This window comes from Paraburkholderia fungorum (assembly GCF_046027605.1).
Classification (GTDB): Bacteria; Pseudomonadota; Gammaproteobacteria; order Burkholderiales; family Burkholderiaceae; genus Paraburkholderia; species Paraburkholderia fungorum_F.
The window spans coordinates 575,063-632,733 of the sequence record NZ_JAQQEF010000002.1; the positions used below are offsets into that span (position 1 = coordinate 575,063).

At 63.8% G+C, this 57,671-nt stretch carries 46 protein-coding genes (2 of these 46 running past the window's edge); 32 read left to right on the forward strand and 14 right to left on the reverse strand.

Features of this window, described 5'->3' with window-relative positions; genetic code table 11:
- From PQR53_RS05925 to PQR53_RS05965, 9 genes are all read left to right on the forward strand, one after another.
- Positions 1-423, forward strand: partial view of a UbiD family decarboxylase gene (locus PQR53_RS05925; protein WP_408451639.1) — the 3' end only. Its footprint begins 1,062 nt before the window's first position; the window shows 423 of its 1,485 coding nt (coding positions 1,063-1,485); its start codon lies beyond the left edge, outside the window; it ends in the stop codon at positions 421-423.
- Positions 416-1,036 (forward strand): UbiX family flavin prenyltransferase, encoded by a 621-nt coding sequence (locus PQR53_RS05930; RefSeq protein WP_408350156.1) that lies wholly within the window; start codon positions 416-418, stop codon positions 1,034-1,036. Before PQR53_RS05925 ends, PQR53_RS05930 begins: the two co-directional genes overlap by 8 nt.
- On the forward strand, positions 1,033-4,080 hold the full coding sequence (locus PQR53_RS05935; RefSeq protein WP_408451640.1) for a xanthine dehydrogenase family protein molybdopterin-binding subunit: 3,048 nt from the start codon (positions 1,033-1,035) through the stop codon (positions 4,078-4,080). Before PQR53_RS05930 ends, PQR53_RS05935 begins: the two co-directional genes overlap by 4 nt.
- The gene (locus PQR53_RS05940) at positions 4,077-4,898 is read left to right on the forward strand and encodes an FAD binding domain-containing protein (protein WP_408451641.1); all 822 of its coding nucleotides are present in this window, start codon (positions 4,077-4,079) and stop codon (positions 4,896-4,898) included. Before PQR53_RS05935 ends, PQR53_RS05940 begins: the two co-directional genes overlap by 4 nt.
- Complete coding sequence (locus PQR53_RS05945; protein ID WP_408451642.1) at positions 4,871-5,443, forward strand: (2Fe-2S)-binding protein; 573 nt, start codon at positions 4,871-4,873, stop codon at positions 5,441-5,443. Before PQR53_RS05940 ends, PQR53_RS05945 begins: the two co-directional genes overlap by 28 nt.
- Positions 5,436-7,046: an AMP-binding protein gene (locus PQR53_RS05950; RefSeq protein ID WP_408451643.1), complete on the forward strand. Its 1,611-nt coding sequence runs from the start codon at positions 5,436-5,438 to the stop codon at positions 7,044-7,046. Before PQR53_RS05945 ends, PQR53_RS05950 begins: the two co-directional genes overlap by 8 nt.
- Before the next feature lie 4 nt (positions 7,047-7,050).
- Positions 7,051-7,857 (forward strand): enoyl-CoA hydratase/isomerase family protein, encoded by an 807-nt coding sequence (locus PQR53_RS05955; protein ID WP_408451644.1) that lies wholly within the window; start codon positions 7,051-7,053, stop codon positions 7,855-7,857.
- Between the two features lie 66 nt (positions 7,858-7,923).
- The gene (locus tag PQR53_RS05960; RefSeq protein WP_408451645.1) at positions 7,924-9,657 is read left to right on the forward strand and encodes a GMC family oxidoreductase; all 1,734 of its coding nucleotides are present in this window, start codon (positions 7,924-7,926) and stop codon (positions 9,655-9,657) included.
- 94 nt (positions 9,658-9,751) lie between these two features.
- Positions 9,752-11,128, forward strand: a complete 1,377-nt coding sequence (locus PQR53_RS05965) for an MFS transporter (RefSeq protein WP_408451646.1) — start codon at positions 9,752-9,754, stop codon at positions 11,126-11,128.
- 206 nt (positions 11,129-11,334) lie between these two features.
- Here PQR53_RS05965 and PQR53_RS05970 read toward each other — a convergent pair whose 3' ends face one another.
- From PQR53_RS05970 to PQR53_RS05990, 5 genes are all read right to left on the reverse strand, one after another.
- Positions 11,335-12,108 (reverse strand): 3-hydroxybutyrate dehydrogenase, encoded by a 774-nt coding sequence (locus tag PQR53_RS05970; RefSeq protein WP_408451647.1) that lies wholly within the window; start codon positions 12,106-12,108, stop codon positions 11,335-11,337.
- A 48-nt stretch (positions 12,109-12,156) separates the two neighbouring features.
- Positions 12,157-13,074 (reverse strand): L-threonate dehydrogenase, encoded by a 918-nt coding sequence (gene ltnD / locus PQR53_RS05975; protein ID WP_408451648.1) that lies wholly within the window; start codon positions 13,072-13,074, stop codon positions 12,157-12,159.
- Between the two features lie 79 nt (positions 13,075-13,153).
- On the reverse strand, positions 13,154-14,500 hold the full coding sequence (locus tag PQR53_RS05980; RefSeq protein ID WP_408451649.1) for a four-carbon acid sugar kinase family protein: 1,347 nt from the start codon (positions 14,498-14,500) through the stop codon (positions 13,154-13,156).
- 17 nt (positions 14,501-14,517) lie between these two features.
- The gene (locus tag PQR53_RS05985) at positions 14,518-15,294 is read right to left on the reverse strand and encodes a phytanoyl-CoA dioxygenase family protein (RefSeq protein WP_408451650.1); all 777 of its coding nucleotides are present in this window, start codon (positions 15,292-15,294) and stop codon (positions 14,518-14,520) included.
- Between the two features lie 69 nt (positions 15,295-15,363).
- Positions 15,364-16,623 carry a ribulose-bisphosphate carboxylase large subunit family protein gene (locus PQR53_RS05990; protein ID WP_408451651.1) on the reverse strand — a complete coding sequence of 420 codons (1,260 nt, stop codon included), beginning with the start codon at positions 16,621-16,623 and terminating at the stop codon, positions 15,364-15,366.
- Between the two features lie 245 nt (positions 16,624-16,868).
- Here PQR53_RS05990 and PQR53_RS05995 point away from each other — a divergent pair, with 245 nt between their 5' ends.
- The gene (locus tag PQR53_RS05995) at positions 16,869-17,774 is read left to right on the forward strand and encodes a LysR substrate-binding domain-containing protein (RefSeq protein ID WP_408451652.1); all 906 of its coding nucleotides are present in this window, start codon (positions 16,869-16,871) and stop codon (positions 17,772-17,774) included.
- Here PQR53_RS05995 and PQR53_RS06000 read toward each other — a convergent pair.
- Positions 17,771-19,639 (reverse strand): TRAP transporter large permease, encoded by a 1,869-nt coding sequence (locus tag PQR53_RS06000; protein ID WP_408451653.1) that lies wholly within the window; start codon positions 19,637-19,639, stop codon positions 17,771-17,773. The genes PQR53_RS05995 and PQR53_RS06000 overlap by 4 nt on opposite strands.
- A 68-nt stretch (positions 19,640-19,707) precedes the next feature.
- Entirely contained in the window at positions 19,708-20,760 is a 1,053-nt protein-coding gene (locus PQR53_RS06005) for a TRAP transporter substrate-binding protein (RefSeq protein ID WP_408451654.1), read from the reverse strand.
- A 314-nt stretch (positions 20,761-21,074) separates the two neighbouring features.
- Between PQR53_RS06005 and PQR53_RS06010 the strand changes: the two genes are divergently transcribed.
- The gene (locus PQR53_RS06010) at positions 21,075-21,881 is read left to right on the forward strand and encodes an enoyl-CoA hydratase/isomerase family protein (protein WP_408451655.1); all 807 of its coding nucleotides are present in this window, start codon (positions 21,075-21,077) and stop codon (positions 21,879-21,881) included.
- Between the two features lie 153 nt (positions 21,882-22,034).
- Here PQR53_RS06010 and PQR53_RS06015 read toward each other — a convergent pair whose 3' ends face one another.
- Positions 22,035-23,069 carry a TRAP transporter substrate-binding protein gene (locus PQR53_RS06015; RefSeq protein WP_408451656.1) on the reverse strand — a complete coding sequence of 345 codons (1,035 nt, stop codon included), beginning with the start codon at positions 23,067-23,069 and terminating at the stop codon, positions 22,035-22,037.
- A 431-nt stretch (positions 23,070-23,500) separates the two neighbouring features.
- Between PQR53_RS06015 and PQR53_RS06020 the strand changes: the two genes are divergently transcribed.
- Entirely contained in the window at positions 23,501-24,679 is a 1,179-nt protein-coding gene (locus PQR53_RS06020) for a porin (protein ID WP_408451696.1), read from the forward strand.
- 171 nt (positions 24,680-24,850) lie between these two features.
- On the opposite strand, the gene PQR53_RS06025 is transcribed toward PQR53_RS06020, so the two are convergent.
- From PQR53_RS06025 to PQR53_RS06040, 4 genes are all read right to left on the reverse strand, one after another.
- Positions 24,851-25,780 (reverse strand): D-2-hydroxyacid dehydrogenase, encoded by a 930-nt coding sequence (locus PQR53_RS06025; RefSeq protein ID WP_408451657.1) that lies wholly within the window; start codon positions 25,778-25,780, stop codon positions 24,851-24,853.
- A 67-nt stretch (positions 25,781-25,847) separates the two neighbouring features.
- Positions 25,848-26,558: a GntR family transcriptional regulator gene (locus PQR53_RS06030; RefSeq protein WP_408451658.1), complete on the reverse strand. Its 711-nt coding sequence runs from the start codon at positions 26,556-26,558 to the stop codon at positions 25,848-25,850.
- A 49-nt stretch (positions 26,559-26,607) separates the two neighbouring features.
- On the reverse strand, positions 26,608-28,521 hold the full coding sequence (locus PQR53_RS06035) for a TRAP transporter large permease (RefSeq protein ID WP_408451659.1): 1,914 nt from the start codon (positions 28,519-28,521) through the stop codon (positions 26,608-26,610).
- Between the two features lie 34 nt (positions 28,522-28,555).
- Positions 28,556-29,584 (reverse strand): TRAP transporter substrate-binding protein, encoded by a 1,029-nt coding sequence (locus tag PQR53_RS06040; protein WP_408451660.1) that lies wholly within the window; start codon positions 29,582-29,584, stop codon positions 28,556-28,558.
- Between the two features lie 265 nt (positions 29,585-29,849).
- On the opposite strand from PQR53_RS06040, the gene PQR53_RS06045 reads away from it, so the two are divergent.
- The 9 genes from PQR53_RS06045 (at position 29,850) to iolB (ending at position 42,036) form a co-directional block, all read left to right on the forward strand.
- Positions 29,850-31,340: an NAD-dependent succinate-semialdehyde dehydrogenase gene (locus PQR53_RS06045; protein ID WP_408451661.1), complete on the forward strand. Its 1,491-nt coding sequence runs from the start codon at positions 29,850-29,852 to the stop codon at positions 31,338-31,340.
- Between the two features lie 47 nt (positions 31,341-31,387).
- A complete protein-coding gene (locus tag PQR53_RS06050; RefSeq protein WP_408451662.1) occupies positions 31,388-32,197 on the forward strand; it encodes an HpcH/HpaI aldolase family protein in 810 nt (269 codons plus the stop codon).
- Between the two features lie 22 nt (positions 32,198-32,219).
- Positions 32,220-33,401 carry an acyl-CoA dehydrogenase family protein gene (locus tag PQR53_RS06055; RefSeq protein ID WP_408451663.1) on the forward strand — a complete coding sequence of 394 codons (1,182 nt, stop codon included), beginning with the start codon at positions 32,220-32,222 and terminating at the stop codon, positions 33,399-33,401.
- 12 nt (positions 33,402-33,413) lie between these two features.
- Positions 33,414-35,192 carry an FAD-binding protein gene (locus PQR53_RS06060; protein WP_408451664.1) on the forward strand — a complete coding sequence of 593 codons (1,779 nt, stop codon included), beginning with the start codon at positions 33,414-33,416 and terminating at the stop codon, positions 35,190-35,192.
- A complete protein-coding gene (locus tag PQR53_RS06065; protein ID WP_408451665.1) occupies positions 35,185-36,408 on the forward strand; it encodes a CaiB/BaiF CoA transferase family protein in 1,224 nt (407 codons plus the stop codon). The genes PQR53_RS06060 and PQR53_RS06065 overlap by 8 nt, the downstream gene beginning before the upstream one ends.
- Positions 36,405-38,033 carry a GMC family oxidoreductase gene (locus PQR53_RS06070; RefSeq protein WP_408451666.1) on the forward strand — a complete coding sequence of 543 codons (1,629 nt, stop codon included), beginning with the start codon at positions 36,405-36,407 and terminating at the stop codon, positions 38,031-38,033. The genes PQR53_RS06065 and PQR53_RS06070 overlap by 4 nt, the downstream gene beginning before the upstream one ends.
- 579 nt (positions 38,034-38,612) lie before the next feature.
- Entirely contained in the window at positions 38,613-39,671 is a 1,059-nt protein-coding gene (gene uxuA, locus PQR53_RS06075; RefSeq protein WP_408451667.1) for a mannonate dehydratase, read from the forward strand.
- Entirely contained in the window at positions 39,658-41,193 is a 1,536-nt protein-coding gene (locus PQR53_RS06080) for a mannitol dehydrogenase family protein (RefSeq protein ID WP_408451668.1), read from the forward strand. The genes uxuA and PQR53_RS06080 overlap by 14 nt, the downstream gene beginning before the upstream one ends.
- Positions 41,194-41,205: 12 nt before the next feature.
- Positions 41,206-42,036, forward strand: a complete 831-nt coding sequence (gene iolB / locus PQR53_RS06085; protein ID WP_408451669.1) for a 5-deoxy-glucuronate isomerase — start codon at positions 41,206-41,208, stop codon at positions 42,034-42,036.
- Positions 42,037-42,052: 16 nt separating this feature from the next.
- On the opposite strand, the gene PQR53_RS06090 is transcribed toward iolB, so the two are convergent.
- Entirely contained in the window at positions 42,053-43,048 is a 996-nt protein-coding gene (locus tag PQR53_RS06090; RefSeq protein ID WP_408451670.1) for a LysR substrate-binding domain-containing protein, read from the reverse strand.
- A 188-nt stretch (positions 43,049-43,236) separates the two neighbouring features.
- On the opposite strand from PQR53_RS06090, the gene PQR53_RS06095 reads away from it, so the two are divergent.
- The 11 genes from PQR53_RS06095 (at position 43,237) to PQR53_RS06145 (ending at position 57,431) form a co-directional block, all read left to right on the forward strand.
- Positions 43,237-44,403, forward strand: a complete 1,167-nt coding sequence (locus PQR53_RS06095; protein WP_408451671.1) for a M24 family metallopeptidase — start codon at positions 43,237-43,239, stop codon at positions 44,401-44,403.
- A gap of 89 nt (positions 44,404-44,492) precedes the next feature.
- Positions 44,493-45,878 (forward strand): MFS transporter, encoded by a 1,386-nt coding sequence (locus PQR53_RS06100; RefSeq protein ID WP_408451672.1) that lies wholly within the window; start codon positions 44,493-44,495, stop codon positions 45,876-45,878.
- Positions 45,879-46,201: 323 nt separating this feature from the next.
- Positions 46,202-46,903 carry a FadR/GntR family transcriptional regulator gene (locus PQR53_RS06105; protein WP_408451673.1) on the forward strand — a complete coding sequence of 234 codons (702 nt, stop codon included), beginning with the start codon at positions 46,202-46,204 and terminating at the stop codon, positions 46,901-46,903.
- A 154-nt stretch (positions 46,904-47,057) separates the two neighbouring features.
- The gene (gene lhgD, locus PQR53_RS06110) at positions 47,058-48,254 is read left to right on the forward strand and encodes an L-2-hydroxyglutarate dehydrogenase (protein WP_408451674.1); all 1,197 of its coding nucleotides are present in this window, start codon (positions 47,058-47,060) and stop codon (positions 48,252-48,254) included.
- A 146-nt stretch (positions 48,255-48,400) separates the two neighbouring features.
- Complete coding sequence (locus PQR53_RS06115; RefSeq protein ID WP_408451675.1) at positions 48,401-49,612, forward strand: porin; 1,212 nt, start codon at positions 48,401-48,403, stop codon at positions 49,610-49,612.
- A gap of 42 nt (positions 49,613-49,654) precedes the next feature.
- Entirely contained in the window at positions 49,655-50,413 is a 759-nt protein-coding gene (locus tag PQR53_RS06120) for a ribonuclease activity regulator RraA (protein WP_408451676.1), read from the forward strand.
- 143 nt (positions 50,414-50,556) lie between these two features.
- Entirely contained in the window at positions 50,557-51,894 is a 1,338-nt protein-coding gene (locus PQR53_RS06125) for an MFS transporter (protein ID WP_408451677.1), read from the forward strand.
- A gap of 74 nt (positions 51,895-51,968) precedes the next feature.
- Entirely contained in the window at positions 51,969-53,072 is a 1,104-nt protein-coding gene (locus PQR53_RS06130; protein WP_408451678.1) for an Ldh family oxidoreductase, read from the forward strand.
- Between the two features lie 112 nt (positions 53,073-53,184).
- A complete protein-coding gene (locus PQR53_RS06135; protein ID WP_408451679.1) occupies positions 53,185-54,786 on the forward strand; it encodes an aldehyde dehydrogenase (NADP(+)) in 1,602 nt (533 codons plus the stop codon).
- A gap of 13 nt (positions 54,787-54,799) precedes the next feature.
- Positions 54,800-56,332, forward strand: coding sequence for a methyl-accepting chemotaxis protein (locus tag PQR53_RS06140; RefSeq protein WP_408451680.1), 1,533 nt, complete (start codon positions 54,800-54,802; stop codon positions 56,330-56,332).
- A gap of 232 nt (positions 56,333-56,564) precedes the next feature.
- Entirely contained in the window at positions 56,565-57,431 is an 867-nt protein-coding gene (locus tag PQR53_RS06145; RefSeq protein ID WP_408451681.1) for an NmrA family NAD(P)-binding protein, read from the forward strand.
- A 90-nt stretch (positions 57,432-57,521) separates the two neighbouring features.
- Here the strand turns inward: PQR53_RS06145 and PQR53_RS06150 are convergent, their stop codons facing one another.
- Positions 57,522-57,671 carry the final stretch of a glutaminase gene (locus tag PQR53_RS06150; RefSeq protein WP_408451682.1) on the reverse strand. It continues 765 nt past the right edge of the window, so the window shows 150 of its 915 coding nt (coding positions 766-915); its start codon lies off the right edge, out of view; the stop codon is at positions 57,522-57,524.

Here is a 57,671-nt window from a genome sequence, read left to right on the forward strand (position 1 = left end):
TGGGTCCAGTTCGAGAAGAAACGCGAAGGCGAAGCGAAAAACGTGATCCTGTGCGCGTTCGGCGCCCACTACGACATCAAACAGGTCGTGGTGGTCGATACCGACGTGAACGTGCATGACCCTGCCGAAATCGAATGGGCCGTTGCTACGCGCTTTCAGGCCGATCGTGACCTGGTGGTGATCGAAGGCGCGCAGGGCTCGCTACTCGATCCGTCGACCACGGTGGGCCAGCCGGATGACGCCCCGGCGCACCTCCAGGGCATCAGCGCGAAGATGGGGCTCGACGCCACACGGCCGGTGGTTTATGCGTCGCATGTGTTCACGCGCGTGCGCATTCCGGGGCAGGACTCGGTGGATCTGGACGCGCTCGTCGCCGGCGACAACGCCGCGTTAGATACCTATCTGGGTGACGTTCATGTCTGACCACAAGCGTGAGCGGATTGTGGTGGGCATTTCGGGCGCGAGCGGCGCGTTGATCGGCGTGCGCCTGCTTGCCGCGCTGCGCCGCCTCGGCACGCATGAGACGCATCTGGTCGTATCGGCTTCTGGCGCGGTGACGGCGGCTCAGGAATTGGGCATGGCGCGCGGCGATCTGGAGAGCCTTGCCGACGTGATCTACAACGTGCGCGATATCGGCGCGGCAGTGGCGAGCGGTTCCTTCATCACCGCAGGTATGGTCATTGCGCCGTGCTCGATGAAAACGCTCGCGGGCGTGGCCAATGGTTTCGCCGACAACCTGCTCACGCGCGCCGCCGACGTCATGCTCAAGGAGCGCCGCCGGCTAGTGCTGGTCGCGCGCGAAACGCCGCTCAATCTCGCGCACTTGCGCAACATGACGCTCGCCACCGAGATGGGCGCGATTGTGATGCCGCCGGTTCCCGCGTTCTACGCGCATCCGAAGACCATCGAGGACGTGGTCGATCACACCGTCGGCCGGATCCTGGATCTGTTCGGCGTCGAGCACCGCGAGATCGCCCAGCGCTGGAGCGGACTCGCCGATGAATTCGCGGGCCGCCGCGAGGGAGCTGACGAATGAACCAGCGCGACATGATCAACTCAGGCAATGCCGCGGCTCTGGAGGTTGAACCAACCCGCGACGAAAGCGTAGAGCGTGCACAGCGCCATCTTGGCCGCCCGATGGAGCGTCTCGAAGACCCCGCAATCCTTACCGGCCGTGGTCGTTATGGCGACGATATCGGCACCAGACCCGGCACGCTGCATGCGGCGATTCTGCGCTCACCGCATGCACATGCAGAACTCGTTGCCATCAACACCGACGCCGGGTCGAAACTTCCCGGCGTGCGCGCGATCCTGACGCGCGACGACCTGCGCGCGTGGTCGCGGCCCTTCGTGGTGGGCGTGAAATCGCCGATGGAGCAGTGGGCGCTCGCGATGGACCGCGTACGCTATGTGGGCGAACCTGTCGCAGTGGTGCTGGCGGAATCGCGCGCCATCGCTGAAGATGGGCTCGATCTTCTCAAGGTCGAATACGCCACGCTCGATCCGGTCACGACGATCGAACAGGCGGCGAGCGAGGAGTCAACGGTGCTGCATGAAAAGGTCGGCGCCAATGTGATCAGCGACCGCCGCTTCCGCTATGGCAACCCCGAAGCCGCGTTCGAGAACGCGCCACATCGCGTGAAACTGGTCGCGCATTATCCGCGCAATACCTGTGCGCCGATCGAATGCGGCGTGGTGATCGCCGAATATCTGGCGGGCGACGAAGGCTACGACGTTACGTCGAATTTCATGGGCCCGTTCTCGCTGCACGCGGTGATGGCGATGGCGCTGAACGTGTCGGCCAATCGTCTGCGTCACAAGGCGCCGCGCGATTCGGGCGGCAGCTTCGGCGTGAAGCAGGCGGTGTTTCCGTATGTCGTGCTGATGTGCCTCGCGTCACGCAAGGCCGGCGCGCCGGTGAAGTGGGTCGAGGACCGGCTCGAACATCTGAGCGCGGCGACCTCCGCGACGGCACGCCTGTCGACGCTCGAGGCGGCGGTCGAAAGCGACGGCCGTATTACCGCGCTCTCATACGATCAACTTGAAGATTGCGGCGGCTATCTGCGCGCGCCGGAACCGGCGACCTTCTACCGGATGCATGGCTGCCTGACAGGCGCGTACGCCATCGACAATCTACTGGTGCGCAATCGCGTCGTGCTGACCAATAAGACGCCGACGGGTCTCGTGCGCGGCTTCGGCGGCCCGCAGGTTTACTTCGCGCTCGAACGGCTGATGCAACGCATCGCGCTTGAATTGAAGCTGGATGTGCTCGACGTGTACCGCCGCAACTTCGTCGCCGCGGATGCATTTCCCTATCGCGCCGCCGCGGGCGCCGTGCTCGACTCGGGCAACTATCAGGAAGCGCAGCGACGCGCACTCGCCGAAGGCGGCCACGACGAACTGCTTGCGCGCCGCGAGGCGGCGCGCAAGGAAGGGCGGCTGTACGGCATCGGCTTCGCGGCGATCGTCGAACCGTCGGTGTCGAACATGGGCTATATCACGACGGTGATGCCCGCCGACGCGCGCAGGAAGGCCGGCCCGAAGAGCGGCGCGATCGCGAGCGCCACCGTCAGCGTCGATCTGCTAGGCGGCGTGGTGGTGACGATCGCGTCGACGCCCGCGGGCCAGGGGCATATGACGGTGTGCGCACAGGTGGTCGCGGATGTGCTCGGCGTCTCGCCTCAAGACGTCGTCGTCAATGTCGAGTTCGATACGCATAAGGACGCGTGGTCGGTGGCGGCGGGCAATTACTCCAGCCGCTTTGCCGGCGCGGTGGCGGGCACGGTGCATCTGGCGGCCGTGCGTGTACGCGACAAGGTCGCGCGCATCGTGTCGAAGCAGTTGGACTGCGCGCCCGAAGATGTGTGTTTCGAAGGCGGCCGCATTTATGCCAGAGGTGCAGAGGATCGCGCTCAGCCGTTCGGCCGCGTCGCCGCCAATGCGCCGCATTGGGCGCCCGCGCTCTTGCCCGAAGGCGAGGAGCCCGGCCTGCGTGAGACCGTGTTCTGGAATCCGCCGAACATGGCGGCGCCGGACGAGAACGATCGCATCAACACGTCGGCGGCTTACGGGTTTGCCTTCGACATGTGCGGGGTGGAAGTGGACCGCGCCACGGGCCGCGTGCGGATCGACCGGTACGTCACCGCGCACGACGCCGGCACGCTGCTGAACCCCGCGCTCGCCGACGGCCAGATTCGCGGCGCGTTCGCGCAAGGTCTCGGCGCGGCGTTGATGGAGGAATTCCGCTACGGCGCGGATGGCAGCTTCCAGTCGGGCACGCTCGCCGATTATCTGATGCCGACCACCTGCGAAGTGCCCGATCCGGTGATCGTGCATCTGGAAACGCCGAGTCCGTTCACGCCGTTGGGCGCGAAAGGACTCGGCGAGGGCAACAACATGAGCACGCCGCCGTGCATCGCGAATGCGGTGGCGGACGCGCTCGGCGTCGACGATATCCGTTTGCCGCTGACGCCTTCGAAGGTCATGGCGTTCATCGGTATCGACGACCCCGCGCCGTCGCGTCCCGAGTTGCGTGACATGCCAGCGGCGAAACCGGCGATGCCCGGCGGCGGCAAGGCGCTGACCGCGCAAGGCAGCGTCGATTTGCCGGCGTCGCCGGAAGCCATTTTCGCCGTGCTGCTCGATCCGGACGCGCTCGCCAGAGTGATACCGGGTTGCCACGCGCTCGAAGCCGAAGGCACGAACCGGTATCGCGCCGACGTGACGGTCGGCGTGGGCATGATCAAGGCGCGCTTCGAAGCGAAGATCGGGCTGTCGGAAATCGACGCGCCGCATCGGCTGCGTCTGGCAGGCGCGGGCATGTCGTCGCTCGGCAGCGCGCGCGGCAGCGGCATCGTCGAGTTGACGCCGATCGAAAGCGGTACGCGTCTTTCCTATGACTACGAAGCCCAGGTGTCGGGCAAGGTCGCAGCCGTCGGCGGACGGATGCTCGAAGGGGCGGCCAAGGTCGTCTTGCGGCAACTGTTCGAATCGCTTGGACGCCAGGCCGCAGGCAAACCGGTGAAAACCGGCGGCGGGTGGCTATCGCGGTTGCTCGCACGTTTCAGGAGGCAGGCATGAAACCCGCGCCGTTCGATTATCTGCGCGCGATGACCACGCAGGACGCGCTCGACGCACTCGCTCAAAACGGTGAAGACGCCCGCGTGCTGGCCGGGGGGCAGTCGCTGATGGCGGTGCTGAACATGCGGCTCGCGCAGCCGCGCATGCTGGTCGATATCTCGCGCACGGACGAACTGAACGCGGTGCGCATCGATAACGAAGCAGGCCGGCTGATCGTGGGCGCGGCCGCCACGCAGGGCAGCGTCGAATGGCGCGCGTCACTGCGCGACGAAGTGCCTCTGCTGGCGATGGCGTTCCCGCACATTTCGCACTTTCAGATTCGCAATCGCGGCACGGTGTGCGGCTCGATCGCCCATGCCGATCCGAGCGCGGAATTGCCCCTGGTGCTGGCAGCGCTCGGCGGCGAGGTGATGCTGCGCTCGAAAAAGCACAAGCGTGTGTTGAAGGCCGAGGCCTTTTTCCAAGGCATGTTGATGACCGCGCGCGAACCGGACGAACTGGTCGAAGCCGTGCGCTTTCCGCTGAAGAAGCCCGGCGAACGCTACGGCTTCACCGAATTCTCCGCACGTCATGGCGATTTCGCAATGGTGGCGTGCGCGGCGGTGGTGACGAACGATTCGATCCGACTCGCCGTGGGTGGCGTCGCGGATCGGCCCATGGTCGAACAATGGCCCCGTTTGCACGACGAAGATCTGCGCGGAGCATTGAACGATTTCAGCTGGAAGCTGAGCGCGCAGGACGACGCGCAAATTAGCGCGCCCTATCGCCGGCATCTGGTCCGGCAACTCGGATGGCGCGTGATCGAGGAGGCGAAGTGAGCAACACATCCAAAGACAACATCATGCGGCAAGGCGACCGACAGTGCATCACGCTGACGCTCAATGGCTGCGAACGCAGCGGCTATTGCGTGCCACGCGAACTGCTGTCGGATTTCATCCGTCACGAACTGGGCGCAACCGGTACGCATGTCGGTTGCGAACATGGCGTCTGCGGCGCGTGCACGGTACACATCGACGGCGTGGCAGGGCGTTCTTGCCTGATGCTGGCGGTGCAGGCGCAAGGGCGTCGCATCGACACGGTCGAGGGCCTCGCGCCCGATATGGTGCTCGGAGATCTCCAGCAGGCGTTTCAACGCCATCACGCGTTGCAGTGCGGCTTCTGTACGGCCGGCATTCTGATGTCGTGCGTGGACTATCTGAAGCGCGTGCCAGATCCCACCGAAGCGGAGGTGCGGGACATGCTCTCGGGCCATCTGTGCCGCTGTACGGGCTATACGCCGATCGTCGCAGCGGTGTTGGATGTGGCGGCGAGACGTAAGGCGGCCACGCAGGCCGGTGAGACCATGGAGACCGCTCATGCTTGATCTCGGCCGAACCTATCTGCAAAGCGTGGAGCGCAGCCCGAACGCGCTCGCTCTGGTCGATGGCGGCTTGACGCTGACTTATGCGCAGTGGCATCGCATCATTGTGAACGTCGCCGAAGGCCTGCGCGAACTGGGTCTCGCGCACGGGGACCGGCTGCTAGTCGTATTGCAAAACCGCTGGGAAATGGCAACCTTGCACTGGGCTTGCCAGTTCGCCGGCATTGTGATCGTGCCGTTGAACTGGCGCGCCAAGCCTGACGAACTCGATTACTGCGTGACCGATGCCGGCGTGAAGGCGATCGTCTATGAACCGGTCAGTGCCGAAGCGGTCGCGCAAAGCGCGGCTGCGCAAAATCTGCCGCGGATCGGGCTCGACGACGCGCAAGGCCGCACCGCCAGCTTCGCAACCCTCCTTGTCGAGCGCTCGCATGATGCCAGCATTCAGAACACTCGTGCGAATGCGGACGACTACTCACTGATTCTCTACACGTCGGGCACGACAGGTAAGGCCAAAGGCGTGCCGCGCCGTCACCGTCATGAGCGGGCTGCCGCGCTCGCCCATGTCGCGCAGAACCTGTACCGGCATGGCGAGCGCACGCTCGGTGTGATGCCGCTGTATCACACGATGGGCGTGCGCTCGCTGCTCTCGATGGCGATGGTTGACGGCGTGTTCGTTTGCGCGCGCCGCTGGAACGCGCGCTTTGCGCTCGATTCAATCGCGCAATATCAGATCAGCTGCCTCTATCTGGTGCCGACGCTTTATCACGATCTGCTGGTCGATCCGGCTTTCGCCGATATCGACACGACATCGGTCAAAAAGCTCGGCTTTGCCGGCGCGCCAATGAACGACGGTTTACTCAAGCGGCTCTCGGCTGCTTTCAAACCCGAACTGTTCGTCAATCACTACGGCTCGTCCGAGGTCTACACCTTCAGCATCGATCAGGACGCAACGCAGAAACCAGGCAGTGCAGGGCGTGCTGGCATCAATACGCGCCTGCGTGTCGTGAAGCTCGATGCGCAAACGCCAGAGGATCTGGCACAGGCGGGCGAAGAAGGCCAGATCATCGCCGACCTGCTCGGCGACGAGGCTTTCGAAGGCTACTGGAACCGCCCCGACGCCAACGCCAGGTCATTGCGCGACGGCTGGTATTTCACCGGCGACACCGGCTTCTTCGACGTCGAAGGCGACCTGTATGTGTCCGGGCGCGTCGACGACATGATCATCAGCGGCGGCGAGAATATTTCGCCAGTCGATATTGAATCGGTGCTGTCTTTGCATCCCGCCGTCGACGAAGTGGCGGTGGCCGGCGTGAAAGACGAGCGGTGGGGCCAACGGGTCGTCGCCTTCGTCAAACGCCGCGAATACGTCGATGCCGAAACGCTCGATGCCTATTGCCGCACGTCCGATCTCGTCAACTTCAAGCGGCCGCGCGAATACGTCTTCGTCGACGACATTCCGAAATCGCCGGTTGGCAAGATCTTGCGCCGCAAGCTGTCCGCAGGCGAGTACGAACGCGACGGACGTGGTCAGCACGACGACGGCAACCGCAGCCGCGCCCGCGGCGAATTCATTGCCACACACACGGAAACTACCAAGGAGTAATCCCATGACCGACTTGACCCACCGCGGCCAGGACCTGCTGCAGGAACTCGACGGCTTTTCGATCGAGATCGACGCCGAACGCGAGCGGGCCGACATTATCCTGCATCGGCCGCCGTTGAACGTGATTTCGATGCACGCCCGCGACCAGTTGCGCGCGACCTTCGAAGCGCTCGACGAGGACGAGCGCGTGCGTGTGATCGTCGTGCGCGCCAAGGGTGAACACTTCTCGAGCGGAGGCGACATCAAGGGTTTTCTCGAGGCATCGCCGGAACACGTGTCCAAACTCGCCTGGAATATCGCGGCGCCCGCGCGCTGCTCGAAGCCGGTGATCGCCGCCAATCGCGGTTTCTGCTTCGGCGTGGGTTTCGAACTGTCGCTCGCGTGCGATTTCCGCATCGCCACCGACACAACCTTCTACGCGCTGCCGGAACAGAAGCTCGGCCAGATCCCGGGGTCGGGCGGCTCGGCGCGTTTGCAGCAGATGGTCGGCGTGGGCCGTACGAAGGACATCGTAATGCGCTCGCGCCGCATTCCGGGCAAGCAGGCCTACGACTGGGGCATCGTGGTGGAGTGCGTGGCCGATGCGCAACTCGAAGCCACGACCGATGCGTTGGTGGAAGAACTGCGCGCCTTCTCGCCGCTCGCGCAACGCACCGCCAAAAAGCTGCTGAACGATAGTGAAGATGCGCCACTCTCGATCGCGATCGAACTCGAAGGGCATTGCTATAGCCGTCTGCGCACGTCCGACGATTTCCGCGAGGGGGTCGAAGCGTTTCATGGCAAACGCAAGCCGGTGTTTCGCGGCAGTTGAACCGAACGCAGCACAACATAGTCGCAACACACCGTAGCGAATAAAAGACCGCAGGAGACAAGGCATATGGAGCGTTTCGATTACGTGATTGTGGGCGGTGGATCCGCCGGATGCGTGCTTGCGCACCGGTTGTCGGCGGTACCGTCGTTGCGCGTCGCGTTGATCGAGGCGGGCAAGGATACGCCGCCGGGCGCCGTGCCCACGGCGATTCTCGACAGCTATCCCATGCCAGTCTTCTGTGGCGACACGTACATCTGGCCGGAGCTCAAAGCGAGCGCGACCCGAACGGCCGCACCGCGTGTGTATGAGCAAGGGCGGGTAATGGGTGGCGGATCGAGTATCAACGTGCAATCGGCCAATCGCGGCCTGCCGCGCGACTACGACGGTTGGGCCGCCAATGGCGCAACCGGCTGGGCGTGGCAGGACGTGCTGCCGTATTTCCGCAAGCTCGAACGCGACGTGAATTTCCCGGAAGGCGAATTGCACGGGGGCGATGGGCCGGTACCGATTCGCCGTGTCCTCCAGGCCGACTGGCCGCCGTTCTGCCATGCGTTTGCTGACGGGATGCGTAAGAACGGCTTCGCCAGCTTGCAGGACCAGAACGGTGAATTCGGTGACGGCTACTTTCCCGGCGCGTTCTCGAATCTCGACGACAAGCGCATCTCGACCGCCGTCGCCTATCTGGATGCGCAGACGCGCAGGCGCCGCAATCTGCACATCTATCCGGACTTGCGTGTCGAGCGCATTGTGATGGAAGGCATGGTCGCGCGCGGTGTGGTGGCCGTGGCGCGTAACGGTGCCCGCGTGCGTTTCGAGGCGGATGAAGTTGTCCTGTGTGCAGGCGCGTTGCAATCGCCGGCGTTGCTGATGCGAGCGGGTGTCGGCGCGAAGGATGATCTGAGCGCCCTCGGCATAGCTTGCATGGTCGATCTGCCGGGCGTGGGGCGTAATCTCCAGGATCATCCGTCGCTGACCTTCTGCCATTTTCTCGAGCGACGTTATCGCATGCCTTTGTCGCGGCGCCGCGCGAGCATGACGGCCGCGCGTTTCACCTCGGGCGTTGCAGGGTGCGATGCGTCCGATCTTTATCTGTCGAGTGCGACGCGTGCCGCATGGCATGCGCTCGGCAACCGGCTAGGGTTGTTCTTTCTCTGGTGCAACCGCCCGTATTCACTCGGCCGTGTGGGACTCGTTTCACCAGACCCCGCAGTGCCGCCACGCGTCGATCTGAATCTGCTCGACGATCCACGCGATGTCGCGCGCCTCGCTTTCGGCGTACGAATGCTGGCGAAAATCGTCGCGGACTCGGGGCTGGGTCACGATCCACGCGACTTTTTTCCCGCGGCGTTTTCGCCGCGGGTCAAGGCGCTTAGCCGCGTTGGAACCCGCAACGCCGCGCTGACCTCGATGCTCGGCATGTTGCTCGACACACCCGCGCCGATCCGGCGGGCGTTGATCGAACGGTTTTTCACGCGAGGCCAGCAAATGTCCGCGCTGCTTGCCGATGAGCACGCGCTCGAGGCGTTTATTCGCGCCAATGTGTTCGGCGTATGGCACGCGAGCGGCACCTGCAAGATGGGCGATGTGAACGACGTCATGGCTGTGACGGACAACGCGGGCCGCGTGCGTGGCGCGCAGGGCTTGCGGGTCGTCGATGCGTCACTGATGCCACGGCTGCCTTCCGCGAATACGAATATCCCGACCATCATGATGGCCGAAAAGATCGCCGATGCGATGCTCGCGCGAGGTTACCCGAACTCAGCGTCAAGCACGACGGCGCTCCCGGTGGCCGGTCGATAAAGCTTTTTTAGCACCACTAGGAGCACGCAATCCAGAACGTGCCTTAAAACAGGGACGATCAAAAGACGGTCCGCTGAAAATCAAGGAGATGACGATGTCCGTAGCAGCGCAGAATGGCGCCGCCTTGCCCGCGGTAGACCGGCGGCAAGTGATGGGTGCAGTAGTGGCCTCGTGCCTCGGTTGGGCACTGGATTTGTTCGATCTGTTCGTATTGCTGTTCGTCGCACCGGTAGTTGGACGATTGTTCTTTCCGTCCGAACACGCCATGCTCTCGCTCGCTGCGGTCTATGCATCGTTTGCCGTGACCCTGCTGATGCGCCCGCTTGGCTCGGCATGGTTCGGCTCCTACGCGGACCGGCACGGACGCAAGGGCGCAATGATCACTGCGGTGGTCGGCGTGGGCCTCTCGACGGCAGCCTTCGGCTTGCTGCCGACGGTCGCGCAAGTCGGCCTGGTCGCGCCAATCCTGTTCCTGATGCTGCGTTTGATACAAGGCGTATTCGTCGGCGGCGTGGTGGCGTCGACGCACACCATCGGCACCGAATCGGTTGCGCCGAAATATCGCGGCGCCGTGTCGGGGCTGATCGGTGGTGGCGGGGCGGGACTCGGCGCATTGCTCGCATCGCTCGCATATCTGGCGATGTCGGCGATCTTCCCGGGCGACCTGTTCGACGTGTGGGGCTGGCGCTGCATGTTCTTCACCAGCATCGTCAGCTCGATTCTCGGCTTGTTCGTCTTCAGTAGTCTGGAAGAGTCGCCGCTGTGGAAGAAGCTGGCCGCCGAGAAGGCCGCCATGGCCGCCATGCAGAACACGGGCGCGCCTGTCGAGGTCGTCCGCTCGCCGATCCGCACGCTGTTTTCACGCGACTATCGCTCGATTCTGTTCGTCAATCTGCTGCTGACGATCGGTGGCGGCAGCGGTTATTACCTCACGTCCGGCTACCTGCCGACCTTTCTCAAGGTGGTGAGCCACGCACCGAACGGCGCCGCGGCCGCGATTCTCATGATCTCCAGCGTCGCGGTGGTCATCGCGTCCATCGCGGCGGGACATCTGAGCACCTTCATCGGACGCAAGAGCGCGTTCGTCTGGATAGGCCTGATTCGCCTGTTCGCGCTGCCTGCGCTGTTCCTGCTGCTGCCCACAGCGCAAAGCATCACGATAATCGGCGTTTACGCGGTGATTCTGAGCGCGCTCGGCAGCGCCGGTTACGCGCCGCTTCTGATCTTCCTGAACGAACGCTTTCCGACCGCGATTCGCGCTACCGGCACAGGGCTGTCGTGGAACATCGGCTTCGCGATCGGCGGGATGATGCCGACCGCCGTTTCGCTGGTGGCGAAAGACGCCAGCCAGTTGCCGATGACCCTCGCGATCTTCGCCGGTGCGATCAGCGTGATTTTCCTCGCGGGGGCGTTCATCGTGCCGGAGACACGCGGCAAGCTCGATAACGACGCCGCCCTGGTATCGCGGTGAAATGCCCTTGGTTTCACGCTGCTTTTCACGGGTGGGGTGATCGCGTATTGTGACCACAAGTGTCCTCGCATACTTTGCGAGGACGCGGGTGGCGCTTTCATCTGAAGCGCGTGGTGGAAGTGCGGATTGGTAACGTATCGCAAGTGATATAGATCACCGACCGCACGGACAACGGCACGGACAACGCGGACCGTCGAACGCATCCGTCACTGTGCCGTCCACCCCCCATCGACCTGCCACGCCACACCGCGCACATTGTCGCCGCCGGGCGAGCACATGAACACCGCAAGCGCGCCCAACTGCTCCGGCGTCGTGAACTGCAGCGACGGCTGCTTCGCCGCCAGAAACGCATGGGTGGCGTCATCGTGCGACATGCCTCGTTGGGCACTGAACGCCGCGATCTGCCGCTCGACCATCGACGTCAGCACCATCCCCGGACAGATCGCATTGCAAGTCACGCCGCTCGTTACGTTCTCCAGTGCGACGGCCTTGGTCAGTCCGATGATTGCGTGTTTGGCGGCCACATAGGCCGATTTGTTCGGCGATGCGACGAGTGAATGCGTCGAACCTATATTGATGATGCGCCCCCAGTTCGCCGCCTTCATCGCCGGCAGCGCGAGACGGGTCGTGTGAAATGCGCTCGACAGGTTCACTGCGATCATCGCGTCCCAGCGGTCCTCCGGGAAATCCTCGGTGGCGGCGATGTACTGCATGCCTGCATTGTTGATGACGATGTCGATCCGGCCGAAGCGTTCCGCGGCGGCGCGCATCATGTTCGCGATCTGCATCGGGCCGGCCATATCGGCGCGGAAGTAGGCGACCTGCGTGCCGTGCGCCGCAACCTGCGCGGTGGCTTCGTGCGCGTCGTCCGCGCGGCTGTTTAGCGCAATGTTGGCGCCGGCCCGAGCCAGCGCGATCGCGATGCCGAGGCCGATGCCGCCAGTGGAACCGGTGATAAGCGCTGTTTTTCCTTCAAGCATGAGTGTGTCCCTAAGTGTCATTGAGCCGTTGAATGAAGCCAGGATGCGTCAGCGATCGCCGTCTGTCTGTTTGCATCGTGGCAGTTCAATACCCGGGAAAATCTTGATGACCGCACTGTCGTCCTGGCGCGCAAAACCGGCCGCACTCGCCTGCATGAACATCTGGTGCGCGGAGCTCGACAGCGGCAGCGGAAACTTGCTCGAGCGCGCCAGATCGAGCACAAGTCCAAGATCCTTGACGAAGATATCCACCGCGGACAGCGGCGTATAGTCGCCGGCCAGTACATGCGCGATACGGTTCTCGAACATCCAGCTGTTGCCGGCGCTGTGCGTGATGACCTCGTACAGCGCATGCGGATCGAGGCCTTCGCGCAGGCCGAGCGCCATCGCTTCGGCGGCGACCGCGCCGTGCACGCCGGCCAGCAATTGGTTGATGAGCTTCACCTTGCTGCCAGCGCCAGCTTCGTGGCCAAGGCGGTACACCTTGGCGGCGATCGCTTCGAGCACCACTTCGCACCGCTCGTATGCAGCCGGGACGCCGGACGTCATCATCGTCAGCTCGCCGCTCGCCGCGCGGACGGGGCCGCCGGAGATCGGCGCGTCCAGATACAGCACGCCGAGCTCGGCGATGCGCGCGGCGAATTCGATCGAGCGGTCGGGCGGTACCGTGCTGCACATTACGAACACGCTGCCGGGTTTCATCACCGCGGCGCAGCCAGCCGGGCCGAACAGCACCTGCTCGGTCTGCGCGGCATCGACCACCACGCTGATCACCACGTCGCACCGTGCGGCCAGCTCGGCCGGACTCGCGCAGCCGGTCGCGCCGTCGGCGGTAAAGCTTTCGACAGCGGCCGCGCGCGCGTCGCATACGTGAGTCGCGAAGCCTGCGCGCAGCAGCGAGCGCGCGACGCCCGAGCCCATCGCGCCAAGTCCGATGACGCCCGTGGCGGGGTGCAATGTTTTCATTCGAACGCCTCTCGATGCCGATGGTATGAAGGAATAAAAAGCGGTGGGGCGCCAGGCAGATGCGCGCGACGGTGTCCGCTCACACCCAGCCGTCGCCTTCGAGCGCGCGGCCTAAGTAGTCGTCGGTGCCGTTCTGCCCGGCCTTGAGCAGTACCTGCATGCCGTCGAACGGGCTGCCCTGCGCGCGGACCCGCATGAAGGCTTCGTTGGTCGCGGTGTTGACCGCGTCGATCGTCAATGCGTCGACGCCGAGTCGGCGCATCGTCTGGCTCGACGTATCGCCGCCTGCGAGTACGACGCGCGGCAGGCGCCGGCTCGCTACGACACGCCGCAATACAGCGCCATACACGCCGCCGATCACCGCCGACGATTCGGTGGCCATGCTGTCGAACACGCTGCGGCCCGCGGCGATCGACGCATCGTCGGGACCGGCGGCCGCATAGACGATGATGCTGCGCCGCGCGGCGAGCGCGTCGAGAATCTCGGCGACGAGTTGTTCGACGACCTGCGTTTCGTGCTGTGTGCCGAACTTTTCGACTGGCAGTCGCAGCGTGCGCCACCCATGCGCCTGCGCATACGCAATCTGCGACGCCGTGCGCGGCGAGCAACTTCCCGATAGCACGACGAGGCTTTCCACCGGTTTTTGCGGTGCGTGGCTCACCGTGCCGGTCTCGCCGAGTTCGGCGAGATGACTGCCGAGGCCCGCGGCGAGACCGTGCGCCGACAGCGTGAACAGCGGCCGTTGCCGCGACGCCCGCCACACCGCTCGCGCGACGGTTACAAGGTCGCGCCGCTCGATCGCGTCGAATACAGTCGCCGCCGCATCGGAGCTCGCCAGCAGGTCGTCGAGCGCGCCGTCGCTCGCCGCACGCAGCGACGGCAGATCGCACAGCGCGATCGGCAGCGCCGTCTGCGCGGCCAGATGCCTGCGCAGATCCGCCTCGTGCATCGGCGTGGCCGGATGGTTCGCCATGCTCGGATGGCGATCGAGTCGGAACACGCTGCCCTGATAGACGGAAAAGTGATTGCCGAACACCGTGTAGCGGCCGAAGTCCGGATGGGCTGGGACGATCGGTATCGTGCGCGTGCCGAACAGTGTGCGCGCCAGTTCGAGCACGGTGCCGAAGTTGCCGCGCACAGGCGACGAATCGAACGTCGCGCAGATCTTGTACTGGATCAGGCGCGCCCCCATCGTGTGGAACAGTTCGAATGCGGGTCGCACTTCGCGCTCCATCGCCGCCGGCGCGAGCGAGCGGCTCACGCCGGCGATGCCGATCACGTCCGCATTATCACGGTAAGCGGTGAGTTGCGCGGCGCTCGGCGTATCGACGAACAGCACGCCGCGCAGTCCGCGGCAATGAAATTCAAGCAGGTTCGCGGCGGCGCCCGTGAAGTCGTCGCCGTAGAAACAGATGGGCTCTCGCATCGGCCGTGGCTCGCGGTTCAGGCCGTGTGATGCGCGGTCGCGTGCTGGACCGCCCGTTCCACCGCGACAATCGGCTCGAAGGACCGGTGCGCGATATACGGCGGACGCGTCGGCCGGAGCAGATGATTCGATAGCGCCGAGTAGGTGACGTACAGGATGCGGCGCGGCAGCGGCGTGATGTTGCCCGCCGAACCATGTACGACGTCGCCGTGGAACAGCAGCACGCTGCCCGCGCGGCCCTCGGCGATCGCGATGTCGTCGCCGGAGCGGATCAGGCGCACTACGTCCTTGCGTTCGAGCCAGCGGCGGCCGTTGACGTCTTCCGCGTAAATCATGCCTTCCTTGTGGCTACCCAGCACAAACATCAGCGCCCCGTTGGACGCGTGGACGTCGTCGAGAAAGATCGCGGCGTTCATCGCGCGGGCTTCCGGCATGCCGTCGTCTTCATGCCAGGTCACGAAGTCCTGGTGCCACGGGAACGTGTCGCCCTCGAACGCGACCTTGGGATTGACCTTGAACTGGTGGATATACAACTGCTCACCGATGATCTGTTCGACTGGTTCGACGAGCCGGCTGTCCAACGTCAGTGCGCGAAAAACCTCGTTGTATTCATGGCAGCCGAACGCGGTGCGCGGCTCGCCGTTTTTCTCGCGCCAGATTTCCGGCCGATGGTGCTGGAAGATCGCGTTTGATTCGTCGCGCAGCGCGATTATTTCGTCGAGCGAGAACACGTCCGGCACGAGCAGAAAACCGTTGTCGTCGAACTGTCGATGTTGTTCCGCAGTAAGTTTCATGACCTGTCTCCTGATCCATCTTTGCTGATTGTGGTGTCGATGCCGGTATCTGTTAGCGGCGCCTGCAGCCTAATTGCCGAATTTATCGACCGCCGCCCGCAATTCAGGCCGCGAGCTCGCGTACTCGATGAGGTCGGCGCCGGCAAGCGCCGCTTCCCACCCCTGCTGCATGCTGCGCACCCCCGCCGTGACGCCATGCGGATGCGCCATGATGCCGCCGCCCGCCATATGCAGCAAATCGACGGTGCCGGTCGCCGCATAGGTGGTGATGGCCGAGCCGGCCCACTGCGCGGACGACACCGCCGGCATCACCGTATAGCCGCCGAACATCGGCGTGAGGCAGTCCTTGATCGACTGCGTCACCTCTTCGTTTGCCTGATAAAACTTGCTGTCGATTCCGCCGACATGCAGATGGTCGACGCCGGCGAGACGCGCGAGCTTCTGGTACGCGGTAAAGCCCACGCCGAGCAGCGGGCAGCGCGACAGCGCGCCGATCGTCGCGCGATGGCCGTGAATCGGCAGTGCGCTATGACGGCGCAGCCACGCCACGCCCGCGAAGCCGATGCTGTTGACCGCCACCATCACGCAATTGCCGCCGTGTTCGAGCACGAGGTCGTGGCCGCGCCGCAGTTCATCGATGTCGCCGGTGATGTTGAACGCGTACATGACCTTCTTGCCGGTCTCGTCCGCCGCGCGTTCGATCTCGTCCATCACCGCGGCGACCCGTTCGGCGAGCGGCGCATACGGTGGGTTGCCGCATAGTTCATCATCCTTGATGAAGTCGAGACCCGCCAGCGCCAGTTCGCGCACCCGAACGCGCAACTCCTGCGTCGAGAGACCGATGCTCGGTTTGACGATCGTGCCGATCAACGGGCGGTCGTACACATCGACCAGTTTGCGCGTGCCTTCGATGCCGAAGGCCGGCCCCGGATAACGTGCGCCGAACGCATCGGGCAGATCGAGGTCGAGCAGCCTCAGGCCGGACAGTTGCTGCAATTCATACAGATTGCCCGCGACGGTGGTGAACAGGTTCGGCAGCGACGGCCCGAAGTTGTGTAGTGGAAAAGAGATCGCGATCTCGCCGCGTTGGTAACGTACCGGGCCTGACGAGCGCGCCGGCGTGCAGCCGGGGAGTGCCGGCGCATCGACCGTTTCGAGCGGCGTGATGCTGACGACTTGCGCGCCAAAGCGCTTCTTGAGTTCGACGGTTTCGCCCGGCACTGTAACGAAGGTGCCGCTCGACTGTTCGCCGGCGATCAGCTCGGCCACTTGTCCGAGAGGGTATGGCGATTCGACGAGATAACGGGCTACGACGCGATCTTGGCTCATGATGCGATTCCCGTTGCTACGCCAGGCGGGCGCAGGCGCGCCTCGATGTCAGGCATGGTGTTCTCCTTGGTCCGGTTGCGAAAAGCTTTGCATGACTTGCGATCAGTCTAGGATCCGCGTAGCAGGCAGACAATCGAATTTTTTTCGGCAAGCCGTGAGAAAAACGCAATACAGATGGTTAGAATAACTGACGAGATTCATTTCGATTTCGACAGTTCGTTTTCCATCGCCTACTCCCATTCCCAATGTCAGTGCTTCGTCCATCGCTAAACGCCCTTAGAGCCTTTGAAGCTTCCGTCAGGCTCGGCAGCATGACGCTTGCCGCCAACGAACTGGGGGTGACGCCCGGCGCCGTTAGCCGCCACATTCAATCGCTCGAAACGATTTTCTCGATCACGCTGCTCAAGCGCCTCGGACAGTCGGTCGAACCGACGTCCGAAGGCAGGCGGCTTGCGGTCAGCCTGTCCGAAGGATTTCAACTGATCAACGCGAGCGTGCAGCAGTTGCAGCCCGGCCCGCTGACCGTGTCGTGTTCCGCAACGATCATGATGTACTGGCTGATTCCGCGGCTTGCGCGGTTCAAGCAGGCGTATCCGGATGTCGAAGTGCTGCTGAACGTCAACTACGGGCCGCTCGATCTCGCGCGCGAGGAGGTCAGCGTCGCGATCCGCAACGACATGCTCGCTCCGCCGCAGGACGTGATCGTCAAGCATCTGATGAAGGAAGAGACGGGACTTGTCTGCGCGCCTGGGTTCTTCGAAAAGCACGGTCAGCGTGGCCTCGACGATCTCCTGAAAATGCGCATTCTGGCCACCAAGACGCGGCCGCGGGCATGGCGCGACTGGCTTGCGCGCGTGGGGCGGCAGGATCTCGACGTGATGCCGCACGACGTCTACGAACATTTCTATCTGATGATCCAGGCGGCGTCGTGCGGGCTTGGCATCGCGATCGCTCCGCGCATGATGGTCGAGGAGGAGATCGGCTCGGGGCGGCTCGTCGCGCCGTATGGCTTTGAAGAAGGGGAGTACAACATCGTGTTGTGGATCGCGCCCAGCCTGCGCTCGTCGAAAGACCTGCAGGCGCTCGTCGCGTGGCTGCGCAAGGAAGGCGCCGGCGACACCGCGCCGATGAACGGCACGGGCTCGCATTAGAGGAATCCGACTGAGAACCACGGCACGGCCGTGACGACGGCGATGCCTACGAGGAGCGCCGCCAGATACGGCCAGATCTTGCGCATCGCGCTCGACGGATCCACGCCGCCGATCACACAGGCCGAGTAGTAACCGACACCGAACGGTGGTGCGAACAGCCCGATCCCCATCGAAAGGACCACAACGATCGCGTAGTGAACTTCGCTGATGCCCATTGTGCGCGCGATCGGAAATAGCAGCGGTCCGAACAGCACCACCGCCGGAATGCCTTCGAGCACGCTGCCGAGCACGATGAACGCGACCACCGACACCGCAAGAAAGGTCGGCGCGCCGCCGGGCAGCGCCGCCATCGCAGCGGCGAGTTCGATCGAGAATCCCGATTGCGTCAGCGCCCACGCCATCGCCGTCGCCGTGCCGATGATCAGCAGAATCGAGCCCGACAGTGCGGCTGTCTGGATCATCATTGGCCGCATCCGGCGCCATTCGAACTTGCGATAGATGAGCAAGCCGACGATCAGTGAATACATCACGCCGACCGTAGACACTTCAGTCGCGGTCGCCACGCCTTCCACCACCGCGCCGCGAATCACCACGGGCAGCGCAAGCGCCGGTAGCGCAATCACGAAGGTCTTCAGAAGACGCCGCACGTCAATGCGGCCCACCGTGTCGGGCGCGTGCTTGCGGTGCCGATACCACACCACCGCGCACAGCGCGAGGCCTAGCGCGATCGCCGGCATCAGGCCGCCGGTGAAAAGCGCGGTAATCGATACTCCGGTAACCGAACCAATCGTGATCAGCACAATGCCAGGTGGAATCGTCTCGGTTTGCGCGCCGGTCGCGGCCAGCAACGCAACCAGTTCGCCCGGATCCGAGCCGCGCCGCTTCATCTCGGGAAACAGAACCGGCGCGACCGCTGCCATATCGGCGACTTTTGAACCCGAAATTCCTGACAGCAGATACATTGCGCCGACGAGCGCATACGACAGCCCGCCGCGAACCGGACCCAGCGCCTGCGCGAGAAAATTGACGAGCGCGGCGGCGATGCCGGTCATCTCCATCAGATAACCGAGGAACACGAAGAGCGGCACGGCCAGCAAGATCGGATGCGACATGCCTTCATCCATCCGGCCCACCACCACGGTCAGCGGCACGCTGGTCGTCAGCGCCAGATAGGCGAACGTCGCGATACCGAACGTGAACGCGATCGGTACGCCGGAAAAGATACCGATCGCGACGATGACGACGAAGAAGATCACCAGATTCACGTTGCCGAGATTCTCGAACACCGGCTGAAGCGCATATAGTGCGCCGGCGAGCAACGCGACGCCCATGATCGCCAGCAGCACCGTGCGCCGCTTCGCCACCTGCGCGAGCTGAATCACGCTCGATATCACCAGCAGCACGGCGCCGACCGGCAGCGCGGCGGCTCGCCATACCGTCGAAATCTGCAGCGCGGGAGACGTAACGTCGATTGCATCTTTCGCGTAACTCCATGTCGGTTGCACGATCAGCAGCAGGAACACGAGTGCGGCGGCGATCGCGAATACATCGAGCATCGCGCGCAGCGTGGGCGACGCACGGTCGACCAGCACCGTCATCCGCATGTGGTTGCCGCGCCAGAAGGCGATAACCGCGCCCAGCATCGCGAGCCACAGAAACAGGAGCGAGCCGAGTTCATCCGACCAGTCGAGCGGATGCTGGAATATATAGCGCGCGACGACGCCGCCGAACAGAATCACCGTCTCCACGGCGACCAGCAGCGCCGCAGCGCTTTCGATGGTCCAGACCAGTGCCGCGCGGGCTTTCGCCAGCCCCGTTTCGACGTCTTGCGAGGGTTCGGCGGTCATCGTCAGATTGTGTCTCATGGTCAAGTCTCGTGATTGCTTCCCGTCATGTTCCCGGACGCCGCGCAAGGGCGGCGCCGGGGCCGTGCTCAGGCGAGCTTGCCCACGGTCTGTTCGAGCAGGCTCCATGCTTTTGGATCGAACTGCTGCCGCCAGTCCTTGTAGAACGACGTCTTGCTGAGCGCGGCGCGGAACGCCTGCTGATCCACGTCGATGAATTGCAGGCCCTTCGCCCCCAGACTGCTGCGCAAGCTCACGCTGCTAGCCGCGATATCGCTGCGCTGATCGCCGATCGAGCGGTTGAACTCATCGGTGACGATCGTGCGCACCGCGGGCGGAAGCTTCATCCACGCGCGCTGATTGCCGAGCAGCCAGAAGCCGTCCCAGATGTGATTGGTGAAGCTGCAGTATTTCTGAACCTCGTACAGCTTGCCGGAGTTGATGATCGCGAGCGGGTTCTCTTCGCCGTCCACGATGTGTGTTTGCAGCGAGGTGTACAGATCCGAGTAGTTGATCGGTGTGGGGCCGGCGTGGAATGCATTGAACAGCATCGTGTAGGCCGGTGTCGGCGGCACGCGCAGCTTGAAGCCGGTGAGATCGGCGGGCAGTCTGATCGGCCGCGACGACGACGTGACCTGGCGGAAGCCGTTGTCCCACATGCGTGCGACCGCGACAATCGTGCCGGTCTTGTTGATGTCGTCGCGGATGTAGTCGCCGAGCGCACCGTCCACGGCGGCCCATACGTGCGAGTAGTCGCTGAATGCGAAGCCGGTGCTGAGGATGCCGGACGATCGCACATAGTTGCCCAGGTTGCCATGCCCGAGGACCATGAATTCGACTGCACCGGTGCGCGTCTGCGTCAGCGTGTCGGCGTCGGAGCCGAGCACGTTGGAGGGGAACAGTTTGATCTCGACCTGGCCGTGCGTCGCTTCGCGGATGCGGCCAAACGCCTCGCTCGCGCGCACGTTCAACGGATGGTCGCCTTGCAGCGCAGTCGCGAACTTGTAGTTGAATTCTGCGGCTCTCACCCCTTTGGGCAGAATGCCGAAGAGCGGCAACGCCAGTGCACTCCTGATCAGCGTCCGGCGTGTAGTTTTGCTTTGCGACAGGCGTGCGTGCGCCTTCACTTTCGTGGCTTGCATGTCTCCTCCGGTTATGGGCAGTGCCCTTATGTTCTGGTGGTGAAGATCTCCTCGTCGCGGTATTCGTCCGCGTTTGTCTATTTTTGATTCTAGGGGCGACGTGATTGCATCCCTAACGAGTTTTTATTCGCTTCTGCTTGAGGAAAACTCAAACCTGAGAAGCCGTCGCCGGCTTCAGCCAACGCCGCTCCCGCCTCGGCGCTGCTGCTAAAAGTGTTGACACATTGTATTATAGTGTCTGTAAAGTATTTAATAGTGAATACACTTAGCCCGACCTAAGTCAGATGTGGGTCGGGTCGACATTTGGAGGAGAGATGGACCCGATACAACCCCGCGTGGCCGCGGCAGCCGCAATCGACGTCGAAGAGATCGCACCGGCCGTCGCGCGAGTCGCGATTGCAAACCCGCCGCTGAATGTGCTGACTCAGGCGGTGCGCCGGGAGCTCGGCATTTTTTTTGCCGGAGCGCAGGAGCGGCGCGACTTGCGCTGTGTGATTTTTGGCAGCGGAGAACGCGCGTTCTCCGCGGGCGCCGACCTGCGTGAATTTCCGCTGCGCTTCGACGCAACGGTCGCGCGCGCGCACGGCGAGAACGCGCATCGGATGATGCGCGCGCTGGTCGAACTCGACATTCCGGCGATCGCGTCGATTCGCGGCTTTTGCATGGGCGGCGGCTTCGAACTCGCACTCGGTTGCACGTTCCGGCTTGCCGCACGCAACGCGGTGTTCGCATTACCGGAGATCGACCGCGGCGTGTGGCCGGGTACCGGCGGCATCGCGCTGCTGACGCGTCTGATCGGGCCGGTAGCAGCGAAGAAAATGCTGTACGGCGGCCAGCGGATCGACGCCGGGCAGGCGCTGGTGCTCGGCATCGTCGATGAAATCGTCGATAACGATGCGCTCGATCAACGCGCGCTCGAACTTGCGTCGCTGTATGCGTCGAAGCCGGGGCAGTCGGTGCGAACCATCACGAGTCTCGCCGATCATGAATTCCGTAGTGCCTTCCGGCGTCACCTCGAAGTCGAACTCGAAGCGTTCGTGCTGGCCTATCAGTCGCACGATGCGGCCGAAGGCAATCAGGCGTTCTTCGAAAAGCGTGCACCGCTCTGGCGTCATCGTTAGCGAACAAACGGCGCCGCGAGCTGTGCTCGAGGCGCCGTGTTGAACCGCTGCAGCCAATGCCAGACCGATCGCGGCTTCGACGATTCCGGCGGATACCGCGATTGCCGTATTGCTGCCTTAGGCGGCGCGTCGTCGAGCTGGCGCGACCCGCCGTCAGGCGAGCGGATGCGTGTACTTCTCGAGCAGCGACCACGCCTCGTCGCCGTACTGCTTCCGGTATTGCTGGTAGAACCCGGCCTTTTGCAGCACGGCGCGGAACGGCGCGATATCCGGCTTGTTGAAAACCATGCCCTGCGACTTCAGCCTGGTTTGCAGCGTCGCGTCCAGCGCGGCGACGTCGGCGCGCTGGTTCATCGCCGCGGCGTTCACATGTTTTGCGACGATCGCCTGCATATCCGGCGGCAGCTTGTGCCACGAGCGCTCGTTCGCCAGGAACCAGAAGCCGCTCCAGATGTGGTTGGTCAAAGAGCAGTACTTCTGCACTTCATAGAAGCGCGAGGTTTCGATCAGCGTCAGCGCGTTCTCTTCAGCATCGACCACCTTCGTCTGCATGGCCGAATAGGCTTCGTTGAAGTTGACGCTGGTCGGCGCCGCGCCGAGCGCCTTGAACAGCGCCGTCCACAGCGGGCTCACCGGAACGCGGATTTTCAGGCCCTTCAGGTCGGCCGGCGTATTGATCGGCCTGAGTGAACTCGTCACCTGCCGGAAGCCGTTATCCCACGTCTTGTCCATCGCCACGAGGCCGACCCTGGAGATCGCGTTGCGAATGTATTTGCCGAGGTCGCCGTCCATCGCGGCCCATACCTCGTTGTAATCGTTGAACGCAAAACCGACGCCGTTGATCCCCGCGACCGGCACGAGCGACGACATGATGTCGCCGCCTTCGGTCAGGAAATCGATCGCGCCGGAACGCACCTGCGACAACATATCGGTGTCGCTTCCCATCTGGCTGTTCGGGAAGATCTGCAAATCGATGCGGCCGTTACTTTCCTTGCTGATCGCAGCCGCGGCTTCTTTCGCACGCACGTTCATCGGATGCGAAAGCGGCATGTTGTTCGCGTACTTCAGCTTGTATTGCGCGCTCTGTGCAAACGACGAGCGCGGTGTGAGCAATGCGCCGGCGCCTGCCACGGCGATTGACACGGCACCGGACCTCTGCAGGAAGGCACGGCGTGAAAGGTGGTTCATCTTGTCTCCGTTCTGGAAGTGAGCGCATTGTTCCGCGGGCCGATGAAGCCGCACGATGCAAGGCGAAGGGTTTCGTTTTATTGTCTACACATACTTTAAAAGTGTTGACACATTTGTGTCAAGGTGTTGTTATTAAAAAAGACAATGCAGACAGTCAAGACAAGAAAACGGAGCCGCGGATGAACTTGTAACGAACGGCCGTGCCGGCGTTCAGCCATCGAACTTAGTATCCCGAAGGTCCAACTTTTCCTGCGACAGGGCGCGCCGCGCCTTGCCGCTTGTCCTGTTGCGCGCGCCGTTTCAAGGCATGCGCAACATCCACCTCCGTCCAACAACAAGTGAAAGGAGACTCAGCAGTGAATCAGCTTCTGAACGCATCACCGAAACGCCCTCCTGGGCACGCAGCGTCGGCGCACGCGCCGGCAGGCCGGATGCTCACGCGCACGCTCTGTGCGCTCGCGGCCACGGCCGCTGCCACGGCGGCGGGCAGCACCTATGCGCAAAGCAGCGTCACGCTATACGGGATCATCGATGACGGGGTCAACTACACGAGCAACGTGCAGACGAGCCCGGGCAACGGCCATCAGCAGTACGGGATGTTGAGCGGCGTGCTGAGCGGCAGCCGCTGGGGCCTGCGCGGCAACGAAGATCTCGGCGGAGGCTTCAGCGGCCTGTTCGTGCTGGAGAATGGGTTCGACGTCAACAGCGGCAAGCTGGGCCAGGGCTCGCTCGAGTTCGGCCGCCAGGCGTTCGTCGGCGTCTCGACGCCGTACGGCACGCTTACAGCCGGCCGTCAATACGATCCGATGATCGATTACGTCCATCCGCTCACCTCGGGCGCGATGTTCGCCGGCAATCTCGGCGCGCATCCGGGCGACCTCGACAACCTGAACAATACGAACCGCGTGAACAATTCGGTCAAGTATCAGACCGCGAACTATGCTGGCTTTTCGGCCGAGGGCATGTATAGCTTCGGCGGCGTACCGGGCAGCATTGGGGCGAATCAGATCTATTCGATCGGCGCCGGTTATACGCACGGCCCGCTGAATCTCGGCGTCGCTTATCTGAACGCGCACAATCCGAACGCGTCGTTCTTCGGCACCGCGGTGGGCGCGACGGCGGCTAGCAACAACCTGGGCAGCTCGCCGGTGATCAACGGCTACGCGTCGGCCCAAAGCGAAGCGGTGCTGACGGCCGGTGCGACCTACACGATCGGCGCGGCGATGCTGAACGCCGTCTATGCGAACACCCACTACAACAGCCTGAGCGGCGTTGTATCGGTATTGAACCCGGCCGGCCTGAGGGGCACGGCGACGTTCAACAGCGCGGAACTCGGCTTGCAGTACCAACTGACGCCCGCGCTGTCGCTGGCGGCCGCTTACACCTATACCGACGGCGGCACGACGAGCCGTGCGACTTATCAGCAAGGCGCGGTGAGCGCCGACTATGTGCTGTCAAAACGCACAGACGTGTATCTGCTCGGCGTGTTGCAGCATGCGTCGGGCGTCGATTCGACGGGACGCGCAGCGCGCGCGGCGATCAACGGGCTGTCGCCTTCGTCGAGCAACCAGCAGGCAACCGTGCGGTTTGCAATCCGTCACAAGTTCTGACGCGTTGAACGGCGTGCCGCACCTGTTGCATCGGCTGAGGAAAATTTAGCACTGCGACGTGTGACGGCCGCCGGCCTGATAACGAAGTGACTCCGCGCCTGCGGCGCGGAGCGGCATGTAAAGAGGCGCAGGGCCGGCCTCTTCGCGGGCGGCAGTTCAACTGCGCCGCGTTCAAGATTGCGCGTAATGCTGTTCGATCCCTTGCGCGAGTTGCGTGACGAGCCGCGTCATCGCGACCTGGGTCCGCCATGCGACATGAGGCGTCACGATCAGATCGGTGCGGGGGTTGGACAGCAGAGGATGATTGGCTGCGGGCGGTTCCTGTTCGAGCACGTCGAGCGCGGCATTCGCGATCAGCTTGCGGTCGAGCGCCTCGATCAACGCCGCTTCGTCGACGATTCCGCCGCGCGCGGTATTCACGAGCGACGCGCTGCGCTTCATCCGCTCGAACTCGGCGATACCGAACAGATGCCGCGTTTCGTCGGTCAGCGGGCAATGCAGGCTGATCGTATCGGCCTCGCGCAGCACCTGGTCGAATGCGATGTAACCGTCGCGCACCGCGCTCGCGCGCTTGCGCTCCGCGAACAGCACGCGCATGCCGAACGCGCTGGCCAGTTCGGCGAGGCGCTTGCCGCCGTGACCCGCACCGACGATGCCGAGCGTCGAGCCGTACAGATCCTCCAGCGGGTGCAATTCGGCATAGAAGGTGGGTGAGCCGCTCCAGCCGCCCGCATGAACGTCGCGCCAGTAGGGCACCAGATTGCGACGCAGCGCGAGCATCAGCGCGAACGCGTGCTCGGGCACGGAAATCGTCGAATAGCCGGGGCATGCGACCACCCCAATGCCGCGCTTGCGGCACGTTTCGAGATCCAGATGGTTGAGGCCGGCGGCCGGCACGCCGATGAGTTCCAGTTGCGGTAATTGCGCAAGCGCGTCGCCCGGCAATGGCACCTTGTTGGTCACCACGATCTGCGCGTCGCGGCAGCGTTCCACAACCTGTTCCGGTGTGGTGCAAGGATATTCGATCCAACGATGGGGAAACGGAAAATCCGGCAGATCGACGGACAGCGTCGCGCGATCAAGAAAGACGATGGTCCTCAACTACGACTCCAGTGGGGATGAGACGGAGGCGCGCCTTGCGCGCGCCGGTTGTTATATGTCTGTCTGCTCAACGATCCGACTCGCTCGTGGACACGGTATCGAGCATGCGTTTCTTGCCGGTCTGCACGTGATTCTCGAACGCTTGCGCGGCGGCATCCGCGTGACCCGTGCGTAGCGCGTTGAACAGGTCGTGGTGCTCCTTCGCCGAGCGCTGCATCTGCGTATACGAGTAGACCCCTTTGTGCAGATACAGCGTCAGTTCTTCCTCGACGGCCTGATTGATCTTGATGAGCCGCGGATTCTTCGTCGCTTTCATCAACTGGCTGTGAAACTCGGTGTTCAGCGCCTGATATTCGGGCGTGTCGCGCGCGGCGACCGCTGCGTCCATGCTGTCGATCAGCGCGGACAGCGAGCGTTCCTCTTCGGCGGTCAGGCGCAGCGCCGCAAGCCGGCCAGCCGTGCGCGCCAGACCGGCACGGATTTCGTAAAGATCCATCGCTTCCTCGAGCGACAGCCGCCGCACCTCGGCGCCGCGATTCGGCACGATGCGTACAAGCCCAGCCTGTTCGAGCGCGCGTAGCGCTTCACGAGCGGAATTGCGGCCGACGCCGATATGCTGCGCGAGCGCCTGTTCGTTGACCCGCTCTCCGGGCCGCAATTCACCACGCTGGATCATCCCGCGCACCTGGTCGCGGATTTCGTCGAGTTTCGAAGCGATCACCTCGGGGGCACGCGCATTGGCCTTGCCGTTTACAACGCCGGTCGTGTCGGTTTTCATGTGAATCGCCTTCCTCATTGCCATTGTTGCCTCTATTTTTGCATAGCATTTATCGGAGAAAGCCAACCGACACCCACGGCACCGCGACGATGACGATCAGCGCGGCCGCAAGCGCTCCCAGGTAAGGCCAGACTCGCCGCATCGCCACGCCCGGATCCACCTTGCTGACCGCGCACGCGGCGTAAAAGCCAAGCCCGAGCGGCGGCGCGAAGAGTCCGAGCCCCATCGCGAAGACCACGACCATCGCGTAGTGCACCTCCGAAATTCCGATTGCGCGGGCAATCGGAAAGAGCAGCGGTCCGAACAGCACGATAGCCGGAATCCCTTCGAGAAAGCTACCGAGAATCACAAAGGTGACTGCCGAAATCGCCAGAAAGCCGAGTTTGCCGCCCGACCACGCCACCATCAGCGACGCGAGCTGCGCCGAAAAACCGGACTGCGTAAGCGCCCAGCCCATTGCCGTTGCGGAGCCGATGATGATCAGGATAGCGCCCGACAGCGATGCGGTCTCCACCAGAATCGGGTACAGCCGGCTCCACTCGAAGCGGCGGTACAGCAGCAGCCCGACCACGCACGTGTAAGCGACGCCGATCGTCGCCACTTCGGTCGCGGTCGCGACACCTTCGACGACCGCCGCGCGAATCACGAACGGCAGCGCGAGCGACGGCACCGCGATCAGCAGCGAGCGCCCGATCTCGGCACGCGACGCGCGCTGCACGCCCTGCAGGCGCTCCTTGCGGCTTTTGAACCAGATCACGCCCGCAAGCGCAACCGCACCGACCACCGCCGGCATGAAGCCGCCGGTAAAGAGCGCGGCAATCGACACGCCCGTGACCGAGCCGATCGTAATCAGCACGAGGCTCGGCGGGATCGTCTCCGACATCGCCGCGGCGGCGCTCAGCATTGCCACCAGATCGCCTTCGTTCGCGCCGCGCTTTTTCATTTCGGGGAAGAGTCCCGGCGCGAGCGCGGCCATGTCGGCCACTTTCGATCCGGAGATCCCCGACACCAGATACATCGCGCCGATTAGCACGTACGCGAGACCGCCGCGCTTGTGGCCGATCAGCGACGCGAGAAAACGGATCATCGCTTCCGCGAGACCCATCGCTTCCATCAGCGCGCCCAGCAGAACGAAGAGCGGTACTGCGAGCAGGATCAGGCTCGACATGCCCTGGTTCATGGTGCTGACGACGATGGTGAGCGGGGCGCCGGTGACGGTCGCGAGATACGCGAGCGTGCAGACGCCGAACGCGACCATGATAGGCACGCCAAGACAGATGATCGTGACAAGTCCGACTACGAAAAACAGTATCAGGCTCGCGGCCGTCAGCGGCGCGAGCGTGCTGCTCGCAAAATACAGCACTACCGCGAGGCCGCCGACGATCGCAAGCGACGCAGCGCAGTCGCGCAGCGTCGCGCGTCCGAGCAGCCGCGTGACGGCAAGCGCGAGCATCAGCACGGAGCCGACCGGAATCGCCGCTGCCGGGATCGCATTCGGCAGCCCGAGCGCCGGTGTCGTGATGATCCACTCGTTCATCGCCCAGTCGGTTGCAGGGCCGACCAGCAGCAGCACGAACGTCGCTACGATGAAGTTGCCGAAGGTTTCCGCGAAGCGGCGCGCCGGCGGAGACATCCGTGCGACAAATATTGACAACCGCATGTGTTCGCCGCGCCGCAGCGCGATCACAGCGCCGAGCATAGACAACCAGATGAACAGCATCGACGCGAGTTCGTCGCCCCAGACCAGCGGGTTCTCGAGCACGTAGCGGCAAAACACGTTGCTGAGCAGCAGGATCACTTCGGCCACCAGCAGAATCGCCGCCGGCACTTCGGTGCTCCACTTGATGACGCTTTCCAGCCTGCCGCCAAGGCGCGTGACCTTCGACGGGGAAGTGCGGCTGCCGGAAGAGGGGCCGCTCATATCGGCGGCGAACGGCTGCTCGGGATGCACTTGGGATGTCATGACATGTCTCCTGAAACGCTGTGACGGCTCGACTTCATGCGAGCTTCTGTGTGTACTTCTCGAGCAGCGACCACGCCTCGTCGCCATACGCCTTGCGCCATTGCCCGTAAAAGCCGGACTTTTTCAGCACGGCGCGAAACGGCTGCGTATCGGGCTGGTTGAACACCATGCCGTGCGACTTGAGACTGGTTTCGAGCTGCCCGTTCATCGCGGCGATATCGGCGCGTTCGGCCACCGCCGCCGCGTTCAGATGTTTTGCGACGATCGTCTGCAGATCGAGCGGCAGGTTGCCCCACGAGCGCGCGTTGCCGAGGAACCAGAAACCGTCCCAGATGTGGCGCGTCAGCGAGCAGTATTTCTGCACTTCAAAAAAACGCCCGGTCTCGATCAGCGCGAGCGGATTTTCCTCGGCATCTACTACCTTGGTCTGCAGCGCCGAATACGCTTCGCTGAAGTTCACGCTGGTGGGGGCTGAATCGAACGCCTTGAACATCGAGGTCCACAGTGGACTGACCGGCACGCGGATCTTTAGGCCCTTCAGGTCCGCCGGCGTCTGCACCGGCTTCACCGAGCTCGTGATATGGCGAAAGCCGTTGTCCCACGGCTTGTCCATCGCGACGAGGCCGACCTTCGAGATTGCCTGGCGGATATGCGCGCCGAGCTCGCCGTCCATCGCCGCCCAGACCTGGTTGTAGTCGTTGAACGCGAAGCCGATGCCGTTGATCGCCGAGACCGGCGCCAGCGTCGACAGCACGACGCCGCCTTGCGTCAGGAAGTCGATCGCGCCCGAGCGGACCTGCGACAGCATGTCGGTGTCAGAGCCCATCTGGCCATTCGGGAAGATCTGCAGTTCGACGCGGCCGTTGGTGTCCTTCCTGATGGCGTCGGCCGCCTGTTTCGCGCGGATGTTCAGCGGATGCGCGACCGCGAGGTTGTGCGCGTATTTCAGCTTGTACTGAGCGGTCTGCGCCCGCGCGACGGGGGCCAGCACGCTGCTGCCGGCCACGGCGGCCGATGCCGCGCCGAGCGTGCGCAGGAAGCTGCGTCGGTCATATGCACTCATGTGTCTCTCTCCATGTAAGGAAGCGCTACGTAGGGGGACGCAGTCGGCAACGCCGCTGCGTTCTTATGGATGGCCTGAGTCCGAGTCGGTCATTTGCATGCGATCATCATCAATTCGCTGACACTCACTTTAAAAGTGTTGACACTTTTGTGTCAAGATGTTGTTATAAGAAAAAGCGTGCGGACAACAACGAAGGCCGCGTCGGCACCCGCCGGCAGCAGGCGCGTCCAGAGAAGCCGCTCTATAAACCCCTTCAGGAGGCAGCATGGAATTGCAGAACCACTACCGCGACCACGGCATGTTGATCGGCGGCCGCTGGTACGCCGCGTCGGCGGAAAATGGGCAGATTTCGGTCAATCCGGCCACCGAGGCCGAACTCGGACACACCCCGCTCGCCACGAAGCAACAGGTCGTGGAGGCTATCGAAGCGGCCGTGTGTGGCTCCGCTGCGATGCGCAAGTTCACGCCTTGGGAGCGCTCGGCGCTGTTGCGGCGTGCGGGCGCGCTGATTCGCGAGCGTGCGGCGCAGATTGGCCGCATCGTCGCGCTCGAAACCGGCAAGCCGATCGCGCAGGCGACCGGTGAAGCGAATGCAGCCGCGGAATCGATCGACTGGTTCGCCGACGAAGCGCGGCGCGTATTCGGCATGTCGTACGAAGGGCGCGTGAAGGGCGGCCGTTACCTGGTGCACTACGAGCCGCTCGGCGTGGTTGCGGCGTTCACGCCGTGGAATTTCCCGCTGCTGCTGCTGGCGCGCAAGATGGGGCCGGCGCTTGCCGCCGGCAACGCGATCGTGATCCGGCCGTCGAACGAGGCCGCCGGCGCGACGATGGCGCTGGTGCGCTGCTTTACCGACGCTGGATTTCCCGAAGGCGCGGTCAACCTCGTGATCGGCAAGCCGGATGTGATCACGCCAGTAATCATGGCGGACTCGCGTGTCGCAAAGATCAGCTTCACCGGCTCGGTGCCGGTCGGCCGGCAGATCGTCGAGATGTCGGCGCAAACGCTGAAGAAGGTCACGATGGAACTGGGCGGCCACGCACCCGTGATCGTGCACCGCGACGCGGATATCGCCGCTTTCGCGCAGCTCGCGTCGCTCGGCAAGTTCCGCAATGCGGGCCAGGTGTGCGCATCGCCGACGCGCTTCTACGTGCACGAATCGATCTTCGATCAGACGGTCGCGGCGCTCGTCGAACGGTCGAAAGCGCTGCGCGTCGGCGACCCGCTCGAGCAGAACACCGACCTCGGCCCGCTCACCACCGCAAAACGGCGTATCGCGATTGAACGGCTCGTCGACGAAGCAGCGAGCAGCGGCGCGCAGATCCTGTGCGGCGGCCGCCGCCCCGCGCAATTCGGCCGCGGCTGGTTCTATGAGCCGACGCTGGTCGCGAATCCCGCTCCCCACGTCGGCCTGATGAATGACGAGCCGTTCGGCCCGGTCGGCACACTGACGCCGTTCTCGACGATGGACGAAGTGATCGGCGAAGCGAACCGTCTGCCGTTTGCGCTCGCCGCGTACGTGTTCACGCGCTCCATGCGCAATACGCTCGAAACCACCGAGCGCCTGCAGGCGGGTGTGATCGGCGTCAACACATTCGTTGCGTCGACCGCCGAAAGCCCATTCGGCGGCAGCAAGGACAGCGGCTTCGGACGCGAAGGCGGCCCGCACGCGATCCGCGATTACCTCGATACCAAATTCATCAACCTGGAACCGGCACAGGACGCCTCGCTGGAATCCGCGAACGGCGCTGCGTAAGAGCCCCTGCACGCTGACCTTCCCATTCGATCCGAACGGAAACCCACATGAAAAGCATCAAGAATCACGCGAAGGCGCAACTCGCCGCCGGCGAACTCGCGCTCGGCATGGGCCTGCGCCAGGCCCGCACCGTCGATATCGCGCAGATCGCAAAGGCGAGCGGTTACGACTGGCTGTTCATCGACATGGAACACAACTCGATGGACATCGACACCGCCGCGCAGATCTGCGCGGGCGCGCTGGTCGGAGGTGTCACGCCGATCATCCGGGTGCCGAGCCACGAGCCATTTCACGCGACGCGCCTGCTCGACACGGGCGCGATGGGCATCGTCGTGCCGCACGTGAGCACTGCCGCCCAGGCTGGGCATGTCGCGAACATGTGCCGCTTCCCGCCTGCGGGAGGCCGCTCGATTCCCGGCATGCTGCCACAGGTCGGCTTCGAAGCGTTGCCGATCGCCGACGTCGTGCACGCGATCAACGATGAAGTGCTGGTCGTCGTGATGATCGAAACGCGCGAGGGGCTTGAAAACGTCGAGGAGATCGCGGCGGTGCCCGGCATCGACGTGCTGCTCGTCGGCGCGACCGATCTCGCTGCGGACCTCGGCATCACGGGACAGCTTGGCCATCCGCGCATCGGCGCGGCGATCGACGCGGTGTGCGCTGCATGCGCGCGGCACGGCAAGGTGCCCGGCGTCGGCGGCGTGTACGACGAAGCGCTGATGACCGCCTATGTGCAAAAGGGGGCGCGCTTCATCCTGTCGGGCTCGGACCTCGCGTTTTTGATGGCCGGCGCGAAATCCCGTTCGAGCATGCTACGTTCGATTGCACTTGACGAAATCGACCAGCACAAAGCCTGATGATTTCTCTGGAGGAGACACCGTGAATCAGGAATACGCAAGCCAGCTCGTCAATCGGCGCGACCTGAAGCCGTATCTGAATGCCGATCAGTTCGAATTTCGCGACTCGATCCATCGCGTGCTAACGCGTCATGCGTCGCCCGAGTACATCCGCGAATGCGATGAAGCCAAGCGCTTTCCGCAAGAACTCGTCGAAGTCGCCGCGCAGCAGGGCTGGTTCGGCCTCACGCTGCCCGAGCAGTACGGCGGCATCGGCGGCTATCTCGACATGGCGGCTTATCTCGAGATCGTCGCATACCACACGATCGCGCTCGCGCGCTTCTGGAACGCGAACGTCAACATGGTGGGCGGCGCGCTGTCGCGCTTCGCCTCCGACGACATCAAGGCCCAAGTGCTGCCGAAGCTCGCTGCCGGCAAGGCGTGGCTCGCGTTCGCGCTAAGCGAGAACGGCTCGGGCTCCGACGCCGCGTCGCTCGCATCCCGTGCGGTCGCGCAGGGCGACGACTTCGTGATCGACGGCACCAAGATGTGGATTTCCGGCGCGCTGCAGGCCGACTACATCCTGACCGCCGTGCGCACCAATCCCGATGCGAAGAAGCACGACGGTATCAGCCTCTTTCTGGTGCCGAAGGAATCGAAGGGCCTGACGATCAATCCGATCGACCTGCTCGGCGGCCATGCGATCCGCACCTGCGAGGTCGTGTACGACGGCGTGCGCGTGTCGAAGGACCGGCTGGTCGGCGGTCTGCATGTGGGCTGGAAGAAGCTCACGACAGTGCTGTCGAAGGAGCGTATCGCGTTGTCGGCGATGTGCGTCGGCGGAGCGCAGGCGGCGATCGATCTGGCGCGCTGGTACGCGAACGACCGCAAGCAGTTCGGCCAGTCGATCATCGATTTCCAGGCCGTCTCGCATTTGCTCGCCGACATGCAGACGCGCGTCGACGCGGCCCGCATGCTCGCGTTTCGCGCGGCAAAGCTGCTCGACGAAGGCGAGACGTGCGACGTGGAATCGTCGCAGGCGAAGTATTTCGCCTCGGACACGTACGTGCAGGTCGCAACCGACGGTATCCAGATCATGGGCGCAAACGGCTATTCCGCCGAGTACGCGATGCAGCGTCATTTTCGCGAAGCCAAGATGTTCCAGATCTTTGGCGGCACCAATCAAATCCAGCGCAACATCGTGGCACGCGCGCTGAAGTCATAAGCGGAGACGGATGTGACTCTGGTTCAGACATTCGAGAAGTTGGGTTTTGGCGTCGATACGGCGCGCGCCGATGTGGTAGTGGTCGGTGGCGGCGGCGCGGCGTCGCGCGCGGCGGTGTCCGCGGCGAAGGCGGGCGCGAGCGTGCTCGTGCTCGCGAAGGCGCCGGTGGGCAGCGGCGGCAGCACCGTGCACGGCGCGAGTGAAATCATGAGCATGGGCGCGTCGGGCTACGGCAGCGCGGCGGACAGCCCGACCGTCCACTACGAAGACACGATGAGGCCGGCAGGCGGCTTCGTCGATCGCGACCTCGTGCGCGTGCTGGCTGAAGACGCGCCCGCACGGATTGCCGATCTGATCGCGATGGGCGTGCCGTTCGATCGCAGCGACGACGGCTACAAGCTGATCCGCAGCGACTTCGGCAGTTATGCACGCGCGCTCGGCGTGAAAGGCAAGACCGGCAAGGCGTTCGTCAACGCACTTGCGGACGAAGCGAAGAAATTGGGCGTCGCGACGCGTCATTCAGTTGCGCTGATCGACCTGCTGCGCGATGCAGGCGGACGCGTGAGCGGAGTGGTCGGCTTCGATCTGAATTCGCAGCGGCTGCTCGTCGTCACGGCGGGCGCGGTCGTGCTCGGCACGGGTGGCGCGCATGGACTGTTCTCGCAACAGGTGTCGACCGCCGAAATGACCGGCGACGGCCAGGCGATCTGCTTTCGCCACGGCGCGGAACTCGTCAACATGGAGTTCCATCAGTTCGGCCCAGCGATGGTTCATCCGTACGTGCAGCTCTTCAGCAAATCGTGCTTCATCCTGCATCCGAAGATGCTCAATCGCGACGGTCATGAATTCCTTGCCGACTATCTGCCCGCGGGTGTCACGCCCGAAGCAGTGATGGACGAGAAGGTATTCCCATTCACGATCTCGAATGAATCGCGCTATGTCGATATCGCCATTGCGTCCGAGATCGCGCAAGGCCGCGGCACGCCGCGCGGCGCGGTGCAGTTTTCGTTCGCCGACATTCCGGAGGAGCGGCTCGCTGCGACGATCCCGAACACGCTGCGCTGGATGCGTGCGAAGGGGCTCGATCCGAAGCGCGATCTGCTCGACGTCGGCATCGCGTTCCAGTGCCTGAACGGCGGCGTGCGGATGACCGATACGAATGCGATGTCGACCATCGAAGGACTCTTCGTGATCGGCGAACTCGCGGGCGGCGTGCGCGGACCGGACCGTCCTGGTGGCAATTCGCTCGCGGAAGGCCAGGTGTTCGGCCATCGCGCGGGTGCGGGCGCGGCTGCGTTCGCCTCGCAAAGCGCGGCGCCGGGCGTCGCGGATGGGGCGCCGCTCGCCGCGCGACTCGAGATCGCGCTGAAGCCAAATGCCGGTTTCGACGCGCAACGTATCGCGACCGAATTGCGCCATTCGATGCAGGAAAATTGCCTCGTCGAGAAGACCGAGGCGGGTCTGAAACGCGCGCTCGCCGCCGCTCAACAGAGCCGCGAGCAATTCGCGGCGGGCGGCAACGCGAGCCCTGCTGATGTGCTCGATGCGCTCACCATCGAGAACATGGCGACCAGCGCCGAAGTGATCGTCGCGGCGTGTCTCGAGCGGCGCGAATCGCGCAGCAGCCACTACCGCACCGAGTGCCCCGATCGCGACGACGCGCACTTCGGCCACGCGCTGACGATCACGCGCGGCGCCGACGATCTGTCCCGCCTCCGCTTCGACGCGCTTGATTATCCGCGAGCGGAATTCGCCGACCAACCAATTTCGCAGGCAGCTCGTCATGGATAAGAAACCAGTTGGCCCGTTCTCGGGCTATCGCATTCTCGACCTGACCGTGATGACGGCGGGTCCCGTCGGCACGGTGCTGCTCGGCGACCTCGGGGCCGACGTGATCAAGATCGAGGAACCGCGCGCGGGCGATCTGGCGCGCAGCCTCGGCAACCAGTTCGTCGAGGGCGAGAGCGTGCAGTTCCTCTCGCAGAATCGCAACAAGCGCAGCATACGGTTGGACCTGAAGTCGGGGGAAGGGCGCGAGGCGTTCCTGCGAATGGCTGAACAGGCGGACGTGGTGGTCGAGAATTTCCGCCCGGGGACGGTCGAGCGTCTCGGCATTGGTTATGAAGCGGTGAAGGCGCGCAATCCGCGGATCCTCTACGCGAGCGTGTCCGCGTTCGGACAGAGCGGTCCCTATGCCGGCTGGCCCGCGAACGATCCGATCGTGCAGGCGACGGCCGGTCTGATGGACATGACGGGCGAGGCGGGCGGCGATCCGGTGCGTCTCGGCGTGCCGCTGCCCGACTTCGGCGCGGCCGCGCTGCTCGCGTTCGGCATCTCGGCGGCGCTGTTGCATCGCGAACGGCACGGCGAAGGACAGCGTATCGACACGTCGTTGCTGTCGGCGGCCCTCTTCAGCACGATTCCGCGCGACGGCGAGACACTGCGCAGCGGCAAGGCGCCCGAGCGCCTCGGCAGCGGCCATCCGACGATGGTGCCGTATCGTAACTATCGCGGCTCCGATGGCCGGCATTTCTTCGCGGCGTGTTTCACCGAAAAATTCTGGCAGAACCTGTGCCGCGCGTTGCGGCGCGAAGACCTGCTGACCGACGCGCGCTTTATCGGCAACACCGCCCGCACCGCGCATCGCCATGCGCTCGACAAGATTCTCGAAGAGGCGTTCGCGACGCACACGGCCGAACATTGGGTCGCGCATCTGAGCGCCGCCGACGTCCCGTGCGCGATGGTGCAGGATTACCACACGGCGTTGACGCAGGATCCGCAGATCCGCCACAACCACACTGTGATCGAGATCGAGCATCCGCGTGTGGGCACCGTCACGAACATCGCTAGCCCGGTGAATTTTCACGGCAGCCCGGCGACCTATCGCAGGCCGCCGCCGGTGCTCGGCGAACACACGTCCGAAGTGCTTACCGAGTTCGGTTTCAGCGACGAAGAGATCGCCGCACTCGAAAGCCGACGTGTGGCCGACGCGGGGGTAGGCTCATGAAAACCTACGCGACGGACTATGTGATCGTCGGCGCCGGCACGGCGGGTTGCGTGCTCGCGAACCGTCTGACTGAAGATCCGAACGTTAAGGTGATCCTGATCGAGGCGGGCGAGCGCGACCGGCATCCGTACATTCACGTTCCGGCGGGGTTCGTGCGGCTCCTCGACCATCCGGGCGTAACGTGGCGTTACCGCACCCAGGGCAGCGAGCAGACCGGAGGGCGTGAGATCCTGTTTCCGCGCGGCCGGGGGCTCGGCGGATCGAGCGCGATCAACGGGCTGCTATATGTGCGGCCGTTTGCCGAGGATATCGACGCATGGGAACGCGCGGGCGCAAGCGGCTGGAACTTCGACAACTGCCTGCCGTACTACAGCCGCTCGGAGACGTGGACAGAAGGGCGTAGTCCGCAACGCGGCACTCAGGGTCCGATTCGCGTGAGCCGCGTGCAGAATCCGCCGGAAATCTGCGGCTCGATCGTGCGCGCCGCGAAGCAGGCGGGCCTCGAGTTCGTCGACGACCCCAATAGCACGACGCACGGCCCGTCGGTGTTCTATTACCAGCAGACCCGCGACGGACGGCGCCGCTCGAGCGCCGCGCGCGGTTATCTGCGGCCCGTGATGGCACGTCCGAATCTGACTGTGCTGACCGGCCTTCAGGTGACGTCGCTCGCGGGCAGCGGCGCGCAGGTGACGGGCGTCAGCGCCGTCACAAGTAGTGGCGAAAACGTCCAGATTCGCGCGGCGCATGAGGTGATCCTGAGCGCGGGGGTAATCGGCACGCCGAAGCTGCTGGAACTGAGCGGCATCGGCGATAGCGACGTGCTCGATAACGCCGGCATCCGCACGCGGGTCTCGCTGCCGGGCGTCGGTGCGAACCTTCAGGATCACTACGTGGTCCGGCTGGGCTTTCGCGTGCGAGGTGCGCAGACGGCGAACGAACGGTCGCACGGTCTCGCGCTCGCGCGCGAAATGATGCGCTACGTGGTGAGCGGCAGCGGGGTGCTGACCTATAGCGCCGCGATTGTCGGCGGTTTTGGGCAGACGCCGCTCGCGAAGCGGCCGGACGTGCAGTACGTGATGGCGCCGGGCAGCTTTGCGGCGGGGCGCATCGGCGTGCTCGAGTCGGAGCCGGGCGTGTCGTGCGGAGTCTGGCAGATGCGGCCCGAGAGCCGCGGCCACGTGCATATCCGCAGCAGCGACGCGAGCGTCGCGCCGGTGATCGCGCCCGAGTATCTGAGTCATGAACTCGATCGTGCGACGGTCGTCGAGGGACTGAAATTCGGCCGGAAGATTTTTGCGCAGCCGGAGATCGCGCGCTACATCGTTGACGAAACCGTGCCCGGGCGCGCGGCTGCAACCGACGAGCAACTGCTGCAATACGCGCGCGACAACGGTTCGACGGTGTATCACGCGGTCGGCACTTGCCGGATGGGCGACGACGCGATGAGTGTGGTCGATGCGAATCTACGCGTGCGCGGGATGACGGGCTTACGGATCGTCGACGCGTCGGTGATGCCGTCGATTACGTCGACCAACACCAATGCGACCGTGCTGATGCTCGCGGAGCGCGCGGCGGAGATCATTCTGCGAGGCGCGAAGCAGGCACAGGCGGCAATGGAAAAGTGAGGGCAACGGGAGACGGCCGCGAGATTTACGGCGCCATCGCGGAAGATCGGCTGCTTTTTCCAGCAGGAAGTGGTTTGCGCAATCGACGATCCGACAGAGATCCTCTATCGCGGAATGCAGGCGCGCATGGGGAAAAGGAGTCGCAGGGCCGCTGTCCGTGTGGAGTAGTACTTTATACGTAAATCTATCCGCTCGGATGTTGCTATCGCTCGGTACCAGGACACCTCGACGGCGGATAAGGCTAACTCTGCCGGTCTCCAGCAGGTGGGTGACGAAGGCGTGCCGCAGTGAATGCGGCGCGATGCGTTTCTGGATACAGCTACGCGGCGACCAAGCCGACGCGCCGCAACTTCATGTATTCCATAATCGTATAGATAAAGCATTATTCTTCATTGTAAAGGAATGGCGATCGTCGCTAGTATGAAGAGTCCTGGCTGGCCCCCGCGTGAACCCCGACAGGCGCACGGCGTCCGTACGCCGCGTCGCCGCGCTGGGCCAACGCGGAAAGGCCGAACCAACCATTCACTGATACGCAGCGTCGTTGAAGGCGCAGCGAGCGTGTGAGGAGGAGACTCGAACATGAAAATGACCTTTCGCTGGTATGGCGACGCGGACCCCGTGCCGCTCGCTTATATCCGCCAGATCCCCGGCATGGTCGGGGTCGTCTCGGCGATCTATGACGTGCCTGTGGGCGAGGTGTGGCCGATCGACAGGATCCTGTCGCTGAAGGAGAAGATAGAGGCTCACGGCCTGACACTGGAAGTGATAGAAAGCGTGCCGGTGCACGAGGACATCAAGCTCGGCAAACCGACGCGCGACACGCTCATCGCCAACTACGGCCAGACGCTGCGTCACCTCGGCGCCTGCGGCGTGAAGGTGGTCTGCTACAACTTCATGCCGGTTTTCGACTGGACCCGCACCTCGCTGGAAATGCACCTGCCCGATGGATCGACGACGCTCGCGTTCGACACGCAAGCGATCCGCGAGCTCGACGTCAGCCAGGGTATCCAGCTGCCCGGCTGGGACGCGAGCTATCGGCCCGAGCAATTGAAAGCCTTGTTGCGCGACTACGAGGCGCTTGACGAAGCCGGTCTCTGGGCCAATCTCGACTACTTCCTGCGCGCGATCATTCCGGTGGCCAAAGAAGCCGGCATCAAGATGGCGATCCACCCCGACGATCCGCCACGGCCGATTTTCGGGCTGCCGCGCATCGTGAAGAATCGTGCTGACCTGCAGCGCGTGCTGGCTATCGTCGACGATCCCGCCAACGGCCTGACGCTCTGTTCGGGGTCGCTGGGCGCGGACCTGCAGAACGATATTCCGGCACTGGTGCGCGAGTTCGGCGCGCGTGGCCGGATTCATTTTGCACACCTGCGTAACGTGCAAGTCAATGCGGCGGGCGATTTTCATGAGACCTCGCATCGCTCGGCTGACGGCTCGCTCGACATGGCGGAAATCGTCAAAGCCTACTTCGAAACCGGCTTTGAAGGCTATGCCAGGCCCGACCATGGGCGGATGATCTGGGGTGAAACGGGCCGCGCCGGCTATGGGTTGTTCGACCGCGCGTTGGGTGCGGTCTACCTGAACGGCATCTGGGAAGGCCTCGCCAAACATCCGGCTTATCATGCGGCTGAGTAACGCCGCCTTGCCGTCGCTGGCGGCGCGCGCTGCTGGCGAACTCGTCGTTCCCGGCTACGATCGCGCGAACCTTGCACCGGGCATTGTCCATCTGGGCCTCGGGGCGTTTCATCGCGCGCACCAGGCCCTGTACACCGAGCACACGTTGCGCGCTGGCGATCACCGGTGGGGCATCGTCGGCGTGTCGTTGCGGCGTGCGGACACGTCGGAGGCGCTCACTCCGCAAGATCATCTGTATGCCGTGGATGTGCGCGATGGCACCGCGGATTCGTTCCAGGTGGTCGGTGCGCTGATCACTTCGCTGGTCGCGCCGCAGTCGCCCGCCGCCGTGCTCGATGCGATGACCGATCCGCGTTGCCATATCGTCAGCTTGACGATCACCGAGAAAGGCTATTGCCGCAATCCGGCCAGCGGCGCATTGCAGTTCGATCATCCCGACATCGCCCATGATCTGCGCGAGGCCGCCGCGCCGCGAGGCGCGATCGGCTTCGTCGTGCGCGCGCTCGCGCTGCGCCGCGCGGCCGGTTTGGGCCCCTTTACCGTGCTGTCGTGCGACAACCTGCCGTCCAACGGCGACACGATGCGCGCGTTGACGTTGGCGTTCGCGCGCAAAGCGGATCCTCTGCTGGCCGACTGGATCGAGCTAGAGGGCGCATTTCCCAACACGATGGTGGATCGGATCGTGCCGCTCACCACCGACGCCGATCGCATGCGCGTCGCGGAGCAGCTCGGCGCCGACGATGCGTGGCCGGTGATGACCGAGCCGTTTTCGCAATGGGTGATCGAGGACCGCTTCGCGGGACCGCGGCCGGCATGGGAGCGGGCAGGCGCGACGCTCGTAGGTGACGCGCGTCCCTATGAGCAGGCCAAATTGCGGATGTTGAACGGCGCGCATTCGGCGCTCGCGTACCTCGGGTCGCTGATCGGCTATGACACCGTCGATCAGGCGATCGGCGCGCCGGCGGTGCTGAACTTTGTCGAAAGCATGTTGCGCGACGAGGTTGAGCCGACACTGTCGCGACCCGCTTTGGCCACCTATCGTGCTGAACTGTTCGCGCGTTTTCGCAACACCGCGCTCGATCACCGCTTGCAACAGATCGCGACCGACGGCTCGCAGAAATTGCCGCAGCGCTGGCTGGAAAGCGTGCGCGCCAACCTGACAAGTGGCAAGCCGACCGAACGTCTCGCCTTTGCGTTGGCTGGCTGGATCGCGTACCTGAGCGGTCAGGACGAGACAGGCCGCACCTACGCCATCGCGGATCCCCTCGCCGACACACTGACCGAGGCGGTCCGCTCGACCTTGCACGCAGATGCCGTTGATGCGGTAGGAACACTGTTCGAAATCGAGTCGATTTTCGGATGCGATCTGCGTGCACAGCCGCGCTTCGTCGCGCAAGTCGCACGCCATCTGGCGGCGATTCGCGCACAAGGTGTCGTCAAAGCCATGAACGCTTGTACCGCTTCAGGCCATGCACGTAGCCGCAGCGACCGCCGCGTTCTGGCGAGTGGCAGCCCTAAATAACCGGAGGAAAACATGAGCGAGCTGCTCGTCAAACCGTCAAAGCATGCCGAAGACGGTCAGATCATCCATATCACGCCGGCGAGCGCCGGCTGGAAATACGTCGGCTTTGATGTTTTCGACCTGAAGGTCGGCGCCACGCTCACGCAGGAGACGGGCGATCGCGAAGTCGTGATCGTGCTCGTCAAGGGGCACGCAATAGCCGGTTGCGAAGGACTCGCGAGCCGCGCGATCGGCGCACGGATGTCGCCGTTCGATGGCGCGCCGTGGTCCATGTATGTGCCGCCGCATACGCGCTACACGATCGTGGCCACGGACGACGTCGAACTCGGCATCTGCTCCGCGCCCGCGAAGGGCGGCCTGCCGCCGCGCTTCATTGCACCCGACGAGGTCAAGCAGGAAACTCGCGGCGCCGGTGCCAATCTGCGTCACGTGCGCCACATCCTGCCGGAAACCGAGCCGGCGGAGAGCTTGCTGGTGGTGGAATCGGTGACGCCCGCGGGCAATTGGTCGAGCTACCCGCCGCATCGGCACGATACCGACGATGGCGAGCAGCAGACCTACCTCGAGGAAACCTATTACCACCGCGTCTCGCCGCCGCAGGGCTTCGCGATCCAGCGCGTCTATACCGACGACCGCAGTCTCGACGAAACGCTCGCGGCGTACGACAAGCATGTCGTGCTGGTGCCGCGCGGCTATCACCCGGTTGCCGCCGCGCACGGCTACGACCTCTACTACCTGAATGTGATGGCCGGTCCGCGCCGAACCTGGCACGTATACAACGAGCCGGCTCATGAATGGCTACTACAACCCGGCGCAAGCGTCGCGACGGACGGCGCGCGCTGAGTTCCGTTGCTGCAGGTCAATCGCTGTCGGCATCGGGGCCTTGAGTGTCGAATCCGGCGGCCTCGCGCAGCGCTTGCAGCATCGCCCTCGCGCCCGGCGAAAGCCGTTCGCCGCGCCGTGTGACGATGCCCGCCGGTCCGAGCTTCAGATCGAGTTCGAACGGTAGTGGTTCGAGTGCACCGGCAATGCAATACGGCCGCACTGGCTCGCGCGCAAGCGGCGCGATCATATCGCTCATCTGCAGCAGACTCGTGATGACAGGCAGCGACGAGCTCTCGACCACATCCGTCGGCAACGCGAGCTGCCGTTCGAGAAAAAGTTGCGTGATCTGATTGCGCATGACGTTGCCTTTCGGCGGCAAGATCCACGTTTGCGGCGCCAGTTCGTTCCAGCTCAGCGTCTTGCGCTTGACGAGCGGATGGCCAGCGCGTGCGAACAGCGCGTGCTGTGCTTCTGCGAGCGGGGCATAGTGCAGTTCCGCGAGATCGTCGGGATTGCGGATTCGCGCGACGATCATATCCAGCTTGCCTTCCTGCAGACGCTGCACCAGCACCTCGCTGAACTCCATCTCGATGTTGATGCGAATCTGCGGAAAGCGCTTCTTGAGCAGCGCCACCGCCTGCGGCACGAGGTTGGTGGCCGCCGTGACCTCGGTGCCGATCATCGCCTGCCCGGTCAGGCCGGCTTTGAGCGCGGACACTTCGTCGTACGCGTGTTGCAACTCCGCCAGCACGCTGCGTGCATGGCGGATCAGCACCTCGCCGTACCAGGTGGGCTCGACACCGCGCGGATGCCGTTCGAACAATTGCACACCCATCGTGTCTTCCAGTTCCCGCAGCAACTTGGTCGCCCCGGGCTGCGTCATGTGCGCGGCGTCCGCCGCGCGCAACACCGAGCGATGGATGTCGAGCTGAACGATCAGGGCCAATTGGCGTGTCTTCAGACGCGTGGGGTCGAAGCGGCCCGCCGCGATGGCTGCCGTGCTGTTGTCCGGATGAATGGTCGCGGTCACAATGTCGCCTCCATGTATTCCTAATCGATATAGATTTTGAGTTATTTTTCATTATAAAAGAATATCGATCGATTCTACTATGCGGAAGACGTCCTGCATTCCAAGGCGGGGCGGATTCCCATCATGGGCATCGAGACCGGCTGCATCCAGCATCCGCGCATGCAGCCGCACAGGAGACGAAGAAAGCAATGAACATCCGTACCGCAGACATCCCGCCGGAAGGCATCACCACCGACGAGTTCCTCGGCCGCGTCGCCAAGGTCCGCAGCGCACTCGACAAGGCGGGCCTGGTTGGCCTGCTCGCCTTCGGCGATTGCTGGCGTGGCGCGAACATCGGCTACTTTACGGAGTTCCGTCCGCTCGACGGCGTATCGGACATCGCCAACGCGATCCTGCTGCTGCCCGTGGACGGCGACCCGGTTCTCTTCGTGTCGGATCAATGCTTCGACTACGCGACGAGCGTGACCGCTTTCGAGGTGCGCAGCCTGCGAGAGGTCACGCAACAGGTGCAGGCATTTTCAGCGCGGCACCGCAGCGGCACGGTCGGCCTTGCCGGCGCCGCCTATATCCCCGCGGACCTGTTGCAGCGCCTGAGCGCCGGTCTCGGCGAACTGAAACTCGAACCGACCATGGTGCTGGCCGAAATCAAGGCGATCAAAAGCGACGCCGAAGTAGCCCTGATGCGCAAAGCCGCCGCCTTGACCGATTCGGCGATGGCCGCGATTCGCGACGCGCTCGCCGACCGCCGTCCCTATACCGAGCGTGAACTCGCTCTTATCGCTGACCGCGCGATGCTCGCGGGAGGCGCAGACCGGACCGCGTTCGATTCGATGGTGCAATCCGGTCCGCGCTCGGCGTATAACCTGGCTCGCCCCACCGACCGTATCCTGCAATCGGGCGACCTGATCATGACCGACATCGGCGCGCGTTATCGTGGGTACGTGGCCGATGGCGGACGCGGTTTCACCTACGGTCCGGCGAGTCCCGAGAAGATGGCGATCGTCGCGGCAGCGGCGCGCGCGGTCGAAGCGGGGCTTGCCGCCGCGCGTCCCGGCATGGCGGCGATGGAACTGAACGCGGTGATCCAGCAGGCGCTGGTGAAATCGAACTACGAGCAATACTCGAGCGAAGCGCGCGGCCATGGTACCGGTCACGGCACCGGCATGGACCCGGAAGAAGAAGCGCCGTGGATCGGGCCGGGCAACAAGACCGTGCTGCAGGAAAACATGGTCTTTACCCTGAAGGCGACGATCACAGTGCCGAACGTCGGCGGCTTGCGCACGGAACGTATCGTGCGGTTGACCTCGGGCGGCGTCGAAACGCTCGACCAGTTCCCGATGGAACTGCACTGGTGAACACAGTAAATTTATCGTAACTTGCCGGCGGCCCCGCGCCGCCGACGCGCAGTAGTTCAAAACATAGATTCCCAGAGAAGGGAGGAGACATGAATACATCGCCCGTTTCATCCGGCAACGCGCAGGTTATCAGCCGTGCGGCCGTCAACCGTGTGCTGGTCGCTTCGGTGGTCGGGACTGCCATCGAGTGGTACGACTTTTTTCTCTATGCCACCGCTTCGGCGCTGGTCTTCGCGAAGCTGTTCTTCCCCTCGTTCGATCCGGTGGTCGGCACCATCGCGGCGTTCGGCAGTTTTGCGGTCGGCTATCTCGCACGGCCTTTCGGCGCCGTGTTTTTCGGGCACTTTGGCGACCGCATCGGACGTAAGGCGACGCTCGTCGCGACACTGACAATCATGGGCGTCGGCACCTTCGTGATCGGCCTGCTGCCGACTTACGCTTCGATCGGCGTCTGGGCGCCGATCCTGCTGGTGGCGATGCGCTTCCTGCAAGGGCTCGGCGTCGGCGGCGAATGGGGCGGCGCGGTGCTGATGGTGGTCGAAACGGCGCCGGCCAGGAAGCGTGGTTACTTCGGCGCGTTCCCGCAATTGGGCGTGCCGCTCGGGCTGATGCTCTCGACCGCGGTGTTCAAAGCCGTGTCGAGTATGCCGTCAGACGCGTTCTATTCATGGGGATGGCGCCTGCCGTTCCTGCTGAGCGTCGCGCTGATCGCGATCGGCCTGTTCATCCGCCTGCGCGTCATGGAGTCGCCGGTATTCGAACAGATCAAGGCGAGCAAGCAGGTCGTGAAGGCGCCGCTGATCGAATTGCTGCGCCGGCATCCGAAAGACCTCGTGCTGACGATCGGCACGCGCTTCGCGGTCGACATTACCTTCAACGTGATCAACGTGTTCGTGCTGGTCTACGGAACGACGCGGCTCGGCTTATCGCGTGGGCTACTGCTGAACGCCATCATTGTGGGCTGCGCGTTTGCGCTGATCACGCTGCCGCTGTTCGGCAAACTGTCGGACGTGATCGGACGCCGGACTGTCTTCATGCTCGGCGCGGTGTTCGTCGCGATCTATGGATTCGCGTTCTTTCCATTGCTCGAGACACGCAATCCGACCTTGATTTTCGTGGCGTACGTCTGCGGTATCGCGTTGAGCCAGGCGTCGGTGTACGGCGTGCAATCGACGTGGTTTGCGGAACTGTTCGGTACGCGGGTGCGCTATACGGGTGCGTCGCTGCCGTATCAGATCGCCGGCATCATCACGTCAGGACCGACGCCATTGATCGCCACGTATCTGTTCGCCACGTATGGCCACACGCTGCCCATTTCGATCTATATCGCGGCGACGGGGTTGCTGAGCCTGGTGTGCGCGTTTTTCCTCGCCGAGACTTTCAGGCGGGATCTGTCCGCGGAGCCGGAAGATGAAGCGGCTGCAGCGCTGGGCGCGCGTGCGTCCGCTCACTCGCCGCATCCTCTGCCGCGCTGAGCGCAAATCGATCCGGCTGCAATGCCGTGTATGACCTGGCCGTTTGCGGTGCCGGCGCGGCAGCCGGCGCGCAGCGATCGTCGAGTCGCTAACGCGGGTTGAATGGACGCCTCGTTGGCCAGGTCAATCGCGGATCGGATACAGGGGGCGGCGGTTAGGGACAGCGGCACGGCCGGTCCGGTGGCGTGCACAGTCTGCGCCTGCGGCGCAGCGCTAAACAGAATGTTATGCGCGGTCGGTGAGCGTTGGAATTCGGCCAGCGCTTGACACTGTTAGAGTAACTCGGTATTGTCTGACAACCTGATCAAAACGAGATCCTGTTGATGCTTGAGCTTGAACGTCCCGATTCGCTTGTGCAGCGTGTGGTAAGCGCACTTCGCGCGGAAATTGATGCTGGTCATTTTCCTGCCGAGTCGCGCCTGCCAACGGAGCAGCAACTGTCGGAACGGCTCAACGTGAGCCGCTCAGTCGTGCGCGAGGCAATCGCGCAGCTGAAGTCGGACGGCGTACTGGTTGCCCGGCGCGGCGCAGGGTCGTTCATTTCGCAAACGCCATCGGGCACGGTTTTCCGGCTGCCGAGCGGCGGCAAGCAGAAGCTGGATCTTGCGCAATTGTTCGAAATGCGTCTGTGGATCGAAACGCAGGCGGCGATGACCGCGGCGCGCCGACGTAACCCGGAAGATCTGAAGCGTATGAGCGATGCGATCCGCGAGATGGAAAAGAAACGCCTTGATTTCGACGCGGCTTCCGCGGCCGATGTCGCGTTTCACCGGGCCATCGCCGCAGCCACCAAGAACGAGTATTTCGTCGCGTTCCACGATTTCCTGCGCGGCCAACTGGTGGCGGTGCGTCGCGCGCAGTGGGCCAACACGGCGAGCCATGCGGGCGACTACGCGCGCCAGGAGCACGGCGAGCTGTACGAGGCTATCGAGCGCGGCGACCATCGGGGCGCCGCCGAATCGGCTGAGCGGCATCTGCGCGCAGCAGCCAAACGCCAGAAAATCGAGTTACCCCCTAGCGATTGACGGTAGCGGGGCAGGCAGCGTGGCCCTTCGCGGCCCTGCGCTCAAGCCCGTGAGGCGATGTTCTTTTTTTGGCTAATTAGTCTGACAACCTGATAAGCGGATGAGAAAGCGTTTAGCAAGCTGAATCCGCAAAGTAGAAGCGAAGAAGAAAAACATGACTTATGACTTTTGCATCATCGGTGGCGGCATTGTGGGTCTCGCGACGGCGATGGAGTTGCTGCAGCGGGAGCCCACGGCTTCGCTGCTGCTGCTCGAGAAGGAGACCGCGCTCGCGAAGCATCAGACGGGGCACAACAGCGGCGTGATTCACGCGGGCATCTACTACCAGCCGGGCAGCCTGAAGGCGGAGTTGTGCAAGCGCGGCGCCGAGGCAACCAAGCAGTTCTGCACGGAGCATGCCATTCCGTTCGAGGTGTGCGGCAAGCTGCTGGTCGCGTCCAATCCGCTCGAACTGTCGCGCATGGAAGCGCTGTACGCGCGCTCGCAACAGAACGGTTTGCGCGTCGAGCGGCTCGACGCCGCCGAGTTGCAGCGCCGTGAGCCGAATATCGTTGGTCTGGGTGGCCTGTTCCTCGATGCGACCGGGATCGTCGATTACCGTCAGGTATGCGAAGCGATGGCGCGCGTCATCAAGAAAGCAGGCGGCGAAATTCGCCTCGGCACGCAGGTCACGTCGATTGCCGAATTGGGCAATTACGTCACCGTCGGCGCCTCGGAGGAACAGCAATGGCAGGCGAAGAAGCTGGTGGTCTGCGGCGGTCTGCAATCGGACCGGCTAGCCAGGCTCGCGGGCGTGAAAATCGATCACCAGATCGTGCCGTTTCGCGGCGAGTACTACCGCTTGCCGGCCTCGAAGAACGACGTGGTGCGTCATTTGATCTATCCGATTCCCGACCCGGATCTGCCGTTTCTCGGCGTGCATCTGACTCGGATGATCGACGGTAGCGTGACAGTCGGACCGAATGCGGTGCTCGGTTTCGGCCGCGAAAACTATCCGAAGCTTTCCGTGAATCTGCGCGACGTCGCCGAATATGCCGCTTTCCCCGGTTTCTGGAAGACCATCTGGCACAACCTGGGCTCCGGCATGGGCGAGATGAAGAACTCGCTGTTCAAGCGCGGTTATCTCGAGCAGTGCCGCAAATACTGCCCGTCGCTGACGGTCGACGATCTGCTGCCTTATGAAGCCGGCATTCGCGCGCAAGCCGTGATGCGCGACGGCACGCTGGTGCACGACTTCCTGTTCGCCGACACGCCGCGCATGGTGCACGTGTGCAACGCGCCTTCGCCGGCCGCGACTTCCGCGATGCCGATCGGCTCGATGATCGCCGATCGCATTCTGAAGGCCGCGTAACCGACTGGCACACCCATCGCGCGCTCATTGAGCGACACCGTTTCCGCCGACGAGGCATCGCCTCGTTGGATTTTCTGTTGCGTCCGCCGTGCATCGGCAAAGCGCAATCCATCTCTGCATTGAAAAAAATGACTGGAGACCTCGCAGTGCATAAGTCCCTCGCAACCTCTTCGAAACCTCTCGCCGCACACGTGGCATTCGCATTCGCCGCGATTGCCGGCGCGGCAGCGTCGACATCGGTTCACGCGCAAAGCAGCGTGACGCTGTACGGCATTATTGACGAGGGCGTCAACTACACGAGCAACGTACAAACGAGCCGGGGCCAGGGCCACAACCTGTACAGCCTCTCGAGCGGCATTCTGAGCGGCAGCCGTTGGGGCCTGCGCGGCAGTGAGGATCTGGGCGGCGGCATGAAGGCGATCTTCCTGCTCGAAAGCGGCTTCGACGTGAACAACGGCAAGATGGGCCAGGGTTCGCTGCTGTTCGGCCGCCAGGCGTATGTGGGGGTTTCGAGCCCGTACGGCACGGTCACGCTCGGCCGTCAGTATGATCCGGTGGTCGACTACATCCATCCGCTGATGCCGAGCGCAATGTTCTCGGGCAGCGTCGGCGCGCATCCGGGCGACCTCGACAACCTCAACAACACCAATCGCGTGAACAACGCGGTCAAGTACCGCACGGCCAGCTATGGAGGCTTGACCGCGGAAGGCATGTATAGCTTCGGCGGCGTGCCGGGCAGCATGGCCGGCAACCAGATCTACTCGCTCGGCGCCGGTTACGCTCGCGGACCGCTCACGGTCGGCGTCGGCTACCTGAATGCGCGCAATCCGAATGCCTCTTTCTTCGGCACGGCAGTCGGCGCGACGGCGGCCACCAACAACTTCGGCAGCTCGCCGGTGATCAACGGCTATGCCTCGGCGCAAAGCGAAGAGATCATCAGCGCCGGCGCCACATACGTGATCGGCGCTGCGACTCTGGGCGGGATTTACTCGAACACGAAATTCAAGAATCTGAGCGGCGCGGTGTCGGCGCTCAATCCGGCTGGCGTGGGCGGCACCGCGAGCTTCAACAGCGCGGAAGTCAACTTCCAGTATCAACTGACGCCGGCGCTCTCATTCGGCGCGGCCTACAACTACACCGACGGCGGCGGCGCGAATCACGCGAAGTACCAACAGGGCTCGCTGAGTGCCGACTACATCGTCTCCAAACGCACCGACTTCTATCTGATCGGCGTTTTGCAGCACGCGTCGGGCACCGATTCGACCGGGCATGCAGCGCGCGCCTCGCTCAATGGCCTGACGCCCGCGTCGGGTAACCAGCAGGCGACGGTGCGTTTCGCGATCCGCCACAAGTTCTGACGCCCGGCCGGCCACCACTTCACCGAAACCAGGAGCAAATCTGTGACCTCAGCGACCGCAGTGACTATCCCGAGCCCACTCACTGACGAGAACCGCGCCCGCTTGCGCAACGTCAGCACGGCGACCCTGACCACTGCGCTTTTCAAGCGCGGCCTTCATAACGTTTGCGTGCAAGGCGTGCTGCCGGTCAACCCGGCGGCCGCGCGCATGGTTGGCGAAGCGTACACGCTGCGCTACATTCCGGCCCGCGAAGATCTCGATCACATCGGCGTGTTCTCGGAGCGCAGCCATCCGCAACGCCGCGGCGTCGAGGAGATTCCGCCTGGTCACGTGATGGTGGTCGATTCGCGCAAGGACGCGCGTGCGGCATCGGCAGGCGGCATTCTGATTACGCGGATGATGATGCGCGGCGTGGCCGGCGTGGTCACCGACGGCGGCTTTCGCGATACGCCGGATCTGCAGAAGCTCGACTTTCCATGCTATCAGGCGCGGCCGTCGGCGCCGACCAACCTGATCCATCACCATGCGGTCGATCTGAACGTGCCGATCGCGTGCGGTGACGTGGCGGTGTATCCGGGCGACATCATCGTCGGCGATGCGGAAGCGGTTGTGGTGGTGCCGGCGCATCTGGCCAACGAGATCGCTGAAGAAGCGGCCGCGATGACGGTATTCGAAGACTGGGTCGACGCACAGGTGCGCGCTGGCCGCTCGACCTTCGGGCTGTACCCGCCGGACGAAGCGACGCGCGCCAACTTCGAAGCATGGAAAAAGAGCCCGTCTGCAAACGGGGCTGGCCTGTAAGCAGGGAAATGGGCATCTGCGCCGCGCAATGATGCAGTCGCGCGAGCGCCGGTGGCCGCTCTAACCAATGATTCCGAGTGGCGAGGCCGTACGAAGCCACCCGTATCAGCATTTACGACGGACCGCGCAAAAGGCGGTCCGGCATGGAGACGACAGTGACCGATCGAAGCAGTGAAGAACAACTTTTTACGCGCATAGCGTGGCGGCTCGTGCCGCTGCTGATTGCGATATTCCTGGTCGCGTACATTGACCGCGCCAATATCGGCTTCGCCAAACTGCAGATGCTGAGCAGCCTGAAGATGAGCGAGGCGTCGTACGGCTTTGCGTCGTCGCTGTTCTTCATCGGCTATCTGGTATGCGAGGTGCCGAGCAATCTGCTGATGCATCGCTTTGGCGCGCGCCGCTGGATCTCGCGGATCATGTTCACGTGGGGCGTCGCGACGCTCCTGCTCGCGTGGACGCCTTCGGCATCGGCGTTCCAGATCCTGCGCTTTCTGCTCGGCGCTGCGGAAGCCGGCCTTTATCCGGGGATTATTCTCTATCTCGGCATGTGGTTTCCTGAGCGGCAGCGCACCGGCATCATCGGCTTGCTGACGCTCGGCAGCAGTATGGGCAACATGCTCGGCTCGCTGATCGGTGGTTTCTCACTGGAACTGCATGGCTTAGCCGGCCTCGCCGGCTGGCAGTGGGTGTTCCTGACCACCGGCACGCCTGCCGTGCTGCTGACCTTCGTCACGCTGTACTGCCTGCCCGATGGCCCGCAGTCCGCCAACTTTCTGACGGCCCGCGAGAAAGACGTCGTCGAAAGCCGGCTGCGCGCGGATCCGCCCGCGGCACGCCTTGCCAGCGGCGGTGGCTGGTCATTGGCCGCGCTTGTTACGGTGGGGCTCTTTAGCGTTGGGTACGGAACCATCTCCATCGCGATCTACGGCATCGCGTACTGGCTGCCGACCCTGGTCAAAGGCTTCGGCGTGACGAGCAGCGTCAACGGCATGCTCAACATGATTCCGTGGTTCGTCACATCGCTGATGCTGCTGTGGTTGCCGCGCCGTCTGAAAACGCCGCGCCGCGTGCTGATCGCAGCGTTCTGCGCAGCACTGCTCGGCATTCTGTGCTTCGTCGCCAGCGTCGGGCCGTTCAGCAATGCGGTGCGTTTCGCGGCGCTCTCGCTCGGCGCACCGTGTCTGTATCTGATGATCCCGTGTTTCTGGGCATTGCCGCCACGCTTGCTGCCGGCCTCGTTCATGAAGGGTGCGGGCGACGCGGCGGCGCTCGCGGTCATCGCGGCGGGCTCGAGCGTTGGCGGTTTTCTTGCACAGAACATCATGCCGTGGGTCGGCAAGGTAACGGGCAGCACGTCCGCGCCGATGCTCGTGCCCGCCGTTAGCCTGCTGTTGCTCGGCACCGGCGCAGCGGTGGTCTGGTTGCGGCTTGGTCTCGCCGGCCGCGGCGGACCGGAGGCCATGTCCACCGCGCAATAACGTTTGACGCTTAACTCAACGCAACACGCCAGCCCATTTTTTTCGATTCAATTCTTTCGTTTAGCAGGTCAGTCATGGCAGACACTATGCCCCGCGTCGGGGCCGCAATCGCACGGCAGCAAATCGAGGTCATCCTTGAAGCTTGGGGCATGTCGCCCAGGCAGGTCGCGGCTTCGGCCGACATCCTGATCGATTCCGATCTGAAGGGCATCGACTCGCACGGCATCTCGATGCTGATGTTCTACGACCAGTTGTATCGCGCCGGTCAGATCGACATGAAGGCGAGCCCGCGTATCGTGCGCGAGACCGCGACCACCGCGCTGATCGACGGCAATGCGGCGATGGGGCATCCGACCTCGCGCATGGCGATGGAGCTGGCCATCGAGAAAGCGCTGGCGTGCGATATGGGCGCGGTCTCCGTGTTCAACTCGCAGCATTTCGGCGCGGCGGGCTACTACGCGGAAATGGCGGCTGAACGCGGACTGATCGCGATGGTGTCGTGCTCGACCCGGCTTGCAACGGTGGTGCCCACTTTCGGGGCCGAGCCGATGCTCGGCACCAATCCGTTCGCCTTTGCCACGCCGGCGGGCCGGCATCCGCCGGTAATTCTCGACGTGTCGACCAGCGTGGTCGCGTCGAACAAGGTCAAGGTGTACGCGTTGCAGGGCAAGCCGTTGCCGCCGGGCTGGGCGCTCGACGCGAACGGCAACCCGCTGACCGACTCGGCCGAAGCCTACCGGCTGCTGTTCGAGCGCCTCGGTGGCGGCCTCGCGCCGTTGGGCGGCGACGGCAAGACACTCGGCGGTCACAAGGGCTACGGCCTCGGTCTGTTCGCTCAGATTCTCGGCAGCACGCTGGGGGGCGGTTCGTTCTCGCCCGTGCGCAACCGCACGCAAAAGAGCGATGAGCCGGACAACATCGGCCATTTCTTCCTTGCGATGAATCCGGCGGCGTTCCGTCCTATCGAGGAATACCACGCCGATCTCGACGCGGTAATCGACGCGCTGCGCGAAAGCCAGCCCGCCGACCCGTCGCAGCCTGTATTGATCCCTGGGGACCCTGAGCGTCTCACGCGCGTTGCGCGCAGCGCGGAGGGCATTCCGATGCCCGATTCGTTGCGCGAGAAGATCCGCGAAGTCGCACAGTCCGCGGGCGCGCCTTTCCTGCTGACTGTTTGAGTTTGAGGTCGAGGCGCGGGCTGAGTCTCGCGACCCTGACCACAGCGGCGCGCGTAGCGCGAAGACCTGCGAGCGCTGCTTACCACGCCAATTACAACGAGCACAAAACCAAGTGACAGCAACCATTCTCGGCCACAACTACATCGGCGGCCAGCGCAGCGCGCGTGGCGATATCTCGTTGCACAGTCTCTCGGCATCGACCAGCGAAGCTTATCCGGTGGCGTTTTCCCAGGCGACCGACGCTGAAATCGACGCAGCCGCGGAGGCTGCGGCGGCAGCATTCCCGCGTTATCGGGCGCTGCCCGCGAGCGCTCGTGCGGATTTCCTCGACGCAATTGCGGCGGAGATCGACGCATTCGGTGACGATTTCATTGCCGACGTGATGCGCGAAACCGCGTTGTCGAATGCGCGTATCGTCGGTGAACGGGCGCGCACCAGCAACCAGATGCGGCTCTTCTCCAAGGTTTTGCGCCGGGGTGATTTCTACGGCGCGCGCATCGATCAGGCATTGCCTGAGCGGCGACCACTGCCGCGTCCCGATCTGCGGCAATACCGGATCGGCGTCGGTCCGGTTGCGGTGTTCGGCGCGAGCAATTTTCCGTTGGCGTTCTCCGTTGCTGGCGGCGATACTGCGTCCGCGCTGGCTGCCGGCTGCCCGGTCGTGGTCAAGGCGCACTCCGGCCATCTGGTGACGTCGGAGCGTATGGCGGACGCAATCGAGCGCGCGGTGCGACGCACCGGCATGCCGGTAGGGACCTTCAACATGATCTATGGCGAGCGCGTCGGCGCGCGCCTTGTGCAGGCGCCTGGCATTCAGGCGGTTGGCTTTACCGGTTCGCTGCGCGGCGGCCGGGCGCTATGCGATCTTGCGGCGGCGCGTGAACAACCGATTCCGGTGTTCGCGGAGATGTCGAGTGTGAATCCGGTGTTTGTGCTGGACGGTGCCCTGCAGGAGCGCGGCGCGGCGCTTGCCAATGAACTGGCGGCCTCGGTCGCGACGGGTTGCGGCCAACTGTGCACAAGTCCGGGCCTTGTGCTCGGTGTGCGTTCGCCGCAATTCAGCGCATTTATCGACAGCCTCGGCAAGGCGATCGAGCGGCAGGCGCCGCAGACCATGCTGAATCCGGGCATCTTCGCCAACTTCCGCGCGGGCCTCGAACGTGCGTCGAATCACGCAGGCATTACCTTGCACGCGTCCGCGCAAGGTGAAACTCAGCAAGGCGCCGCACATCTGTTCGTCGCCGACGCCGCGTTGCTGTTCGATCCGAGCCGGCCGCTCGAAGAAGAAATCTTCGGACCGGCCACGATCGTGGTCGGACTCGGCAGCGCGGAAGATTTGCTGCGTTTCGCGTCGGCGATGCGCGGTCAGTTGACGGCCACGCTATTCGCATCGCCCGGCGATCTGCAGTCGCACCGCAAGCTGATCGAACGGCTCGAGGAAAAGGCCGGCCGTCTGCTGGTAAACGGTTATCCGACCGGCGTCGAGGTGTCAGACGCGATCGTTCACGGCGGCCCGTGGCCCGCGACCTCCGATGCGCGCGGCACCTCGGTCGGCACGCTCGCGATCGACCGTTTCCTGCGGCCGGTGTGCTACCAGAACTATCCGGACGAGTTGTTGCCCGACGCACTGAAGAATGCCAATCCGCTCAATCTGATGCGGCTCGTCAATGGAGAGATGACCCAGCGTTCTCTTGATTGTGCCGCCGGTCGCTAAGGACGTTCGCGTGATGTCAAAACTGTCGATACGCGCGCGTCTGGGCGCCGCGATACTTTTTCTGTCCGTGCTGCTGACGGCAATCGGCGCACTCGGCGTAACGGGTATGGCGCGCAGCAACGACGCCAACCGCGAGACCTATACGAACCAGCTCGCCAGCACGCGGCTGATCGGCGACGCGGAACTCGCGATCAGCCGCGAGCGCACGACCGTCGACCGGATCGCTTTCGATCCGGCCGCCCCGACGGTCGAGAAAGACATTGCCACTTACCGCATGCTCAAAGGGCAGGGTATGGAGGCGTGGACGAAGTATCTGGCCTTGCCTGCCACATCGGATGAAAACCGTCTTGCCGCCGCGGTCAATGCCAGGCGTAGCCACGTGCAGAACCAACTCGATGCTTTTGCGGATTCGGTCAAGGGCATGGATGATGCGGCCGTCAAGGTCGCGTTGAAGAAAATCGCGCTGGCCAATACGGACTATGTCACGGTGAGTGCTGATCTCAAGCAGTTTCAACGCGATCGGGCAAAGGCACAGTACGATGACTCGGAGGCAAGTTTCCGGCGCTTTCGCGCAATAACGATCGCCTCCGTCGTATTTGGGCTGCTCGGCGGTGTCTTCACCTTCGTGTCGCTGCGCCGCGCGATCGGCCGTCCGCTCGGTGAGGCGCTGGAACACTTCAACCGGATCGCGACGGGCGATCTGTCGCAACGGATCGAAGCGCGTTCGCACGATGAAATGGGCATGCTGCTGCACGGTCTTTCGCAAATGCGCGACGGCCTCGTAAGCACCGTCACAACGGTGCGTCACGCAAGCGATGCCATCGCCACGGCCGCCCAGCAGATCGCGTCAGGCAATCTCCATCTGTCCGCACGCACGGAACAGCAGGCTGCGTCGTTACAGGAAACCGCGGCCAGCATGGAAGAGCTGACCGGCACGGTCCGGCAAAACGCCGAGAATGCACGTCAGGCGCTGGCTCTTGCTGCCAATGCGGCGGACATGGCCAATCATGGCAACTCCGTGGTGGGCGAGGTGGTGACGACGATGAAAGAAATCGACCAGAGCTCGGGACGTATCCGCGACATCATCGCGATTATCGATGCCATCGCGTTCCAGACCAATATTCTGGCGCTCAATGCAGCGGTCGAAGCTGCGCGCGCCGGAGAACAAGGACGCGGCTTCGCGGTGGTGGCCGCCGAGGTGCGCATGCTGGCGCAGCTCTCGTCGGCTGCGGCGAAAGAGATCAAGGAGCTGATCGAGACGTCGAGCGAAAAAGTACAGGCGGGCGGCACGCTGGTAACCGAGGCAGGCGGCCGCATGCAGGCGATCCTCACCGGGGTGCGGCGCGTGGCGGACATTATGGACGAGATATCGGCTGCTTCGACGGAGCAAAGCACGGGTATCGAGCAGGTCGCCGACGCCGTCGCGGAAATGGATTCGGTTACGCAGAACAACGCCGCGCTGGTCGAAGAGGCTGCAGCAGCGGCGCAGTCGCTCGACGAACAGGCGCGAATGTTGAAAGAGATGGTGGCGGTGTTCAGGATTTAGGCCCGGGCTAGACTCACAGCCACCGCGGAATTGCGCAGTATCGAAGTGACATACGAGTGCCCGATTCGGCCGGATCCCCTGGTGTTTCTGCATAGCATCGCGGGGCATCGGATGGGGACATTTAATGCCATGAAGTCATTAAATTAATGACATCCATGCTCTCGTGAAATCAATAAAAAGCACCGAGAATGTTGCTCAGCGCGGCATGGGCCGCATTCAGGGAGCAGCGAGCATGTATGCAATCACTGGTGTGACAGGGCAAGTAGGCGGCGCGGCAGCACGCGCTTTATTGGACGCGGGGCATGCCGTGCGCGCCGTGTTACGCGACAAAAACAAGGCGGCGGAGTGGACGGAGCGGGGCGCCGAAGTGGCAATCGCGTCCTTCGAAGAGTCGGACGCGCTCGCTGCGGCGTTCAGCGGCACGGCGGGCGTCTTCGTCATGGTGGCGCCGAACTTCGCACCGCAGCCGGGCTATCCGAATGCGCACGCAGCGGCGGCGGCGCTGAAAGCGGCACTGATGAAGGCGAGGCCGGAGCGCGTCGTGGCGCTCTCGTCGATTGGCGGCCAGCGCGAGTCGGGTCTCGGTCTCATCACGCAGGTGCATATTCTCGAAGAAGCGCTCGCGGATCTGCCCATCCCGACAGCGATCTTGCGGCCCGCGTGGTTCATGGAGAACTCGCTGTGGGACATCGCGCCCGCGCGCGAAACGGGCGTGATGCCGAGCTTTCTGCAACCGCTCGAGCGTGCCTATCCGATGATCGCCACTGCGGATATCGGCCGCGTGATCGCTGAGACACTTGCTCAGTCGTGGCAGGGACGCCGCGTAATCGAGATCGAAGGGCCCCAGCGTTATACGCAAACCGAAATCGCCGCGATGTTAGGCGACGTGCTTGGCCGGTCGGTGAAAGCCCAGGCGGTGCCGCGCGATCAGTGGGAGGCGCTGTTCCAGTCGCAAGGCACGTCCTCGCCCGCGCCGCGCATCGAGATGATCGACGGTTTCAATTCGGGCTGGATCGATTTCGAAGACGGTGTGAACGAGAGAGTGGTCGGCGGGACGTCTTATCAGACGGTGTTCGCGGAGTTGGTCGAGCGCGCCTGAATCAGGCGAGCGTTCAATCGAGGGAGGCGGCGCAGGGCGAGGATAGGAACAACAGATAAGCTCGCCATGTCGCCGCCGTTGAGGCACGAATCAAAAAATCGACTGCCCCGTATAAGTCGTCAACCACTCCAGCGCCAGCACCCCTGCCAGCGAATTGCCGTTGCTGTCGAGTCCCGGCGACCACACGCACACGGCCATTTCGCCCGGCAGCACCGCCACGATCCCACCGCCCACGCCGCT

Coding starts and splice junctions, on each gene's coding strand:
- PQR53_RS06070 (WP_408451666.1), top strand. CDS start 36,405: ATGAAAACCTACGCGACGGACTATGTGATCGTCGGCGCCGGCACGGCG.
- uxuA (WP_408451667.1), top strand. CDS start 38,613: ATGAAAATGACCTTTCGCTGGTATGGCGACGCGGACCCCGTGCCGCTC.
- PQR53_RS06065 (WP_408451665.1), top strand. CDS start 35,185: ATGGATAAGAAACCAGTTGGCCCGTTCTCGGGCTATCGCATTCTCGAC.
- PQR53_RS05980 (WP_408451649.1), bottom strand. CDS start 14,500: ATGCGAGAGCCCATCTGTTTCTACGGCGACGACTTCACGGGCGCCGCC.
- PQR53_RS06100 (WP_408451672.1), top strand. CDS start 44,493: ATGAATACATCGCCCGTTTCATCCGGCAACGCGCAGGTTATCAGCCGT.
- PQR53_RS05985 (WP_408451650.1), bottom strand. CDS start 15,294: ATGAAACTTACTGCGGAACAACATCGACAGTTCGACGACAACGGTTTT.
- PQR53_RS06050 (WP_408451662.1), top strand. CDS start 31,388: ATGAAAAGCATCAAGAATCACGCGAAGGCGCAACTCGCCGCCGGCGAA.
- PQR53_RS05930 (WP_408350156.1), top strand. CDS start 416: ATGTCTGACCACAAGCGTGAGCGGATTGTGGTGGGCATTTCGGGCGCG.
- PQR53_RS06125 (WP_408451677.1), top strand. CDS start 50,557: ATGGAGACGACAGTGACCGATCGAAGCAGTGAAGAACAACTTTTTACG.
- PQR53_RS06035 (WP_408451659.1), bottom strand. CDS start 28,521: ATGACATCCCAAGTGCATCCCGAGCAGCCGTTCGCCGCCGATATGAGC.
- PQR53_RS06015 (WP_408451656.1), bottom strand. CDS start 23,069: ATGAACCACCTTTCACGCCGTGCCTTCCTGCAGAGGTCCGGTGCCGTG.
- PQR53_RS05940 (WP_408451641.1), top strand. CDS start 4,077: ATGAAACCCGCGCCGTTCGATTATCTGCGCGCGATGACCACGCAGGAC.
- PQR53_RS05955 (WP_408451644.1), top strand. CDS start 7,051: ATGACCGACTTGACCCACCGCGGCCAGGACCTGCTGCAGGAACTCGAC.
- PQR53_RS05950 (WP_408451643.1), top strand. CDS start 5,436: ATGCTTGATCTCGGCCGAACCTATCTGCAAAGCGTGGAGCGCAGCCCG.
- PQR53_RS06020 (WP_408451696.1), top strand. CDS start 23,501: ATGCTCACGCGCACGCTCTGTGCGCTCGCGGCCACGGCCGCTGCCACG.
- PQR53_RS06130 (WP_408451678.1), top strand. CDS start 51,969: ATGGCAGACACTATGCCCCGCGTCGGGGCCGCAATCGCACGGCAGCAA.
- PQR53_RS06030 (WP_408451658.1), bottom strand. CDS start 26,558: ATGAAAACCGACACGACCGGCGTTGTAAACGGCAAGGCCAATGCGCGT.
- PQR53_RS05990 (WP_408451651.1), bottom strand. CDS start 16,623: ATGAGCCAAGATCGCGTCGTAGCCCGTTATCTCGTCGAATCGCCATAC.
- PQR53_RS05960 (WP_408451645.1), top strand. CDS start 7,924: ATGGAGCGTTTCGATTACGTGATTGTGGGCGGTGGATCCGCCGGATGC.
- PQR53_RS06005 (WP_408451654.1), bottom strand. CDS start 20,760: ATGCAAGCCACGAAAGTGAAGGCGCACGCACGCCTGTCGCAAAGCAAA.
- PQR53_RS05970 (WP_408451647.1), bottom strand. CDS start 12,108: ATGCTTGAAGGAAAAACAGCGCTTATCACCGGTTCCACTGGCGGCATC.
- lhgD (WP_408451674.1), top strand. CDS start 47,058: ATGACTTATGACTTTTGCATCATCGGTGGCGGCATTGTGGGTCTCGCG.
- PQR53_RS06010 (WP_408451655.1), top strand. CDS start 21,075: ATGGACCCGATACAACCCCGCGTGGCCGCGGCAGCCGCAATCGACGTC.
- PQR53_RS06140 (WP_408451680.1), top strand. CDS start 54,800: ATGTCAAAACTGTCGATACGCGCGCGTCTGGGCGCCGCGATACTTTTT.
- PQR53_RS06105 (WP_408451673.1), top strand. CDS start 46,202: ATGCTTGAGCTTGAACGTCCCGATTCGCTTGTGCAGCGTGTGGTAAGC.
- PQR53_RS06045 (WP_408451661.1), top strand. CDS start 29,850: ATGGAATTGCAGAACCACTACCGCGACCACGGCATGTTGATCGGCGGC.
- PQR53_RS05995 (WP_408451652.1), top strand. CDS start 16,869: ATGTCAGTGCTTCGTCCATCGCTAAACGCCCTTAGAGCCTTTGAAGCT.
- PQR53_RS06040 (WP_408451660.1), bottom strand. CDS start 29,584: ATGAGTGCATATGACCGACGCAGCTTCCTGCGCACGCTCGGCGCGGCA.
- PQR53_RS06095 (WP_408451671.1), top strand. CDS start 43,237: ATGAACATCCGTACCGCAGACATCCCGCCGGAAGGCATCACCACCGAC.
- PQR53_RS05965 (WP_408451646.1), top strand. CDS start 9,752: ATGTCCGTAGCAGCGCAGAATGGCGCCGCCTTGCCCGCGGTAGACCGG.
- iolB (WP_408451669.1), top strand. CDS start 41,206: ATGAGCGAGCTGCTCGTCAAACCGTCAAAGCATGCCGAAGACGGTCAG.
- ltnD (WP_408451648.1), bottom strand. CDS start 13,074: ATGAAAACATTGCACCCCGCCACGGGCGTCATCGGACTTGGCGCGATG.
- PQR53_RS06000 (WP_408451653.1), bottom strand. CDS start 19,639: ATGAGACACAATCTGACGATGACCGCCGAACCCTCGCAAGACGTCGAA.
- PQR53_RS05945 (WP_408451642.1), top strand. CDS start 4,871: ATGGCGCGTGATCGAGGAGGCGAAGTGAGCAACACATCCAAAGACAAC.
- PQR53_RS06080 (WP_408451668.1), top strand. CDS start 39,658: ATGCGGCTGAGTAACGCCGCCTTGCCGTCGCTGGCGGCGCGCGCTGCT.
- PQR53_RS06145 (WP_408451681.1), top strand. CDS start 56,565: ATGTATGCAATCACTGGTGTGACAGGGCAAGTAGGCGGCGCGGCAGCA.
- PQR53_RS05935 (WP_408451640.1), top strand. CDS start 1,033: ATGAACCAGCGCGACATGATCAACTCAGGCAATGCCGCGGCTCTGGAG.